Source organism: uncultured Caulobacter sp. (assembly GCF_937900395.1).
Taxonomy (GTDB): domain Bacteria; phylum Pseudomonadota; class Alphaproteobacteria; order Caulobacterales; family Caulobacteraceae; genus Caulobacter.
On record NZ_CALCDX010000113.1, the window covers coordinates 1 to 57,671 of the forward strand.

At 65.1% G+C, this 57,671-nt stretch carries 46 protein-coding genes and 1 pseudogene (1 of these 47 running past the window's edge); 17 read left to right on the forward strand and 30 right to left on the reverse strand.

All coding sequences use genetic code 11. The features are described 5' to 3' along the window. Together Q0379_RS09615 and Q0379_RS09620 are read left to right on the forward strand one after the other, a co-directional pair. A partial coding sequence (locus Q0379_RS09615; RefSeq protein WP_299007623.1) for a hypothetical protein occupies positions 1 to 713 on the forward strand: 713 nt, incomplete at its 5' end. A gap of 433 nt (positions 714 to 1,146) precedes the next feature. Beyond that, a complete protein-coding gene (locus Q0379_RS09620; protein WP_299007625.1) occupies positions 1,147 to 2,121 on the forward strand; it encodes a hypothetical protein in 975 nt (324 codons plus the stop codon). Between the two features lies 1 nt (position 2,122). Here the strand turns inward: Q0379_RS09620 and Q0379_RS09625 are convergent, their stop codons facing one another. Genes Q0379_RS09625 through Q0379_RS09640 form a run of 4 tightly spaced genes read right to left on the reverse strand, consistent with a single transcriptional unit; the run spans position 2,123 to position 10,478 of the window. Further along, entirely contained in the window at positions 2,123 to 3,058 is a 936-nt protein-coding gene (locus tag Q0379_RS09625; RefSeq protein ID WP_299007626.1) for a restriction endonuclease, read from the reverse strand. A 15-nt stretch (positions 3,059 to 3,073) separates the two neighbouring features. Continuing rightward, positions 3,074 to 5,887, reverse strand: coding sequence for a DEAD/DEAH box helicase family protein (locus tag Q0379_RS09630; RefSeq protein ID WP_299007628.1), 2,814 nt, complete (start codon positions 5,885 to 5,887; stop codon positions 3,074 to 3,076). After that, entirely contained in the window at positions 5,884 to 7,614 is a 1,731-nt protein-coding gene (locus Q0379_RS09635; RefSeq protein ID WP_299007631.1) for a site-specific DNA-methyltransferase, read from the reverse strand. The genes Q0379_RS09630 and Q0379_RS09635 overlap by 4 nt, the downstream gene beginning before the upstream one ends. After that, positions 7,614 to 10,478 (reverse strand): SNF2-related protein, encoded by a 2,865-nt coding sequence (locus Q0379_RS09640; RefSeq protein WP_299007635.1) that lies wholly within the window; start codon positions 10,476 to 10,478, stop codon positions 7,614 to 7,616. Before Q0379_RS09640 ends, Q0379_RS09635 begins: the two co-directional genes overlap by 1 nt. A gap of 203 nt (positions 10,479 to 10,681) precedes the next feature. Between Q0379_RS09640 and Q0379_RS09645 the strand changes: the two genes are divergently transcribed. After that, on the forward strand, positions 10,682 to 10,912 hold the full coding sequence (locus Q0379_RS09645) for a hypothetical protein (RefSeq protein WP_299007637.1): 231 nt from the start codon (positions 10,682 to 10,684) through the stop codon (positions 10,910 to 10,912). A 752-nt stretch (positions 10,913 to 11,664) separates the two neighbouring features. On the opposite strand, the gene Q0379_RS09650 is transcribed toward Q0379_RS09645, so the two are convergent. Continuing rightward, positions 11,665 to 12,939, reverse strand: a complete 1,275-nt coding sequence (locus Q0379_RS09650; protein WP_299007640.1) for a DUF3987 domain-containing protein — start codon at positions 12,937 to 12,939, stop codon at positions 11,665 to 11,667. A gap of 1,567 nt (positions 12,940 to 14,506) precedes the next feature. Further along, complete coding sequence (locus Q0379_RS09655; protein ID WP_299007643.1) at positions 14,507 to 14,899, reverse strand: hypothetical protein; 393 nt, start codon at positions 14,897 to 14,899, stop codon at positions 14,507 to 14,509. A gap of 308 nt (positions 14,900 to 15,207) precedes the next feature. Here Q0379_RS09655 and Q0379_RS09660 point away from each other — a divergent pair. Then, positions 15,208 to 15,831 (forward strand): annotated as a pseudogene (locus Q0379_RS09660) (recombinase family protein); the annotation flags it as partial. 326 nt (positions 15,832 to 16,157) lie between these two features. Here Q0379_RS09660 and Q0379_RS09665 read toward each other — a convergent pair. Genes Q0379_RS09665 through Q0379_RS09685 form a run of 5 tightly spaced genes read right to left on the reverse strand, consistent with a single transcriptional unit; the run spans position 16,158 to position 20,667 of the window. After that, entirely contained in the window at positions 16,158 to 17,057 is a 900-nt protein-coding gene (locus Q0379_RS09665) for a flagellin (protein WP_299007646.1), read from the reverse strand. A gap of 9 nt (positions 17,058 to 17,066) precedes the next feature. After that, on the reverse strand, positions 17,067 to 18,782 hold the full coding sequence (flgK, locus tag Q0379_RS09670; RefSeq protein ID WP_299007649.1) for a flagellar hook-associated protein FlgK: 1,716 nt from the start codon (positions 18,780 to 18,782) through the stop codon (positions 17,067 to 17,069). 5 nt (positions 18,783 to 18,787) lie between these two features. After that, positions 18,788 to 19,099, reverse strand: coding sequence for a hypothetical protein (locus tag Q0379_RS09675; RefSeq protein ID WP_299007651.1), 312 nt, complete (start codon positions 19,097 to 19,099; stop codon positions 18,788 to 18,790). A gap of 2 nt (positions 19,100 to 19,101) precedes the next feature. Continuing rightward, the gene (flgE, locus tag Q0379_RS09680; protein ID WP_299007653.1) at positions 19,102 to 20,379 is read right to left on the reverse strand and encodes a flagellar hook protein FlgE; all 1,278 of its coding nucleotides are present in this window, start codon (positions 20,377 to 20,379) and stop codon (positions 19,102 to 19,104) included. Positions 20,380 to 20,382: 3 nt separating this feature from the next. Next, entirely contained in the window at positions 20,383 to 20,667 is a 285-nt protein-coding gene (locus Q0379_RS09685) for a flagellar hook capping FlgD N-terminal domain-containing protein (RefSeq protein WP_299007655.1), read from the reverse strand. Between the two features lie 235 nt (positions 20,668 to 20,902). Here Q0379_RS09685 and Q0379_RS09690 point away from each other — a divergent pair, with 235 nt between their 5' ends. From Q0379_RS09690 to Q0379_RS09715, 8 genes are all read left to right on the forward strand, one after another. Next, on the forward strand, positions 20,903 to 21,727 hold the full coding sequence (locus Q0379_RS09690; RefSeq protein ID WP_299007658.1) for a flagellin: 825 nt from the start codon (positions 20,903 to 20,905) through the stop codon (positions 21,725 to 21,727). Positions 21,728 to 21,784: 57 nt separating this feature from the next. After that, entirely contained in the window at positions 21,785 to 23,479 is a 1,695-nt protein-coding gene (gene fliD, locus Q0379_RS09695; protein WP_299007661.1) for a flagellar filament capping protein FliD, read from the forward strand. Continuing rightward, positions 23,472 to 23,840 carry a flagellar protein FliS gene (locus Q0379_RS24180; RefSeq protein ID WP_366519314.1) on the forward strand — a complete coding sequence of 123 codons (369 nt, stop codon included), beginning with the start codon at positions 23,472 to 23,474 and terminating at the stop codon, positions 23,838 to 23,840. The genes fliD and Q0379_RS24180 overlap by 8 nt, the downstream gene beginning before the upstream one ends. A gap of 115 nt (positions 23,841 to 23,955) precedes the next feature. Next, positions 23,956 to 24,606: a sigma-70 family RNA polymerase sigma factor gene (locus Q0379_RS09700; RefSeq protein ID WP_299007664.1), complete on the forward strand. Its 651-nt coding sequence runs from the start codon at positions 23,956 to 23,958 to the stop codon at positions 24,604 to 24,606. Beyond that, complete coding sequence (locus Q0379_RS09705; RefSeq protein ID WP_299007667.1) at positions 24,551 to 24,781, forward strand: hypothetical protein; 231 nt, start codon at positions 24,551 to 24,553, stop codon at positions 24,779 to 24,781. The genes Q0379_RS09700 and Q0379_RS09705 overlap by 56 nt, the downstream gene beginning before the upstream one ends. A 123-nt stretch (positions 24,782 to 24,904) precedes the next feature. Next, positions 24,905 to 25,765: a hypothetical protein gene (locus Q0379_RS24185; protein WP_366519315.1), complete on the forward strand. Its 861-nt coding sequence runs from the start codon at positions 24,905 to 24,907 to the stop codon at positions 25,763 to 25,765. Further along, positions 25,740 to 28,145: an autotransporter outer membrane beta-barrel domain-containing protein gene (locus tag Q0379_RS09710; RefSeq protein ID WP_366519316.1), complete on the forward strand. Its 2,406-nt coding sequence runs from the start codon at positions 25,740 to 25,742 to the stop codon at positions 28,143 to 28,145. The genes Q0379_RS24185 and Q0379_RS09710 overlap by 26 nt, the downstream gene beginning before the upstream one ends. 121 nt (positions 28,146 to 28,266) lie before the next feature. Then, on the forward strand, positions 28,267 to 28,995 hold the full coding sequence (locus Q0379_RS09715) for a response regulator transcription factor (RefSeq protein ID WP_299007669.1): 729 nt from the start codon (positions 28,267 to 28,269) through the stop codon (positions 28,993 to 28,995). 9 nt (positions 28,996 to 29,004) lie between these two features. Here Q0379_RS09715 and Q0379_RS09720 read toward each other — a convergent pair whose 3' ends face one another. From Q0379_RS09720 to Q0379_RS09735, 4 genes are all read right to left on the reverse strand, one after another. Then, positions 29,005 to 31,050, reverse strand: coding sequence for an ATP-binding protein (locus tag Q0379_RS09720; protein WP_299007671.1), 2,046 nt, complete (start codon positions 31,048 to 31,050; stop codon positions 29,005 to 29,007). 4 nt (positions 31,051 to 31,054) lie between these two features. Then, a complete protein-coding gene (locus Q0379_RS09725; protein ID WP_299007673.1) occupies positions 31,055 to 31,777 on the reverse strand; it encodes a response regulator transcription factor in 723 nt (240 codons plus the stop codon). Between the two features lie 604 nt (positions 31,778 to 32,381). Continuing rightward, positions 32,382 to 32,978 carry a polysaccharide biosynthesis/export family protein gene (locus Q0379_RS09730; RefSeq protein WP_299007675.1) on the reverse strand — a complete coding sequence of 199 codons (597 nt, stop codon included), beginning with the start codon at positions 32,976 to 32,978 and terminating at the stop codon, positions 32,382 to 32,384. Positions 32,979 to 33,064: 86 nt separating this feature from the next. Next, entirely contained in the window at positions 33,065 to 33,934 is an 870-nt protein-coding gene (locus tag Q0379_RS09735; protein ID WP_299007676.1) for a metallophosphoesterase family protein, read from the reverse strand. Between the two features lie 284 nt (positions 33,935 to 34,218). On the opposite strand from Q0379_RS09735, the gene Q0379_RS09740 reads away from it, so the two are divergent. Continuing rightward, a complete protein-coding gene (locus Q0379_RS09740; RefSeq protein WP_299007677.1) occupies positions 34,219 to 34,932 on the forward strand; it encodes a transglutaminase-like cysteine peptidase in 714 nt (237 codons plus the stop codon). 156 nt (positions 34,933 to 35,088) lie between these two features. On the opposite strand, the gene Q0379_RS09745 is transcribed toward Q0379_RS09740, so the two are convergent. From Q0379_RS09745 to Q0379_RS09780, 8 genes are all read right to left on the reverse strand, one after another. Then, complete coding sequence (locus tag Q0379_RS09745) at positions 35,089 to 35,241, reverse strand: hypothetical protein (protein ID WP_299007678.1); 153 nt, start codon at positions 35,239 to 35,241, stop codon at positions 35,089 to 35,091. A 172-nt stretch (positions 35,242 to 35,413) separates the two neighbouring features. Further along, positions 35,414 to 37,231 (reverse strand): O-antigen ligase family protein, encoded by a 1,818-nt coding sequence (locus Q0379_RS09750; protein ID WP_299007680.1) that lies wholly within the window; start codon positions 37,229 to 37,231, stop codon positions 35,414 to 35,416. Positions 37,232 to 37,331: 100 nt separating this feature from the next. After that, positions 37,332 to 39,551, reverse strand: coding sequence for a polysaccharide biosynthesis tyrosine autokinase (locus tag Q0379_RS09755; RefSeq protein WP_299007682.1), 2,220 nt, complete (start codon positions 39,549 to 39,551; stop codon positions 37,332 to 37,334). Positions 39,552 to 39,599: 48 nt separating this feature from the next. After that, a complete protein-coding gene (locus tag Q0379_RS09760; protein WP_299007684.1) occupies positions 39,600 to 40,868 on the reverse strand; it encodes an outer membrane beta-barrel protein in 1,269 nt (422 codons plus the stop codon). A gap of 74 nt (positions 40,869 to 40,942) precedes the next feature. Next, positions 40,943 to 41,533, reverse strand: a complete 591-nt coding sequence (locus Q0379_RS09765) for a hypothetical protein (RefSeq protein ID WP_299007686.1) — start codon at positions 41,531 to 41,533, stop codon at positions 40,943 to 40,945. A 355-nt stretch (positions 41,534 to 41,888) separates the two neighbouring features. Further along, positions 41,889 to 42,956 (reverse strand): methyl-accepting chemotaxis protein, encoded by a 1,068-nt coding sequence (locus Q0379_RS09770; RefSeq protein ID WP_299007717.1) that lies wholly within the window; start codon positions 42,954 to 42,956, stop codon positions 41,889 to 41,891. A 409-nt stretch (positions 42,957 to 43,365) separates the two neighbouring features. Continuing rightward, entirely contained in the window at positions 43,366 to 44,289 is a 924-nt protein-coding gene (locus tag Q0379_RS09775; RefSeq protein ID WP_299007688.1) for an alpha/beta hydrolase, read from the reverse strand. A gap of 64 nt (positions 44,290 to 44,353) precedes the next feature. Further along, positions 44,354 to 44,758: a hypothetical protein gene (locus tag Q0379_RS09780; RefSeq protein ID WP_299007690.1), complete on the reverse strand. Its 405-nt coding sequence runs from the start codon at positions 44,756 to 44,758 to the stop codon at positions 44,354 to 44,356. 156 nt (positions 44,759 to 44,914) lie between these two features. Here Q0379_RS09780 and Q0379_RS09785 point away from each other — a divergent pair, with 156 nt between their 5' ends. Continuing rightward, a complete protein-coding gene (locus Q0379_RS09785) occupies positions 44,915 to 45,634 on the forward strand; it encodes a response regulator (protein WP_299007692.1) in 720 nt (239 codons plus the stop codon). Positions 45,635 to 45,647: 13 nt separating this feature from the next. Further along, positions 45,648 to 47,006, forward strand: a complete 1,359-nt coding sequence (locus Q0379_RS09790) for an ATP-binding protein (RefSeq protein ID WP_299007695.1) — start codon at positions 45,648 to 45,650, stop codon at positions 47,004 to 47,006. A 99-nt stretch (positions 47,007 to 47,105) separates the two neighbouring features. Here Q0379_RS09790 and gyrB read toward each other — a convergent pair whose 3' ends face one another. From gyrB to hrcA, 7 genes are all read right to left on the reverse strand, one after another. Then, positions 47,106 to 49,556, reverse strand: a complete 2,451-nt coding sequence (gene gyrB / locus Q0379_RS09795) for a DNA topoisomerase (ATP-hydrolyzing) subunit B (RefSeq protein ID WP_299007697.1) — start codon at positions 49,554 to 49,556, stop codon at positions 47,106 to 47,108. Beyond that, the gene (gene recF, locus Q0379_RS09800) at positions 49,553 to 50,716 is read right to left on the reverse strand and encodes a DNA replication/repair protein RecF (protein WP_299007699.1); all 1,164 of its coding nucleotides are present in this window, start codon (positions 50,714 to 50,716) and stop codon (positions 49,553 to 49,555) included. The genes gyrB and recF overlap by 4 nt, the downstream gene beginning before the upstream one ends. 89 nt (positions 50,717 to 50,805) lie before the next feature. Then, positions 50,806 to 51,177 carry a VOC family protein gene (locus tag Q0379_RS09805; protein WP_299007700.1) on the reverse strand — a complete coding sequence of 124 codons (372 nt, stop codon included), beginning with the start codon at positions 51,175 to 51,177 and terminating at the stop codon, positions 50,806 to 50,808. 66 nt (positions 51,178 to 51,243) lie between these two features. Next, the gene (locus tag Q0379_RS09810) at positions 51,244 to 53,178 is read right to left on the reverse strand and encodes a S9 family peptidase (RefSeq protein ID WP_299007703.1); all 1,935 of its coding nucleotides are present in this window, start codon (positions 53,176 to 53,178) and stop codon (positions 51,244 to 51,246) included. 66 nt (positions 53,179 to 53,244) lie between these two features. After that, positions 53,245 to 54,363, reverse strand: coding sequence for a DNA polymerase III subunit beta (gene dnaN, locus Q0379_RS09815; RefSeq protein WP_066682885.1), 1,119 nt, complete (start codon positions 54,361 to 54,363; stop codon positions 53,245 to 53,247). Between the two features lie 146 nt (positions 54,364 to 54,509). Beyond that, entirely contained in the window at positions 54,510 to 55,133 is a 624-nt protein-coding gene (gene grpE / locus Q0379_RS09820; protein ID WP_299007707.1) for a nucleotide exchange factor GrpE, read from the reverse strand. Positions 55,134 to 55,145: 12 nt separating this feature from the next. After that, positions 55,146 to 56,222: a heat-inducible transcriptional repressor HrcA gene (gene hrcA / locus Q0379_RS09825; protein WP_299007709.1), complete on the reverse strand. Its 1,077-nt coding sequence runs from the start codon at positions 56,220 to 56,222 to the stop codon at positions 55,146 to 55,148. A gap of 140 nt (positions 56,223 to 56,362) precedes the next feature. Between hrcA and rph the strand changes: the two genes are divergently transcribed. Both rph and Q0379_RS09835 read left to right on the forward strand, forming a co-directional pair. Further along, positions 56,363 to 57,079 carry a ribonuclease PH gene (gene rph / locus Q0379_RS09830; RefSeq protein ID WP_299007711.1) on the forward strand — a complete coding sequence of 239 codons (717 nt, stop codon included), beginning with the start codon at positions 56,363 to 56,365 and terminating at the stop codon, positions 57,077 to 57,079. Between the two features lie 63 nt (positions 57,080 to 57,142). Next, positions 57,143 to 57,671 carry part of the coding region annotated (locus Q0379_RS09835) for a S1C family serine protease (protein ID WP_299007714.1) on the forward strand (this coding region is incomplete at its 3' end). The annotated region continues 173 nt past the right edge of the window, so 529 of the 702 annotated nt are shown.

The following is a 57,671-nucleotide window of genomic DNA, read 5'->3' on the forward strand; positions in this document are numbered from 1 at the left end:
GCCTGACCGGCGAGAAATCCCGGCCCGACCTGGTCCAAGGTTGGGGGCAAGGTCAGGGTCACGAAGGCACAACAACCCTCTGGGCGAAGTCCGAGGGGCGCCTAATGATCAAGAACGTCTGTGACCATCTTGCCGAACATCTACCCGACAGCAGCTATTGGTCCGCGAACGATGTCGTGCAGGAGCTAATGGAGCACCGGCTCAAAGGCCAACTTATAAGGCCGCTCGTCGCGGGCCTGAATAAGTATCGCCAAAGCGTGGCATGCGCATTCATTTATAGCGCCAAGTTGATGCCGAGCGACCGGCCCCTACTGGACGTTTTCGACTTGACGGAAGAGGATATTCGTCGCGCACGCGAGGAAGATGCGATTGCCCAATTCGTGATGAGAGGTGCAATCCGTGATCCCGACTATGGCGGTGAATACGACATCTATCTCTATAGCGAGACCCAAGCTAAGCGCTTGCAAAATCATCTCGCCACGATTGGCTTTATGGATGTCGAGATTATCGCAAGGCCCGAAGCGGGGATCATGGACGTCGATTTTGCGAAGCGTCCACGAGATGCCGACGAGGCCGAAGAAGATTTCGACAAGAAGATTGCCGCTCGCCGCGAAAAGGAACGGAAACGTTCTGCCGACCGCCGGGCACATAAGGCGCAAAATGAAGGCCGAATACCCGGCAAACGCGGGCGACCGAAAGGTCAATTAAGTTGACATTTTGATCCATCTGATATAGTCACGGCCGCCCACCAACTGACAGGGCGGCTCGGCATTTCAGACCTTCACCGACTAACCATCAGGTGCTTCAACACCCCACGCGGCGAGATCGACGCCGAGGAGTTGGAGCGTTTTCTCGACGAGCGATTGGGCCGTCACAACTGGCTCATGACGTCGGAATGGCTGTTTGCCGATCCGCCGGTCGAGGCTCGACCGGGCTTGCGCTCGGTGCCCGTGGCTTGCCCGCCGATGGCCGCCAGAAAGCTTCGCGATTGGGAAGACTGCCATAGTGGCGCCCCTCGCCTTCTCGGTGAGTGCATCGCCACTCCACGAGAGGCTCGGCTTTGGCGATGGGTGGCTTTTCAGGTCTGGCCGCGCCCGAACGGACTTGGCCTCTTCCCGTGGGAGGCCCGCGTTGCCGTCTGAGGCGATGAACCGCACCTTCGGCTGGGCGACGCCACTGCTTTCACAGCTTGATGAGATCGCGCCCGGCGTCCTGCGTAATCTGCTTTGCGCTGGCGCCGAACGTCGGCAGGTGACGTTCATGGCGCTTGCCATGATGCAAGCCCACGCCGACGCCATGCAGATGGCGCCCCTCGCTGGGGCGCTGGTTTCTGGATCGACAAAGGACGTCCTGTGCCTTGGATTCGATCCCATTCCGATGGGCTTGCTCGCCGTGCTCCGGCGTATGGGTGCGGAGCCACTCTCGTCGCCGCAGCAATACGTCGAGCTTGCCGCGCTGTTCGGGCAAGGCGCCCATCCTGCGGTTTCCGCCCTGCAAGGCGTCGATCAGATCAGCGAGCCATTGATCAATGCCGTCCACATGCTGGAACCGCAGTGGGCATCAGCACCCTTGCTGCGTCGGCTCAACGGCCCGCAAGCCGCGAGAGACGCCAACGCGGCGCTCCATTTTGTCCAGCGCGTTTGTTCTCGGGCAACAACCAACGTCCTGCTGGAGGCCGTCGCGCAATTGCCAGCGGACAAACCGCTCTCGGTCGTGCTGGAGCGCTTCATGCGTCGCGCGGATCGGTTTCCGCCCCATCCGCTGAGCGCTGACGAGGACATCCGGCCTCTGTCGAGCGCCCGCAACTTCATTGAAACCGGCGTCCGGTATCGCAACTGCCTTGCGACCAAACTCGCCGAGGTGCTGGCAGGGATGGCGGCCTACGCGGAATTTCGTGGCGTGTGCATTCTGGAGCTACGTCCCCTCAGCAGCGGTCAATGGCTGCTCTCTGATCTCCACGCCCCGCGAAACGATTTCCTCAACCATGTGATCAAGCAGGCTGCGGAAGAGCAGTGCGAAGCGAAGGGCATCGTGACCATGGCCCGGCCCGAACCGGATAGAGGGTGGCGGGCGTACCGGCGGCTCGCCCGTCAGTCGGAACTCTTCTTCGAAGCCGCGTAGCCTATCCTGCCTGCGTACCGGCCAGACCCGAGAAGTAGTCCTCATCCACGCTGCTGATCACATAGGTCGAGCGGGCGCGAACGCCGACGCCGTGCTGGATCATCAGCTTGGCCAAGGTGGCGCCATTGATCAGCACGATCCGGTGTTGCACGCGGATCAGATACTCCCGAGCCTCGCGGGAGAAGTCAGACGTGGTGACGAACACGCCCTTGTTGGCGCCCTCGCCCGTCAGCGAACCGACGAACCGCTGGATGTCCGGACGACTGACCTTGTTCTCTGGCGCGTAGCGTTTGGCTTGGATGTAGACGGCATCGAGGCCCAGAGCGTCTTCGTTGATGATGCCGTCGATGCCGTTGTCGCCGGTCGCCTTGGTCATGAGGCCGTTGGCGAGATCGCCGCCGCCGTAGCCCATGGCCGCGAGCAGATCGAGGATCAACCTCTCGAACTGCTGGGGAGAGACATCCTGTAGAAGCGCCAGCAGTTCATCGCGCAGAGCGGCGCTCAGCATGGCGTGGGCCGAGGCGATGGCTTCTTCCGGCGTCTGGCTGTCGTCGATAACGAGTGACGGAGAGCCCGTGACCTCGCCGCCGACGCTCTCCGCCTTTCGCCACGCTCGGAAGTCCTCGAACACGTCCAAGGCCTTGTTGTCGATGCGCTCTGGATTGGTGGCGAGGAGTTGGAGCCCGCGATCCGTGACGACGTGCAGGTTGCGCTTGGGCGAGTGAAGCAGCCCAGCCTTGGAGAGATAGGTTCGAGCCCAATGGGCGCGGCTCTGGAGCACGGTGATCCGGCCGCTTGGAATGAGTTCTCGCGCCTCCTCGTCGGAGATGCCGAACTGCTCCTTCAGCCGAGGCACGCATTCGCTGATGTTCTTCGCGCCCTCCGCGAACAGGCGGAGCACGGGCAGCATCAGGGTCTCGTAGTCAGGAACCGGCATCGCCCCTCCACTGCCTCAAGCCTCGTCCTTCAACTCGTATCGCCCGCGCAGGTCCACGTCGGGCGACCGTGTGAACTGCGCGAGCAGCCCGTTCAACGTCGCGCTCGGCTGCACCGCGTCATCGGGCACCAGTGCGTAGCGCCACGGCTTGTCGTCGTGCTTCTTGGCGTGGTGCTCCGTGGCGATGAAGCACCAGAGCGACGCCGCGTCCGCCTTCCGACGGACATCTACGTCGCCCATGTCCGAGCGCCGCTTTGTCTCGACGATCAACCGCTCGGTTTCGGTCTCGACCACGAAGTCGGGTTGGTAGGCGCCACCCTCGCTGTCGAAGATTTTGAACTGGTTGGGGCCGGGCTTCATCCAGAGTTGGACGGTCGGATCGCGTTCCAGCAGTTCGGCCATCTTCCGTTCGGTGTCGGAGTCGAACTTGGCCTGCGCGTAGCAGGCGCGAGGCCCAAACCCAGTGAAGATGAAGCGCCTGATCTCGTTCAGGCGCTCGGGCGGCTTGCGGAAATCACGCACCGCGTCCTTGCCCGAGCCGTCGAAGGCCTGCGGCTTGAGTTCGCTGAAGGCGGCGTTAAGCGTCACGCGGTAGGTCGTGGTGGTCCGCCACATGTTCTGACGCATCTGCGCGAACATCGCCTTGGCCATGTCGCGGCTCCAGCCCTGAAGCGTGGCGCGGACTTCCTCGTCGTCCTTCAGGTACGAGCGCAGATGGGCGACGACCTGCCCCGCAAGGTCGTAGAGGAGCCCGGCGTGGGCGTCGTAGTCGATCTCGTCGAAGTCGATCAGCTTGGCGACGAGGTAATCTTCGAGCCGGGCGGGCACGTCGCCGCCCTCGTCGCCGCTGATCACGGTTTGCTTCTCGGTGCGGAGCACCTGCACCAGTAGCTCGCGCGACAGGGGCTGATAGTTCCAGCTACCGAGGTCGAGCTTGAAGGGCTGGAAGCCGAACGAGACATGATCCTGCGGCGTCACCGTCAGACTCGGGATCGCGATGGTCTTGGCGACGAAGGCCGCGCAGAACTCCTTGACCACGGCTTCGGCGCGCTCGGGCGTCAGGGACGGGAAGAGCCCCTCCTTGCTTCGCTGGATGGCCATGGCGTCGGCGACGATGCGCTTGACGACCTTCTCATCATTCAAGTCTCGGATGGTGGTGACCTGCGTCTTGATCGACGGCAGGACATCGGTCAGCACCGTCTTGGCCAGCGCCACTTCCTCTTCCTTCTGGAAGGTGAAGACCGGCCCCGGCGGTGCGGCCACTTCGCCGTGATCGGCGTCAGGCGCGGCCTCGTAGGTGATGTCAGTCTCGGGCGCCGCGAGCACGCGGTTTAGCATCTGCTCGATGACCGACGGCGCCTCGACCATCACCGGCGTCGTGGAGGCGACATCGCCGCCGTCGCCGATGGTGACGGACTTGAGCTTGTGGATCACGCCGTCAGCGGTTTTGGCCCGCTCGATCAGGTCGTTGAAGCGGTCGTGGGCGATGACCGTCAGGGTGTCCACGGCCTCGACGCCGGTGCGCTTTCCGTAGGGCAGTCGCAGGCCCCGGCCCAGCGTCTGCTCGGTCAGAATGTCCGACGCCGACGCTCGCAACGGAACGATGGTGAAGAGGTTGGAGACGTCCCAGCCTTCCTTCAGCTTGTTGACGTGGATCACGATGTCCGTGTCCCCGCCTTTCTCGATGTTGAGTAGGCGCTGGGCGTTCTCGTCGCTCTCCTCGCCGGTCAGCTTGGAGTGGATTTCCGCGACCCGGCCCTTGTAGCGGCCTTCGAAGAAGGTATCGGATTCGACGAACTCGCGGACGCGGCGAGCATGGTCGGTGTCCTGAGTCACCACCAGCATAAAGGGGTGAACTGTCCGCACCTCGTTCTGCTTGGCGTAGGTCGCAAGCTGGACCTTAACGTGCTCGTGGTAGTGGATGCCGTCTTCGAGCTTGATCCGCTCCAGCGTGTCCTCATCGACAGACTTCGGATCGAAATTGGCGCGCGTGCCGACGGCGGGCTCTTTGACGTAGCCGTCCTCCATCGCGGCCGGAAGGTCGTAGCGATAAACGACGTTCTTGAACGCTGCCGATTTGGCGCCGACGCTCTTGGGCGTCGCCGTCACCTCCAGACCGAGGATCGGCTTCAATTCGGCGATAGCCTTGGCGCCAGCGGAGCCGCGATAGCGGTGGGCCTCGTCCATCAGCAGCACCAGATCGTCGAGGCCCGCCAGATAGCTGAAGTAGCTCTCGCCGATATACTCCTGAAGGCGTTTGATGCGAGCAGCCTTCCCGCCGCGTACCTCCGAATTGATCTTCGAGATGTTGAAGATGTTGATGATCGCTGCTTCCTGACCGAGCAAGTCGGCCCCGCGCACGCCGCGCCCTTCCTCATAGTTTTCAGCGTTGACGATCAGAGGCGGCTGGTGAGCGAAGGCCTCCACGCCCTTGAAGACATACTTGGGACTGGACGGTTGGAAGTCGGCCAGAAGCTTCTCGTAGATCGTCAAGTTCGGGGCCAGAACGAAGAAGTTCCGGCTCTTGCCGGTCATGTACATGTAGCTGACGAAGGCTCCCATGAGCCTCGTCTTGCCGACCCCCGTCGCGAGGGCAAAGCAGACGCTCGGGAAGTCGCGCTCGAAATCCTCGAAGTCCGCGTCGTCCAGCTTCCCGTAGGCAGAGCGTACGGCCTCGCGCGCGGCCTCAACAGCGGTGTCCTTCGATGGCGCGATCAGGTCCACGATGTCGGCGAGGCGTCGAAGGGACTCGGACTGCGGCTTTCGCAGCGAGAGCCGCTGATTGATCTGGGTCTCTGCGCGCTTGGGATCGACGGCCAAGACGCTCACGCCTCGGCCTCCTCGTCCCCGCCGAACAGGCCGGGTTGGTTCGGACTAGCCACTGATCTACGAGGCCGCGCGCCTCCTTCTTCTTGTTCTTCTTCCGGTTCGTCCTCGACGAACGGCAAGGCCTCGATCTTCAGCGAGTAGTCATCCTTGCCCCATTCGCAGCGGTCGAGAATGGCGCCCGGAATCTTCCGGATGGTCAGATTGCCGAAGGCGTCGGCATTGCCGCCTTGGAAGGCTTTGCAGCAGATCAGCAGCGAGCGGTCTGGTCCCACATCTTCCGAAATGGCGGCAAGCTGCTCATGCGTCAGACTGTTGGTGGTGACATAGATGAAATCAGCCTCGGACGAATGGCCGTGCATCCAATAGTACTCGGGCGACGGCGCGTAGTTGAAGCCGAAGTGCTTGCACATCGCCTCCGCCAGCATCTCCGCGTTGTAAGACTTGGAGATTACCCAGTTTCCGAATTGATCCTTTTCCAGCAGCGAGGGTGCCAACTTGAAGTAACGGAAGCCTCCGCCTCCTTTCCAGCCGACTGCTTCGGTGATCCCGCTCTGATCGTTCCCGTCGATGACCTTTCTCATGCGTGGGACAATTAGGTTTTCGCAGTGCTCTCCAAGTTCCACCATAATCCAGCGCCGCCCCATTTTATGGGCGACGGCACCAGTTGTTCCCGATCCAGCAAAGGAGTCCAAAACAATGTCGCCGGGCTTGGTGGCGATTGTTATAATTCTCGCAAGCAACTGCTCGGGCTTCGGCGTTTCAAACGCAGCCTTCTCGCCGAATAGAGCCTCCATCTGCGCTGAGGCATGTTGATTGAGCCCCACGTCCGTCCAGATGGAGGGCGCCGACATCCCTTGCTTCGCTTCTGTTTTGAAGAGCTTCCGCATTGGAGTGGTAGCGGTGCCCTTGGCGCCCCAGAACAAGCGGCGCTCATCCTGCAAGCGCTGCATTTCCTCCTTGCTGTGCCGCCAGCAAGTCCCTTGGCGCGGCCATACTTCCTGTCCAGTGTAAGGGTTCTTTATCGGATAGAAGAGGCTTTGCACAAAGCGCCCCCCCTTCCCATTGGCGGTAGTATCAATCTTACGGAAAGCGCCTCTCTCATCTGGGCCATCGGGCTCCGCAAAGACCTGATACTGCGAGTCTGCCTTTTCTGTGCGCGGCATCAGATTGAAAGCCTCTTCGGCTTTCGTCTTTTTGCTTGTCGCTTGCTTCGTTCGACCCCAGACGAGGATATGGTCGTGCGTCGATCCAATCTTACGGTCGTTGGGCGGGCCGTCCCTCTTTTGCCAACTAATGTCAGAAATGAAGTTCTCGCGACCAAATATGCCGTCGCACATTACTTTGAAGTAGTGCGCTTCATTGTCATCCAGAGAAACCCAGAGGGAGCCGTCTTCAGATAGTAGGTTTCGGATAATCTCTAGGCGATCCCGCATGAGGGACAACCATACAGAATGCTCCAACCCATCATCATATTGCTCGAAGGCGGAGCCGGTGTTGTATGGAGGGTCAATAAATACGCACTTTATCTTTCCGGCATATGCAGACTCCAGCGCCTTAAGCCCGAGAAGATTGTCGCCACGTATAAGAACATTATCGAAGAAATCGCCCTCACGGCGGGCCGCAGAGTGGTGAGAAAGCCGCTCCTCCTCGATCAAGATGCGCGGCTCCAGCCGAGGCCGATGATCCTTCCCGATCCACGTCAGTTCGAGCTTGGTCTTGGCGGACATCAGGCGAGGCTCCAGCGGATCGTAAACAGGGGCGTCATTTCGGGCGTCAGGTTCAGCTTCTCGGCGATCTCGTCGAGCATCCGTTCGCGCTCGTCGTCGATCTCTTTGAGCCGGGTGTATAGCTGGTGTTGCAGATCGTCAGCCTGACGCTTCAAGGCCGCAGCCTCGCGCTGTAGCTCAACCTTCTCTTGGAGGCCTTGCACCGCGCGCGCCTGCTTCTTCTTCTCGCTGGCCTCTTTATTGAGGGCCTTGATCCGCTGCTCGAAAGTGACCTTCGCATCGTCGCGCCAGTTGTCGAGCCGTTCTTCCTCTTCGTTCAGGAAATCACCCAAGCGCGCCTGAGCGCGGCCGACGATTTCGGTCTGGGCTTCATCGAGGATCGCAGTGAGATCGGCTTCCGGCGCGGGCGCCGCCACATCACCGACGAGGCTGGCGGGCACGTCCAGCATCCGGGCCGCTGTCTCGGAATGCACGGGCTGGCCGTCGTCGGTGAACGCCGCGCAGATCAGTTCGTCGAAGGTTCGGGCGGGCGTGTTCAACGTCAGGCGCGCTACGCGCATCCAGCCGCTTTGGCCGCGCAGCGCCGCGACATCGGCCAGATTGCCGTCATAGGCACCGTAGTCGAAGGCGACCTGCGCTGACGCCAATTCACGGCTCTGAGCGCGCGTGACCAATTGGTCGGCGAGGCCGCCATCCGCCAGACGGAAGAAGCGCCAGCCGCGCTCGTCGGCTTCGGGCCATTCCGTCGAGTAGGTCTCGCCTTCGTGGTCGAACCGTTCGACATGATCGGGATGGAAACGAGCCTCGGGCAGTTCAGCGCGCGCCAGCGTGAGCAGCGTGCGCTTGAACTCGCTCAGGGACGACGCCACCGCGCCCTGCCGGATTTTCAGCCGCGAGATGACCTTATCGTCCATCTCGGCCAGCAGCTTGTTCCGGGCCTCGGTCTTGGCCTCGTCGATCTCGACGCTGAACTCTTCTTGCAGGCGGTCGAAGGCCGCGTTGATCTCGTCGTTGGTGCGGCAGGACTGCACGATGTCGAGGATGCGACGCTCGATATCGACGCCGGATTCGATGGCGCCGAGCACCTCGTCGGAGGAGCCGAACACGCCCTCGAATAGCTTGAACTTCTGAGCGAGAAGCTCCGCGATCCGTTCTTCGGCCTTGTTCCGGCAGTTGATGAAATTGATGACGGTAACGTCGATCTTCTGGCCGTAGCGATGGCAGCGGCCGATGCGCTGCTCGACGCGCTGCGGATTCCAAGGCAGGTCGTAGTTGATCAGCAGCGAGCAGAATTGAAGGTTGATTCCCTCGGCGCCTGATTCCGTGGCGATCAGGATGCTGCGGTCATTCCGAAAGGCGTCCACGATGGCCGCCTTCATATCGGCCGTCTTGGAGCCCGAAACGACATCGGTGCCCCGGTGCTTTTCCAGCCACGCCTTGTAGATCGCGGCGCTGTCCTTGTCCGAGTTCGAGCCGTTCAAGACGACGGTCTGACCCCCGAAGCCACTGCGCTCCAGCAGGTCGCGCAGGTAGGTCTGGGTGCGGACGGACTCGGTAAAGATCACCGCCTTGCGCTGACCACCTTTGCCCTCGATCTCGGCCAGCACGCTCGGCAGACAGTCGAGTAGGGCCTTGCCCTTGGCGTTGGTCTGGATCGAGGCGGCGAGGTCGCGGTATCGCGCCAATTCGCTGATCTCGGCCTTCAAGACCTCGGGGTCGATGTCCTCGATGGCGTCGTCGGTCTCGTCTTCGAGCGCCTCGGCCTCGCGCGCGTCACCGTCTTCCCGCCAGTCCTCGGCGGTCTCGGCCACGCCGTCGATGTCGTCGAGCGCTTCCTCGTTGATGGCCAGCTTGCGCTCCAAGCGGCTGACCATCTTGTCCAGCGTCGCGGCGACGGCGAATGACGACGAGCCAAGGATTTTCCGCAGGACCAGCGTGACGAGGTGGCGACCATTCTGGCCGACCGCGAGCGTGTCATTCCGTTGGAGGTAGGCCGACATGTGTTCGTAGAGATCGGTCTCCAACTGAGCAGGTGTGAAGTTGAAGGTCTTGGGCAGGCGGTTGGTGTAGTTGATCAGTCCGGCCTTCTGGACCTGACGACGCAGGGTGCGTTTACAGATCGGCTCCAGCCGTCGCGCCAGAAGCGCCTGTGAAGCGCGGTCCTCGCGCCCACCGAACTCCGCGCGGAAGGCCTGCTCCGAGCCGAAGTAGGTGTCGTCGATGATCGTGACGAGGCCGTATAGCTCCATCAGATTGTTCTGGAGCGGCGTGGCCGTCAGCAACAGCTTCTGGCAACCCGCCAGCGCGCCGCGCAGCACGGCGGCGCGCGAGTTTTCGGGGGCCTTGTAGACGTTCCTCAGCTTATGGGCTTCGTCGAACACGACGAGGCTCCAGTTCACCGCGCGAAGCTGGTCGGCGATCCGGGCGGCGTATTCGTAGGAGAGGATCACAATGCCTTCGCCGCGCCCGAGCGGGTTCGGCTGGCCCGATTTGGCGAGGTCTTTGACCCGCTTGGCGTCGAGGATGACCGACGGCAACGAGAACTTCTCGCGCAACTCGGTCGCCCACTGCTTCCGCAACGAAGCTGGGACGATCAGCAGAAGGTGGCGCTGGCGCTCCCACCAGCGCTGGCTCAGAACCAGCGCTGCCTCGATGGTTTTGCCGAGGCCCACCTCGTCGGCCAGCATCACGCCCCGCGACAGCGGCGAGCGCAACGCGAACATCGCCGCATCGACTTGGTGCGGGTTGAGATCGACGCGCGCCGAGGACAGCGACTGGGTGAGGCCGTCGCTCTCATCCAAGCCTTCACGGGTCAGAAAGTGGGCGAAGTATTTGGCCTGATGGGGCGTGAACTGAGGGGTCATCGTGCTCGGGTGAACTGGGTGAGGCGTCGTAGCAGGTCGCCAGCTACGCCAGCCAACGAGTTCGGAAACCATGTTGCCCGCAAAGCGAAGCTCCGATCAACGTGCGTGCGTAGGTTGTCCACAGGGCGGGCCACATCAATGATGTGCAGCTACGACATCATCGGTCGCAAGCGCTACCGGCGGCGGTCGCGATAAATACCACCATGGACCTCTACGATCTCATGGCCCGCCGAGGCCTAACCCATTCGCGCCGCCACTACTCGACCGAGTGGCTGGGCTTGGCGCCCAACTACGCCTGTCTGCGCGGTGATCGCCCTCCGTCGGAAGCGGCCACGCTGACCCTGATCCGAAAGCTGCTTGATCGCCGCCGCTACATCCTCGCTGCGCGCGTCCTGTGCGCTCTGATCTGGCCCGCGAAGGCTTGCGCGCGATGAGGCGAGGCACTGGTGCATCTGGCTCGGAGAACGCACACCTGTCTGATCCGGATGTCGCCCGCTGGGATGACGCAGATTTCTCTGTAAGCCGAATGGCAGAGCACTCGTGCAACGGCTCGATGCCGCCGGGATATCTGGAAGGCTATGGTGACTACCTGCGACGGATCGGGCTATTGCCGCCGACGCAAGGCGCACGTCCCCGGCGCCAATAGCGCCAATAGCGCCGTTTGCTTCCGGCACGAGTGCCCGAGCAGGGCGGCCGTCTGCTCGGGCCTCATGGAATACCCACGTCAGCGTGAGTTGTTGGACATAGGTCGCGAAGTGCGAAGCTCCTGACTCATGTTCGCCAGCTTCTAATACCCACGAGGCGTGAGTTTGGGGGCATCACTCTGGCGGTCGATATGCCTGCTTCTCCCGTGTGTATAGCCCAACGCGGCGTCTACGTAGCGTTCGGTCGCTAGGCACTGCCGGTGGTCGAGGCCGAAGCCTTTCAGCCTCCTCCCGCACGAGGCTGAACCATTGGACGCGCGCCATCTGCTCAGCGATCATCCGTGAGACTTTCGGACTCTGCTTCTGGCGCCGCAGATCGGCGATTGCCTTCTTCGCCTTCCGCTCTGACCGCTTTAGCCAGCGCCAGAACGCCCGGTCGCCCCACTTTCCGAGCCTGTGTTGCACGATGCGTTGCGCGACGAGCGCACGACGCGCTGTGTGCTTAGCCCCGTTAGCTTCCGCCTTTGACACATCCCGGCGGCTCATCGGCGGCCCTCCTGCTGCTGGAGCCTTGGATTGACCTCATACAGGGCTGGCGCACGCCCAGCCTTGCCATCGGCGCGGACGCCGATGTGGCGGATCAGACTGGCCGCTTCGAGCGTCTCGGCTGCCCTCTTCATCTTGGCGCTGTCAGACAGGTCGCCCGCCGGGCCGAAGACGCCTCGGCGAACGTCTCGCAGGTTGATCTGCTGCGCGCGCGACTTTCTGATTAGCTTAGCCAACCGGGCCGCCAGTTGATCCTCGGCGGGAGCATGCGCGGCTGCCATCGTGCGAAGCGCCATCGGCGCTGCATATTCATCGATGAACTCGATGGCCGCCTCATAGGCCTGCACACTAACCGCTTCGGGCGGTGCGGCTGCGAGCGGAGCTTCGGCCGCCCACCAAAGATGTTCGAAGATCAGCGCGATCCGCATAGCATTACCACGCTGCTTACCGAGCCACTCTGCCCAGACGCCCTCAGCCTCATTGGCCTCTGCGATCTTCTGCTCGATCCACCTCTGAGCCACCACCTTTGCGTCAGGCGTCAGGGGGCATTCATACGTCTCAGTTCCGTCGCCCAGAACGGCAAGCCGTCGAAGCGCCTGCTCCGCAAGTGCGTGGTCGGGGCGAGCCGCCATCCTGAAACCCTGCACGGGGTTCGGGTAGATGAACAGGCATCGGGAAGCAAAGCCCCTGTTCTGTTTGCCCGAGATCGCCGCGCGAATGGTGTCAGGTTGCGCGCCGCCGAGCACGCTGACAGCCAGACGACGAATGTAGACGGTAGGCTTATCTTTGCGGTCAATAGAGTGGCTTCGCGCACCATATGCCTTGAGCCAATACTGCTCGCCTCCGAGGCGGCCAAACCCCGACCACCAAGAAGAAAGCTCATCGTTGACGAGGATGTTGCCTTTTGGACAGTCTGCCGCCCTAACTCCGGCCGCCGCTACAGACACATCGTCGATGCGAATGGCTGTATGGGTGTCAGCCTCAATGCTGTCGAGCAACTGGATGGGCTGATCCATCGCAGGCGATTTACCCGACGAGGGGCCGCCGACCAGCACCGCCCACAGAATTGGCGGTTCGGTCCAAGCCCCGTAGGAAGCAACAATGCTGTTGCCCATCAGAGCGCCTGATATGGTGAGGAGTGATGCGCCAACGTAGTCGATTGGCGCGTTTGCGCCCTCAGCCACAGCGCCAATCCACTCAGACCAGCCCTCACCGAACAGTTGCGTCGGGAAGGGCGACGCAGTAAAGCCCGCCCCCTCCAAAGCGCTCATGTCTGGCCGAGTCCAAGAATAGATTGCATTTTCCGAGTTCATTACAGAACAATTTTCGACATCAGCCTCAATTGGCGGTGCCGATCCACCATTTTCTTTGGATGGGTGTAAACTGATTTTCATTTTATCTCCGCTTAGCGATTTCAGTGGATTTAATCGCTAACTCGGATCGTCATTTTATTCAAAATATTCGAATTGATCAGTTTTTCATTTATCGATAATTATAGAAACAATCCTCGCAAATTTGTCACTTCATGGCCATTCATGGCACCATGGTTAACTCAATTTTTGCCAGTCTCAGCCAATCGCACATGACATGGCACAGCGAACAAAAGCCGACTTGGCCCGACGTCTTGGCGTGCATGAAAGCGATTTGATATCGCGGGCGGAGGCGGCGTTGATACTGGGCCTCACTGAGGGCACCCTAAGAACGAAGGCCAATCTGCACGTCGGCTTCTTTAAGTTGGCGGACTCCCGCTCGTCTCCGGCGATCTACCCGAAACCGTGGGTCGAAGAGTATAAGCTATGGCTAGATGGTCCGAGGAGTAGTAGTTTCTCCTCTGAAAAATCTGGATCAAGGGGCTGGCCGCCACTGCCTAAGATAAGGGAAATATCGCTCAACGAAGCGGTAATGATGATGGATAGATGGCGTTATCGCGAACTACATCTACGCTGTGAGGCGATGTTTCAAGGTGATGAGTCGCGACTAGCAGCGCTCACCAATCACCAGCGCGAAGCAAGATTACTATTTGATCGGAGTGGGGGAAGGCGCTCAGAGAGTGAGGCGGACTTGGCTGGTGCACTTGAGCGAAAAGTTCGTGAGCTTATCGAGCCAGCGGGAACTGCTTCCGACCCTCAGAAGCTCATGCGGCTCATGAAGATTGTTTGGGAGAGTGTGCTTGAGACGGAGCGGGGCTGGCTTTCGAGGATAGCGATCTGACTTAGCGCCGATGGCGCCGATGGCGCCGATAGCGCCGATAGGTTTGGCGTGACGATGGGGTGGACGGTCTTAATCGACGGTTTGCTGGGGCGGGAAAAACCGACCGGGGCGCTCTTTCTTAGAGGGATGGTGGTCGGTTTAACGGGGGCGGATTTGGTCAACGCGCAGCGAACACGAGACCGGATCGCTCGACGTTGACGGAGCCGAGCCATCGGCGACGGCAACGACATGCAGCGATCCGAGGCGCGTCGTAAGGCTGCCGCTCAGCGGCGGCCTGCCGTGAGGCTTAGGTTGCATATAGGTGACGAGCCGTCCGGCCTGCGGCCGGGCGGCGTCGTGGCGAAACGAGAGACGACTGCGCCGTTGGCTTGCCGCCATCTCGCCTCGCCTATGGCTGACGCCATCACCTCGTTACCTGACCTTTCCACGTTTTCCGGCCGCAGGCCCGGTCAAGCACGCCTCGGACGCATTATGCTCAGGGGCCGTCCGAGCCTATTGGCGCTATTGGCGCTATTGGCAGGCTACCCGTGGCGTGACTCAATCACTCGGTTCCTGACACGCCATTCGATGTGCGCCAGATCGAGGCCAGACAACGAGTTCTGTGCGCCGTTTTCAGACCCGGTTTTGTCACGGAGCCGAACGGTGTCTCGCCTCGATGCGCAACCTGATCCGGTCGAGGCTCTGGGCGACCTGTCGTAGCCGACCAAGAGTGATCGTCGTCAGCATGTCGTCGGGGTCTCGACAGACGACTTCCGCCTCACCCCCATGGCGGGGCTGGGCGTGAACACCGCAAAGGCCATGGGCGAGGAGATGACGGACAGCAGCAGCGTCTTTGATCTCATCGACGATCTCGCTGCTCGGTTCCGTCGTCGTCAACCAACGCTGAACGATGGGCGTCCGCGACGATCCGGCCAGACCGCCCAGCATCGCGCTTTCCAGAAAGCCCCAATGCAGCATGACCTCACCCACGGCGGCGAGGAGGTCACGTGCGATGATGTCACTCGTCCGACTGGCGTCCATCCGGGCACCATACCGCCGAGATCAGTAGTGACCATGAACGGCGGCGGTGATGATCATCACCATCAGGGCGACAAACATCGCCACGCAGGCCCAGCCCAGCCACGTCAGCGAGTTGCGAACGCCGCCGCGTCGTTGTTTCAACATCATCGCCCCCCACGATCTCGGCGCCAGCGTAGCGTTCCGACGTACAGCGGCCAACGGGGCGGCCTTCCCCACGCGACCGATCCTGACGGAGCTTGACCATGTCGTCCTCGTGGCGGTTTGGACGATCCCGCAATCCGTGAGAATCTACGCCTTCCCACCAACGACCACGGAGAACCCGCCTGAAGCGCGCCGCCCTGTACGTCAGAGTCAGCACGGACTCCCAGACCGTCGAGAACCAGATCATGGCCCTGACCGAGGTCGCTCAACGGTCGGGCTGGGCCGTGGTGCAGACCTTCTCGGACGAGGGCATCAGCGGCGCCAAAGGACGAGACAAGCGGCCGGGCTACGACGCCCTTCTCCGGGCCGTGGCAAGGCGTGAAGTGGACATCGTGGCCGCATGGTCGGTGGACCGTCTGGGACGCTCTCTCGGCGATCTAGTGGCCTTCCTCACCGACATTCAGACCAAGGGCTGCGACCTGTACCTGCACCAGCAGGCCATCGACACCAGCACCCCGTCCGGGCGGATGATGTTCCAGATGCTCGGCGTCTTCGCTGAGTTCGAGCGATCCATGATCCGCGCGCGCGTCATGTCCGGGCTGGATCGCGCTCGCCAGAAAGGCGTGAAGATCGGTCGGCCATCCATCCCGCCGATCCGGCTCAAGAAGGTCGAGCAAGGCCTTCGCGCTGGCCAATCCATACGGGCGGTAGCCAAAGCAACCGGCGTCTCCACCGCCACCGTCCAGAGGGTCAAGCAGACCATGGCGGCGACGGTGCAGGCGACGGTCTGACCCGACCGTCCGTTGACTGTGACGGCTCCAGATCGGCAGCCTCGGCGTCCCGAGTCTCCCGAGCACCGCCATGGCCACCGACGCCGAAATCACCCACCATAATCATAGTCGCCCGACCGATCAGGCCCTTAAGCCGTCTCGTGTCGGGTGCGCCATCTTCCCCTCAAGCCGTGAACGCCGAGAAGCGCAGCTTTTCCGACTGCTGAAGCGACCAGGGTTCTCAGCAAGTCAGTCCAGTCTTCCACGACGCGGGTCTCGCTTTCGAGACGGCCTTTATGCGCTAAGCGCGCCGTGAATGTCCGCGCCTGTGGCCGCGCGAGCCAGTCCTAGCCCAGATACTTCAACAGGCTCGACGAGGAGAGCGTGCTGATGGTCGCGTAGAGGGCCTCCAACTGCGTCTGGTAGTTGGTGACCAGCACGGCGGCCTGGGCCAAGTCGGCGTCCTTGAGCCGCGACGCTAGGTCGTCCAGCGTGTCGATCTTGCTCTCGTTGCGGCTGATCAGGCTGGACAGCTGATCGGCCTGGACGCCCAGCCCCTCCTGGATCGAGCCGACGCCCGAGATGGCTTGACCGACGAGATCGAAGGCGGCCGACAGGGTATCCGTGTCGTCCGGATTGGCGATCACCATCGAGAGCGCCCGCGCCAGCTGCTCGAACCCGCTGGCCTGGGCGGTCACCGATAGGGAAACCTTCGCGCCGTCCACGCTGGAGAACGTCCGCGGGGCCGAAGCGCCCTGATAGTAGCCGGTGTCGCCGGCGGTGGTCGGATCATAGGCGGCGGACGAGAAATCGACCGGCGCGGCGTCGACGGCTTCGCCGCCGAAGAGATAGACGCCCCCCACCTGGCTGTTGAGCTGGGTCTGAAGGTCGTCCAGCCACCCGCGCGCGTACGAGGCCAGGCTGGCGGCGTCCAGCTTGGAGCCGCTGATCTGCGCGGCGAGCTGGGACTTGATCGTGTCAGCCAGGTCGGCGATGTCGCCGACCGCCGCGTAGGCCGACTGCACATAGGCCGAGGCCGTCTCGGCGGCGGCGTTGTCGGCGGCCAGCCGCGTCGACTGGCTGGAAAGCCGCAGCAGCGACGCCACGTCCGTTCCCAGCCCGCCGAACGCCGTCGACTTCAGACCGGTGGCCTCCTGGGTCTGCTGGTCGGCCAGCTTGGCCTGGGTGCGCAGACTAGCGGCGATCAGGGCGTTCGAATGCGCGAAGGTGCCGATACGGGTGATCATCGCCGCGCCTCAGTTGACCATGTTCATCAGCACGTCGAACAGGTCCTGAACCATCGAGGTCAGCTGGGCGTTGGCCTGGTAGAGCTGCTGATAGGTCTCGAGCTTCGCCAGCTCCTCATCGAGATTGACAGCGGTGAGGTTGGCCAGGCGATCAACCGCGGCGTCATAGGCGTCGCCAGAGGTCTGGGCCTGGCTGGCCGCATCGGAAATGGTGGTCGCGGCCGTCGAGACGAACCCGGCGGCGTAGGTCAGCAGGCTGGACTGTCCCGCCGTCAGATTTCCCGCTGCCGCGAAACTGGTCGACGCCGAGAGCGACGAGGCGATCGCGCTGGCGGCGCCCGTTCCGCCCGAAGCCACAGCGATCTGACCGACGGCCAGGACACTCGCACCGTCCATCGTGGCGGTGGGAAACCGCGACGCGTCGCTCGCGAGCGCGGCGGACACGGCGATGTCCGCGGCGGTCTCGCCCGAGAAGACGTCGTTGAAGCCGAAAGAGGCGGAGAACCCCTCGCCGCCCACCGAGGCGTCGATATCGGCCAGGGCCACGCCGTTGCTCGCCGGCGTCGCGGCGATGGTCAGCTTGCCGTTCGAGATCGACGCGCTCAGCCCGCTGATGGCGTTCAGGCCCGCGATCAGATCGTCGACCGTGACGTAGACGGAAAGGTCGATGTCCTGGGTCGAAACCACCGCGCCGCTGGCGCTGGTCACCGCCACGCGCACGGAGCCCGTCGCGCTGAAGGCGTCGGTTCCCGACACACCGGTCGCGCTGGTCAGGCTGTTGGGCGGCGGGCTGGCCGAGCCGGTGTTGGCGGCCGCATTGACCTGGGCGATCAGCGTCGAGGCCAGCTGGTCCAGTGCGCCCTGTTCGCCGACCAGGATATCGTCGCGCAGCGCGACGAGGCCGCCCAGCGTGCCCGCGCTCAGCGAGGCGGTGATGTCCTTGCCATTGACTGTCACCCCGGCGATCGCGCCCGGATAGACCGTGTCGGCCGACAGGCTACTCGAGGCGCTGTACGACAGCCTGGACACGGAGGCCCCGAGCAACTGTTCGCCCCCCGGCGCGTAGACCATCACCCGGTTGTCCGAGGTCGTGTAGGTCGACACCCCCATCAGCGACGATAGCGTGGTCACGGCGGCGGCGCGGCGATCCTCAAGATCGCTGACATCGCCGCCGGACGCGGTCGTGCTGACGATCTGGTCGTTGAGCGCCTTGATCGTGTCGAGCGCGCCGTTGATCGTATCGACCGTCTCGGCGATCTGAAGATTGGCCTGGCTCCGCAGGGCCTGGATCTCGCTCGACAGCGAATGGATCGACGAGGCCAGGCTGGTGGCCGTCGACACCGCCGAGGCCTTGGTGGCGGCCGTGCTGGACGAGGCCAGGCCGGTCAGCGCCGTCTGGAAAGCGGTCAGCAGGCTGGAGACATCGTCGCCGCCGTCCACCGTCCCCAGGCTGGCGTCGTAGGACTGGAGGTAGGTGTCGATCACCGCGTCGCGCCCGTCGGCCGCCGCGGTCTTGTCGACGGCCTTGGACAGATAGGCGTCGGCCGCGCGGGTCAGCGTCGCGCTCGAGACCGCCAGGGTCTGGGTCGTCGCGGTCGTCGTGACGGTCTTGCGGCTGTAGCTGGCGTTGTCGGCGTTGGCGACATTCGTCTGCGACACGGCGATCTGGTACTGCGCCGTCGTCAGGGCCGCGCCGGCCGAGGACAGGATCGACGTCAGCGACATGACCGCTAGCGCTCCCCTCGCGCGGCGAGTCCGCCATAGCCGTCGATCGCGCGAAGGCCGCGGTTCACGGCCGTCAGCTGAGCGCGCTTGGCCTCCATCTCCTCGGCGAGACGCGCCATCCGCCCGTCCAGCGCCCGCCTCACGTCGTCCAGATTCGACAGCATCAGCAGCCGCGCATCGCCCGTCAGGCCATCGAGCTGCCGCGCGACGGCGCGGGCCAGGACGATCGCGTCCTCCACCGTCTCCACTACGGGCGCCTGTCCCTCGACCTCGCGGGCGGCCCGCGCCCTGGCGGCCAGTTTCTCGAACGTCTCCATGGCTAGCGCACAGCCTGGATCAGGGAGTCGAACATGTCGCCGGCCGTGCTGACCACCTGCGAGGCGGCCGAATAGGCCTGCTGGGCGATGATCATCTTGTTGAACTCGGTGGCGATGTCGGTGGTGGAGCCTTCCAGGGCGCTGGCCACCAGCGAACCCGCGCCGCCCTCGCCCGGCAGGTTCAGGTGCACCTGGCCCGCGGCGCTGTTCTCGTCATAGGTCGTGCCCGAGACGAGGGTCAGGCCGTTCGGGTTGCTGAAGGTGGCGATCGGGATCTGATAGATCGCCAGGCTGATGCCGTTGTCGAAATTGGCGGTGACCAGACCGTCGGAGTCGATGCTGATCCCCGACAACTCGCCATACAGCGCGCCATCCTGCTCGGTCTGGACGTCCTCGAGACCGATGGTGGACGAGGTCGAGGCGTATTGCGTCACGCCGTCCGTGCCGCCGATCTCGCCGATATCCAACGCGACCGCGCTGTCGGCGGCGCCGCTGCTGAACCCCGTGACCGTGAAGTCGAGGGTCGGCGTCACCGAGCCCAGCGAGCCGTCGGTATTGAAGACCACCGTGTACGGACCGCCGCTGATCGTCCCCGACTGGGTCGTGCCGTCGGAGGTCAGCACAGGGTCGGACAGTGTCAGTTCCCAGGTGTTGTCGGCGGTCTTGGTCCAGGTCTGGCCGACCGTGTGGCTAACGCCCAGCGAGTCGATCATCTGCATGCTGGTGGTCAGGGCCGCGCCGACCTCGGCGTCGGCGGGCACATTGGCGCTCATCTCGATCTCGGTGGTCGCCTTGGCGGTGCCGCCGATCGAGGAGAGGTTGATGGCCGAGAGCCCGGTCAGGTCGTTGGTGTTCGACGCCAGGACATTGCCGTCGGCGTCCGTCGGCCAGCCCATCAGGTAGAAGCCTTCGGTATTGATCAGATAGCCGTCGGCGTTGGTCTCGAAGCTGCCGTTGCGCGTGTACATGTCCTCCGAGGCGGCGGCGGTCGGATCGTTGGTCACGACAAAGAAGCCGGCGTCCTGGATGGCGACGTTAGTGGCGACGCTGGTCGAGGTGACGGTCCCCTGGACCGACATGGCCTGGCTCGACTTGGCGGTGACCGCGCTGGTCGAGGTGGACGAGCCTTTCCCGCCGCTGACCAGGGCCTGGAAGTAGACGTCGGTGGTCTTGTAGGCCGTGGTCGACGAGTTGGCGATGTTCTCGGAAATGGCCGAGAGGGCCCGGCTCTGGGCGGTGAGGCCCGAGACGGCGGTCGAAAGGGCGGCTGAGAGCGACATGGATCAGCTCTCCGAGGCCAGCAGCGAGACCTGGGTCAGCACGTTCGACATCGTGTCCGACATCGTCGTCAGCGTGTCGTTCATGCTGATCTGCTGCTCCAGCGACGAGTAGGTCGCCAGCTGGCTGGTGAACTCGGTGGGATCGCTGGGATCCAGCGGGTTCTGCTTCTCCAGCTGGGTCATCAGCAGCTTCAGGAAATCGGTCGTGCCCAGCTTCAGCGAGCTCGAGGACGACGACGTCGTGCTGGTCGTCGTCGCGGCGCTGGTCGCGGAGGTGATGGCGGTCATCGGAGGCCTCGAGGGTTCCAGAGGTGCGACGCCCTGGCGGCGCCGATGACCTTTTGAACGGAGGCTCCCCATCGGATGGGGCGCGGAAACTTTCGAAAATCGACGTCGAAAAACACCGCCCCATCCGGGTGGGGCGCGCCGTTCAATCCGTGAAGCCCGTCCGCGAAGAACCGTGGGCGACGCCTCCCGGTCGGGACTTCCCCCGCCCGGCTTCCGAAGAGAAGCGGATTAGAAAATGCCTGTTATCTCGACCAACACGGCGGCCAACACCGCCCTGCGCTACCTGAACAACAACTCAGCGGCGCAGAGCGAATCCCTGGCCAAGCTGTCGAGCGGCTCGCGGATCGTGAGCGCGAAGGACGACGCCTCCGGCCTCGCCATCGCCACGTCCATGAACGCCGACATCTCCGCGTTGAACCAAGCCGCCACCAACGTCACCAGCGGCACTTCGGTGCTCAACACGGCCGACGGCGCCCTGTCCAACATCGCTGACATCCTCACCCGGATGAACGCGCTGACGGCCCAGGCGCAGTCGGGCAGCTCCAGCGATGATGACCTCTCCTACATCACCGCGGAGTACGCGCAGCTGACGGAAGAAATCGACGACATCGCCACCACAACCACGTTCAACGGTGTGGCCCTGCTCGACGGGACCAGCTCCTATTCGAGCGGCGTCGATTTCCTGGTCGGCACCTCCAGCAGTGACGTCATCACGGTGACTCTGGACGGGGCCGATACCGCCGCCTTGGGGCTGACCACGACCGCCATCACGGATTCAACCACCGCCAAAGCGGCGATGGACGAAATCGACGCGGCGATCACCCAGGTCTCCGAAATGCGAGCCAACGTCGGCGCAAGCCTGTCGCGGTTCGAGTTCCGGGGCGACGTGATCAGCACCTCGCTGGAAAACCTGCAGTCGGCCAAGTCGTCGATTTCGGACGTCGACATCGCCACCGAGCAGACCAACTTCACCAACTATCAGACGCTGACCAGCGCCGCGATTTCGGCCCTCTCCCAGGCCAACTCGATGAGCCAGTCGCTTCTGAAGCTGCTGCAGTAGTCGGCTCAACTGGCGGGAGGGCCTTAAGCGTCCTCCCGCCGCACTTTCGGCTCCCCCATGACCAGCACCAGCACGGTTTCGAGCAGCGGCTCGGCCACTTACCTTACCGGCACGATCTCAGGCCTGGACACCGACGCCCTCATTGAGGCGGCGGTCAGCCAGAAGACCGCGCGCGCCGACACACTCGACGCGAAGGTCACGGCCAACACGACGAAGATCAGCGCTTACCAGACGCTGCAAGGCCTGCTGGCCGACGTGACGAGCGCCATGTCATCGCTGAAGTCGACGGCCTACAGCAGCCTGTCGACGAGCACCGGCAACGCCTTCGACGATAAGAGCGCCTATCTGACCGCGTCGGACGGCTCGGACGCGACCGACATCATCGCCGTCAGCGCCGATCCCGACGCGGTCGCGGCCAGCTATTCGATCACCGTCACACAGCTGGCCAAGGCGATGAAGGTGGCGTCGGACAGCCACGACACCGCGACCGCGCTCGGCGCGAGCGGCGACTTCACGATCGGCGTCACCGGCGGGACCTTTGCGACCATCGCCGTGACCTCGGACATGACGCTGTCGGACTTGGCCGAGGCCATCAACGACCAGAGCGACGCGACCGGCGTCAGCGCCACCCTGCTGAAGGTCTCAAGCGGCGCCTACAGGCTGGTGCTGTCGGCCGCCGACACCAATGTCGATATCGAGGTCTCCGACGCCAGCGGCGCGGCGACGGCGATCGACCTCTTGGACGCTGACGGCGACTTCGCCAACGTTCTGCAGGCGGCCCAGCCGGCCATCGCCACCCTCGACGGAGTCGAGATCACCAGCGACGGCAACCAGCTGACCGACACCATTCCAGGTCTATCGATCTCGCTTCTTCAGGCGACCGCCTCCGACCAGACCGTGACCCTCGACATCGAGGCGGACTACTCGGACATAAAGACCGCCATTACGGACTTCATCGACGCCTACAACGCCTTGCGCGACTTCGTGGACACCAACTCCGAGGTCTCGGCCGACGGCACGGTCGACGAGGACGCCGTGCTGTTCGCCGACTCGCTGCTCCGGGGCGTGACCAAGCAGCTCTCGTCGATCCTGGGCGACGACGCCGGATCGGCCGCCGACGGCGTGACCAACCTCGCGGCCCTCGGGATCACCCTGAACGCGGACAACCAGTTGGAGCTCTCGGACGAAACCACGCTGGACAATCTGCTGCTCTCCAACCTGGACAGCCTGCGGAGCTTCTTCGAAAGCAAGTTCACCACCAACGACAGCGCGCTGAAGCTGCTGAAGAACGCCAGCACGGCCTCGCTCGACTTTACCCTGGACGTGACGGTCACGGACGGCGCGATCAGCGACGTGACGGTCGGCGGCCAGAGCGGCCTGTTCACCGTCTCCGGCAGCCGCATCGTCGGCGCCGCCGGCACGATCTACGAAGGACTTTCGTTCGCCCTCGTCGCCGACGAAAGCGTCTCGATCGACGTCACGCTGACCCAAGGCTTCGCCGACCTCGTCACCACGCGGCTCGACGCCTACGCCAACGCGTCCAGCGGCGTGATCCAGAGCGAGATCGAGCGGCTCAACGACGCCAACGGCGATCTCTCCGACAAGTCGACCCAGATCCGCGACGACGCCGAGTCCTACAGGACCCGGCTGATCGCGAAGTACTCGGCCATGGAGCAGGAGCTCTACGCCGCGCAGGTCCTGCAACAACAGATCAAAGCCATCCTAGGCAGCTCGAGTGATACCGATGAATAGCAACCAAGCCATCCGGGCCTACAAGGCCTCGAAGCAGCTCAACCAAAATCCCCGAGACGTCCTGACGGCCGTCCATGAAGAGCTCTATCGCGCCATATCGTCGGCAAAATATGCCCATGAGCAAAATACGCTCGATCACATGTGCGTTCATCTTGGCAAGGCAGTACAGATACTGACCGTACTTGCTACAACTTTGAATTTTTCCGCAGTGGGCGGAGATGGAGAACGCCTGCAACGATATTACCTAAGGTTGCTGAATCTGCTGAATCGGAATGAAAAGGGCTCGAACAGGTCGCTCGCGTATCAACAAGCAATAGATTTGTTGCAGCCCCTATGCCATGAATTTCGAAATGCTAGATAAGAACAGTTTGATTCAATAACGCAAAATATCTCCTCGTTTCTCAGATGAATATTTGTTACTGGCACGTCGATTGCTTCAGCCTCCGTGACAGAAATCGCGAAGCTGGGCCAGGCACATGCTCAATCAACCTGAGAAGACCGAAGAGACCGATCGCCATGCTTGGGCGGATGAGATCCTGTTCGACGCGGCGCGCGGCGGCGACGAGAAGGCTTTCCGCGTCCTGGTCGATCGACACGCCCGGGTCGTGCGCCGGCTCGCGCTCAGCATTCTGGGCGACGCCCACGACGCCGAGGACATCGCCCAGGAAGCCTTCGTCGCCGCCTGGCGCGCCAGGGAGAGCTGGAAGCCCGAGGCGCGCTTCACGACGTGGCTGCATCGCATCGCGGTCAACAAGGCGATCGACCGCTATCGCGGCCGTCGCGCGACGCCAGAACCCGCCGAGGTCATCACCCGCCTGGCCGACGCTTCGCCCTCGGCGCCGACGGAGGACCAGCAGCAAGCCCTCGAGCGTCGTGAAAGCGCGCGCTCGCTGCGTGATTGCCTGGGACGCCTGCCCACCAGCCAGCGTCAGGCGCTGACGCTGTACTATTTCGAAGACCTGGACGTGGCGAGAATAGCCGGCGTCCTCAACACCACCGAACAGGCCGTGCGCTCGCTCCTCAAGCGGGGTAAGCAAGCGCTACGCCTCCTCATTCAAAGGCAGAAGAGCCTTGGCCCTCATGGATCTTTCGGTTTTTCGTCAGCGGCTGTCGACACTGGGCGCTGATCTCGGCCGCTGGCCCGACGGCGACGAGGCGGTCGCCTTGCTCGCGGTGTCCGACGAAGCTGTCGCCTTGCTGGCCGCCGCCCTGAGCGAGGGCGCCGAGACCGGCTCAGACAAGCTCGATTCCGCGCTAACAGACGCCGTTTTGGACGCCACGTTGGGACGTCCCGTCGACTAGTCTTGCATCGCGTAACGCCCCGCTACGCCAGATTACGGGGCGCCGCGCGGCGGAAATAACCCGGCCACGGAGCGGTCAAGGCCAACGGCTAGGGCTCGAAGGGATAGTCCCTCGAAGGTCCTCATGCCGCACAAGTTCCTGATTGTCACGGCGGCCGCCGCGCCGATGCTGCTCGCCGCCGGCGACGCCCTGGCCGAAACGCAGGTCACCAGCAGCTCGCGCACCACCGCGATCACCACCGCCAGCCCCAATGGCGGAGCGGCCGATGACGTGAAGGTCACGGAGGACGGCGTCATCACCCTGAGCGCGTCGGGCCCGATGGTGACTCTGGACAGCGACAACACCGTCACCATCAACGGAGGCCTGGCCAGCGTGGGCGTGGACGACTCCGTCGGCGTGCTGGTCATCGGCGGCAAGACTGGTTCGGCGACCAGCGACGGCTCGATCAGCCTGACCGAGGATTATGACTACGAGGACACCGACGACGACGGCGACTATGACGGCCTCTTCGCGAAGGGCTACCGCCGCTACGGGATGCGTCTGACCGGAACCGACGCGTTCACCGGGACGATCACCAATTCCGGCTCGATCACGATCGAGGGCATGGACTCGGCCGGTATCAGCCTCGAGGCGCCGCTGGTCGGAAATCTCGTCCATTCCGGCTCGATCAGCGTGACAGGTGATCGCGGCCATGGGATCCGCATCGCCGCCCCCGTCACCGGGAACGTAACGATCGAGGGCTCTACCAGCGTGCTGGGCCAAGGCTCGGTCGGCGTGGCCGTGGACTCGGCGATCAACGGCGCCTTTGTCCTGCAGGGCTCGGTATCGTCGACCGGCTATCGCATCACCTCCCGCTATAGCGACCCGGACGACCGCGCGTTGCTGGATGCGGACGACATGCTGGAAGGCGGCGGCGGCGTGAACATCGCCGCCAACGTCTCAGGCGGCGTCCTGCTGGATGTGCCCCCCCACGGACACCAATGACGACACCAGCGACGACGAGGACGGCGACGGCGTCACCGACAGCTCGGAGGGTTCGGCGTCCATCTCGGCCTATGGCGGAGCCCCGGCGCTCAAGATCGGTTCGAACAGCAACACGGTCACGCTCGGCGCGGTCGGGACGGAAGACAACGCCTATGGCCTGATCATCAAGGGATCGATCAGCGCCTACAGCCCCTATGACGGCGTCGAAACCACCGCGGTGCAGATCGGCGGCGACGCAGGGTACGAAACCCTGATCACCGGCGGCGTCCGCATCACGGGGTCGGTCTCCGCCTCGGGCTACGAGGCCCAGACCAACGGCCTGCATCTCAAGTCGGACGCGATCGCCGACACGATCTGGAACGCCGGGACGATCAGCGCGACGTCCACCTCGGAAGGCGATTTCTCCGCGCGGGCCCTGGCGATCGATTCCGGTGCGCAAGTCAGCACGCTGAACAACGACGGCGTGATCAGCGCCACGGTCCTGGGAGAAAAAGGCTCATCCTACGCGATCCTCGACAACGCCGGGACACTGAGCACGATCAACAACACCCGGACCATCGCCGCCTACGTCAGCGCCACCGACGATGATTACGATACCGACGACGAGAATGACGACGCCAGCGACGAGACGGTCACCGGCAAGGCGATCGCCATCGACGTTTCCAAGAACACGACCGGCGTGACCATCACCCAGACCGGCGTCGACGACGGCGATGACGGCGACGATGGCGTGGACGACACGGACACCGACGGGGATGGCGTGGACGACGCGGACGAGCCGGCGATCATCGGCAAGATCCTGCTCGGGTCGGGCGATGATCACCTGAACGTCTTGAACGGCACGGTCATCGGCGCGATCTCGTTTGGAGATGGCGCCGACAGCCTGACGATCGACGGCGGCGGCTATGTGCTGACCACCCTGTCGGACTCCGACGGGCGGCTGAACATCAATATCGGCTCGGGCACGCTGGGCTTGCTCAACACCGATGACCTCAAGGTCAGCAACCTGACCCTAGGCGCGGACAGCAAGCTGATCTTCAGCGTCGACCCGGCGGCGGGAACGGCGACCCGCCTGATGGCGGACACGGCCACCATCGCCAGCGGCGCCAATCTGGGTTTGGTGTTCAACAATCTGCTGACCTCGGCCTCGACGTTCGAGGTCATCAAGGCCGGAACCCTGGCGGCCGGCGATATCAGCCAGGATCTGCTGGGCGACGCCCCCTACCTCTATGTCGCCAAGGCCTACCAGTCGGGGGACAGTATCGACATCGACGTTCGCCGCCGGACGGCGACCGAGGCCGGCATGACGCGCAACCAGGCCTCAGCCTACGACGCGGTGTTCGCCGCCCTGTCCAAGAACGGCGACATCGCCAGCGCCTTCCTGAACCAGAACACCAAGGACGGCTTCTACAACCTCTACAACCAGATGCTGCCCGACCAGGGCCTGGGCATGTTCTCGGCTCTGCAGGCGGTGAACCAGCAGATCTCGGCCGCGACCATGATCCGGCCGGATCTGGGTGATCGGTATGGCCCAGACAGCGTCTGGGTGCAGCAGATCAACACCCTGGTTCGGCGCGAGGACGACGAGGACCAGGGCTCTGACACCCAGGCGCTCGGCTTCGTCGCCGGCTACGAGGCCATGGGCGACGCGGGCGGCGCCCTGGGCGTCACGCTCGCCGCCGTCAGCATCGAGGAGCACGACACGACCGCCAAGGTCGGCGAGCATACGACCAACGCCCTGATCCAAGCCGGAGTCTACTGGCGCCGTTCGGTCGGCGGCTGGCGCTTCAACCTGGGCGGCGGGGCCGGCTATGGCTGGCTGACCGGCGACCGCAGCTTCTACAGCGAGGACGTCGACGCGGACGGCGAGGTCGACGCCTCGGCGACCAGCGTCGCCCACTGGAACGGCTTCACCACCAACGCCTTCGCCGGCATGGCCTACGAGCAGTCGATCGGCCGCTATTTCATCCGGCCGGAAGCGCGGCTCGATTACGTCTATTTCAGCGAAGGCAAGCGCAGCGAGACGGGAGGCGGGGATGGCTTCGACCTGATCCGAAACGCCCGAAGCTTCAGCAACCTCAGCGGCGACGCCGGGATCGTGCTGGGCGCCCAGTTCGGCGAGGCGGTCTGGTGGCGCCCCGAAATCCGTGTCGGCTACCGCCAGACCCTGGCCGGCGATATCGGCGACACCGTCGCGCAATTCCGCGGGGGCCAGTCGTTCACCCTAGCCTCGACCGCCGACAAGCAGGGGGCGGCCACCCTGGGCTTCGCTATCCGCGCGGGCTCGGCTCTATCCTACTTGGCGCTGGAAGGCGGCGCCGAGGCGGCCAAGAAGCAAAACCGATACTACGTGCGGTTCTCAGGCCGAGCGATGTTCTAAGGCCTGTAAAAGACCGCCACAAAGTCGCCATGATCGCGATTGTTTCAATACACTGCGAAGGTATTTCCGCCGCCTCGCGTCGGTAGAGCTTCGGGAGTTCTCGGACTCAGGAGCGCGTGGCGTGCAGCAAAGAATCCTTCTCCTCGACGCCGATCTCGAAGCGCGGGCGCTGATGTGCGACCTGCTATCCCGTCATGAGTATGAGGTCGTCACGGCGTCGTCCGGCCAACAGATGGATCGCATCCTCAACACGACGGCGGTCGACGCCGTCGTTCTCGACATCATGCTGCCAGGTGAGGGCGGCTTTTCCGTTTGCAATCGCCTGCGCAACCAAAACCCCGCTCCGGGCGTCATCGTGGTCAGCGCGATGGCCGAGGAAAGCGACGTCGTCGTGGGCCTGGAGATCGGGGCGGACGACTATGTCGCAAAACCCTATCGCTCCCGGGAGCTTCTCGCGCGAATCCGCGCCGTCCTGCGAAGACGCCAGGCCAGCCTGCGCCCCCATCCCGACGACGACCGCGCCAACGTCTATCGCTTCGACGGATGGCGACTGAACGTCGTGACGCGCCAGCTTTTCGATCCCTATAGCCGCCCCATCGAACTGTCGTCCGGCGAGTTCAACCTGCTCAGGACCCTGGTCTCCAGCCCGCAACAGATCGTGCCGCGCGCGCGCCTCTCTCAGCATCCCGTCACCGGCGAGCGTCGCGATGGCTCGCCCCAGATCAATGTCATCGTCAGCCGCCTGCGCGCCAAGCTGGCTCGCGTTCAGGGCGGCGCGGATCTCATCCGGACGGTGCGCGGCCAGGGCTATCTTCTGACCGCCGCGGTCGAGAGCCTGGCGGACGACTAAGACGCGCGATCAGGCCGCCGCGTCCACGGTTCGCGCGCCCGGCAACCGAACCTCCGCTATCAGCCCTGGCTCGGCGGAGCGCAAGGTCAACTCGCCGCCATGCGCGCGCACCGTAGAACGCGACACCACGAGACCCAGGCCGACGCCCGACTTGCCCGAGGCCCGAGCTTGTGCGCCGCGATGATACGCCTTGAACGCCGCTTCCAACTCCTCGGGCGGCATGCCCGGCCCGGAGTCGCGGACGGTGACGCACGCCTCTCCAGCGATCGTCTCCAACCTCAAACGCGCCTCGGCCCCGTACTTCACGGCGTTGTCGATCAGGTTCTCCATCACGCGCTGAATGCCGACCACGTCGATCTCGACGAGCACGGCCGGCCCAGGTTCCAAGACGACCGGTCCGGCGGCGTCGTCGACCACCACCTCCAGGAGGGAGCGCAGATCGACGACCTGGCGCTCTTGCCCCTCCATCTCGTCGCGCATGAAGCTGAGGACCGAGGCGATCATCTGCTCCATCTGGTCCATATCGCGCCCGATCGCGGCGCGTAGGGACGGTGGCGCGCGCTCGAGCTTGAAACGCATCCGCGCCAGAGGGGTGCGCAGGTCGTGGGAAATGGCCCGCACCATGCCGGTGCGATCATCGACATAGCGCTTAATGCGCCGCTGCATCTGATTGAAGGCCTCGGCCGCGACGCCGATCTCGGCCGGTCCGGTGAGCAGCGGCAGCTCAGCAGACGGCTCGCGCCCCAGGCGCTCGGCCGATTCCGCGAACGCCTTGAGCGGCGCCGCCAGGCGCTTGGCGACCAACAGCGCGATCGGCGTGATCAACGCCACCGAAAGACCGAACCAAAGCATGACGCGGCGCTGCCAACTGTTGGGGAAGCCCTCCGCTCGCGGACGAACGGTCGCCCAGCGCCCGTCGGCTTGCCTAAGGGCCGCCACGAACTCGCCTTCGATGTAGGCGGACGGCGCGAAGCCGAACCGACTGACCGGCGCGCTCAAGGTCCGGCCGGACGAGCCGTCATCGACCTTCTTGGGCGCGGTCGGCGGCGGCGCGATCACCAAACGCGGCGCGGGCGCGACGCGCTCGGTCTTAGGCGCGGCGAGAGGCTCCACATCGGCTGGCAAGGCCTTCAGGGTTTCCCCGTCGACCGCCTGGGCGGAAGGCGCGCGCTCGGGCGGGCTCTGCTTTGGCTTCGAGGCCTCGGCCGCTGGTTGCGCTTGGGTGGAGAAGCGGACGTTGAACACCGCCGCGTCGAGCGGCGTCCGGATGATCGGGCCTCGCGGCGGACGGATGGGAAGGTTAGGCTGCTCTCCCATGGAAGGCGGCGCCCCGGCGCCGGACGGCGGGAAACCATTGGGCGACGCCGAGAACCCCGGATGGACGCCAACCTGGGAACCCAGCGCCGGTCGTTCGCGCCGATCCGCCGCGGGGCCCGCCCGCCCCCGCCACGCCTCTCGGAGATCCGCGGCGCGCGGGAACGACGCCGAGCCGCCGGAAACAGGAAGGCCGCGGAAGGAGGACGGTGGGCCGCTCGGAGGAAACGCCCCGCCTGGAAGCCCCCCCGCCGAGAACGTTCTCGCGGAGAACGTCCTCGCGGGCGCGCCCCCGGGGAGACGCGGCCGCGACATTCCGCCGCCCGGCGGAACCATGCTGGCCATAACATAGCTGCGGCTAGCCTCGCGACGCGGCGGCGGCGCGATCGGCGCGCCGGCCAAGGGGGGCGGCGCATAGAACAGCAGGCGGACATCGCTCTCCGGCGCGCCAATGAGCTTGGCGAGATCACGCGTGGCCGAGGGGGAAACCACCCACCCCGGACTGTCCAGACTGGGCGGCTCGGCTTCAAGGGTGCGTACCAGCGGACGCTCGCGATCGTGGCGGGTTTCGCGGCCGCGCAGGGCCGCTTCGATGTCGGCAAGGCTGTACTGGCTGGGCGGCGCGGGCGGGAAGAAGACGGTCAGAGCCAGAGTGACGACCTGAGCCGCCACCAGGGCCCCGACGACGACCGCCAGGATGCGGGCCCAAAGCGGAAGGCCTATCCGTCCGGCTCCGCTCATTCCGCTACTCTCCCACGAACACGCTGGCGTCGAGCATATAGCCCACGCCGCGATGCGTTCGGATCAGCTCGCGGTCCGTCTGGTCCTGAATCTTGCGCCGCAGACGGCTGATGTGGAGGTCGATCGCTCGGCCAGGCTCGTCCTCGCCGCGCAGCAAGGCGATGAGGTCCTCGCGCGGAACAACCTGTCGCCCCCGCTCCAGCAGGACGCCGAGGATCGCGAGCTCGCTGCGGGTCAGCAGCAAGACAGCCCCGTTGGGCGCCCGCAGCTGGCGGGCGGCGAGATCCAGGCGGAAACCGGCGAAACGATAGATATTGGTCTTGCGCGCGGCCGAGCCAGGCGGCCTGCGCCGCAACATCGCCTTCACGCGCGCCAGCAGCTCACGGGGCATGATCGGCTTGACGACATAGTCGTCGGCGCCGAGCTCAAGGCCGAGAATCCGATCGATAGGATCGCCCAGCGCCGTCAGCATCAGGATCGCCGGGCCACCGCCTTCCGCCAGGGAGCGACAGAGGGAAAGGCCATCCTCTCCGGGCAGGTTGATGTCCAGAACCGCCACCTGAATAGCGCGCTCCGCCATGATCCGTCGGGCGCTGGCCGCGTCGCCGGCCTCGTGCACCAGATGATCGTTGTCGCGAAGATAGGTCGCCATCTCGCGGCGGAGTTCGACGTCGTCTTCGACGAGAAGGATTTCCGGGACCGGCGTCGTGGCGGCAAGAGGGTTCATGACCGCGATATTAAACCACGGCCACGGGCGCGAGGTTAAAGGGATTCCGCCGCCGCGGCGCTTGATGGAGCAAATTGCCGCGCTTGTCTGGGCCGGCGATCTGGCCTTGCTCGAAGGAGGCGATGAGGGTTCCGCCCGAAGCCCTGGCGAACACGGCAATTCGTGCTCTAGACGGCTGCTGCTTAGGCGTAGCTATCCTCCGCGTTCGATTCTCCGCGCCAGCGACTTTTTTCGGAATTTGGTCATCGCGACGCCGCCAGGCGGACATCCGCCCGCGAGCGCCATGGCTCACGGACGGAATCCCCCACCTGCGGCTGAGGGGCGGGACGGCGGAGATGATCCGCCGTCGTCAGCCACCGGTTCGGCTTGCGTGTCGCCATGCGCTCTATCGGGACGGCGGCAAGCCTGGAGAGCCTCGCCGAGACGGGTGGCGATCAGGCTCTCGGACTTGACATACCATTGGCCGTGGCTGGGGCCGACGGCGGTGCGTCTCATTCTGTTGACGCCGCGTCTCAATTTCGCCGAGCAAGGTTCACTTAGCGCCAAAAGAAAAGGCGCGGCGGTCACCCGCCACGCCCCATTTTCCAAGCCTTAAAGCGAGGGATCAGAAGAAGCGCTCGCCGATCCGGATGGTGTCGCCGGGCGCCACGACGATCGATGGCGTCAGCTCGCTCTTGTTCTCGGTCGTCTCGCCGTTGTGTTTGATCCAGACGTTCTTCTTGTCGGCGCGGTAGGTGAAGCCGCCGGCCGTAGCCACGGCGTTCAGGACGGTCAGTCCCGACGTGTAGGGATAGGTGCCGGGCTTTTCGACTTCACCGAGAATGTAGAAAGGACGGAAGGTCAGGACCTCGGCGCTGACGCGCGGATCCTTGAGATAGCCGTCGCTGAGGGCCTTTTGGACCGCTTGCTGGAATTGACCGACGGTCATGCCGCCCGCCTTGATCTCACCGATCAGGGGCAGGGACATCAGGCCGCTGCCCGTAACGAAGAATTCGCCCGACAGCGACGGCTCGCCGTAGACCGTGACGCGGACCTTGTCCGCCGGCCCCAGCAGATAGTCCATGGACTGGGCCGGCGCGACCGCTGGCGCCCCGGGGGTGAGGGTTTGGGCATGAGAGGCGCCCGTCATGGCGCCAAACGTCATGAAAACCGCCAGCGCCAACAGGGAGAGGGCGCGAGAGAGTTTCGGAACACCGATCATTGCGAAGCTTCTCACCTTGAGACTTACAGGACGCGGAGATTGGAATTGCACATCGCACGTGACCGGCTGATGAACAAGGCGAAGCCTTAGGCCGCGCGCGCTTTACTGAACTGAATGACCTTAGGCTCGCCACCATCAAGTCTAACTGCGGTCAAAACCCCGGTCGCATAGGCGCCGGTGTCGACATTGATCCGCCGTCGGCCAAGGAAAACCTGCTCCACGGGCGTATGCCCATGCACCACCGTTGCGTCCAACCCATGCGGGTTGTCCAGAAATTCGTTGCGGATCCAGAGAAGGTCCGCCGCCACCTGGCGCTCCAGAGGCAGCCCTGGACGCACGCCCGCGTGGACAAAGACGTAATCGCCGTAAACCACGCTCAGCTCAAGCTGGCGCAGGAAGGTCTCGTGCGTCGGCGGAAAGGCTTCGCGGAAGGCCAAGCGCGTCTGTTCCCAGACCTCGGGCTCGGCCCGGCCCACCGGCCGGCGCACGCCGTACGAGGCCAAGGTCTCGCCGCCGCCGTACTCCACCCAGGAGGGCCCAGCCATCGGGTCGTCCAGGAAGTGCAGCAGGGTTTCTTCGTGGTTCCCCATCAAGGCCCGGAACTCGAACCGTCCCTCGGCCGATTGTTGAGACAGATCGATCAGCCGATCGATCACCGCCGCTGAATGCGGCCCTCGGTCGATGTAATCGCCCAGCATGATCAGGACAGGTTGATCCTGACGACCGAGCGTTCGGAAATCCTCGGTCATGCGCTCGACGAGCCCATCCAGGAGATCCAGCCGGCCGTGCACGTCCCCGACGGCGTAGAGCAGACGCCCGTCCGTGGACGCGGCGCGCTCGGGTTGCTGTTTGGACCGAAAGAGGGACTTGAACATCGAGCTCGCCAGGTCGGCGACAGGCGCCGGGAAGATAGTCCAATTTTGCCCCAGGCGGCCGGCTAGTTCAACGGCGCGCATGTCGGTTAACCCTGAATTTAGCAAACCCATTGACGATGAATTTACCAAATAAATACGCGACTCATTACAGTTAATAGCAAAATTACCTTCGTCTTAAATTTGAATTATACCATCTAAATTCAGCTCAAATTCGTGGCGCGAATGAATAGTGCCCCTGCAAACACAGCGGGGACAGCATGTTCAACACGCGCAACATTGTTAGCGGCTTGATCAGCGCCGTCGCCTTGATGGCTGGCCTTAATGCTCACGCTGGTTCAATGCCCTTCATGCCGCGTGGTGCGGGCATGAGCGCGCCGACGGGTTTCGCCGAGCTATGCCGGCGTGATCTCGCCACCTGCGGACTCCCTCAGAGCCAACTGGCCCTGTTGGGCCTTGAGGCGCCTTCGGGCCAGTCGCTCACCTCGTCGGTCGGCGGGGCGCCCGCCCATGCTTTCCCAGACGCTCGCACGCCCTCTCAAGATCAAGCTCCCGAGCTGGTCCCGGCCGTTGCTTCCGAGGTCGCAACGCCCGCCGCTCAAAGCACCGTCGCCGGACCGGAGCAGCCGGCCATGACCGTTCCCGCCGTGGAGACGCCCGCAGCGGCGATGATCTCGGCGTGGCTGGCTCGCGGCGAGCGCGAGCAGCTGAGACTGCTCAATCAGATCAACCAGGCGGTCAACCGGGACGTCAAGAAGGCCAGCGATCTCGACCTCTATGGTCAGCCTGAATACTGGGCCTTGCCGCGCGTGGTTGACGGCAAGCTCTACGGCGACTGCGAGGACTATGCGCTGGAAAAGCGTCGTCAGTTGATCGCCGCGGGCGTGCCCGAAAGCGCTCTGTCGCTGGCCGTGGCGGTCACCGCGCGCGGCGAGGGCCACGCCGTGCTGATGATTTCGCTGAAGAGCGGCGACTGGGTTCTGGACAACCTGACGCCCTGGGCTACCCCCTGGGAAGACCTGAACTACCGCTGGGTCCAACGCCAAGTGCCGGGCACGGCGTTGTGGACGAGCGCGACCTGAGCTCGATCAGCGCTGACAACCTAAGAAGCCCCGAACTCAGTTCGGGGCTTTTCTATTTGGCGTCACGCCCTTTGAAGGTCGCTGCGAAAAAACGAAACGCCCGCCCCGACGAGCGGAGCGGGCGTTGCTTCGTTTGCGTGATCGGATAGCGCCAGCTTACAGGAGCCAGGAGAGGCCCATCGCAAGCAGTCCCCAAAGGCCCGCCGACGTCAGCACCGCTAGGCCCAGGCCGGCCAACGGAGCCATGCGGGCCTCTCGCGCCGACAGCGCGATGTCCGTGGGGGAGAAAGAGATTTCGGCGTCGACCATCGACCACAACTCCTGCTTGTCGATGGAGTATCGCGGCGAGGGTAACGCCCCATAAAAAATCTAGGTTTATCTGAATTAAACATCGTGCGGCGCGCACCATTCCCAGCGGGACGCGGCGCGGCTGGCGGCCCTTTCATGGATCGCCGCCAACCGCTCTTCCGTCGCACAGGGCTTATTGGGCCGCCGCCTGTTCCTGTTGAAGGCGCTCGGACGCGATCAGCAAGGCCAAGCCGACCCGACCGGCTGGATCGCGAATGCTGTTGGCCAGCGCAGCCAGCCGCCTAAAGCTATTTGGCCGGCTGAACTCGATGCGCACTTGATACATCGCCACCTGGCGAACAGCTGGCGTCAGAACAGCCCAGTGTTCGTAAGCCAAGCGCGTGCGGCTCTCGAAGAGGCTGGTCTGCAACGGCGCCACCGCGAAGGAATGATCGAGCGCCGTGTTCGCGGCTGCGATGTCTCCACGCTGGAACTGCACGGCGGCCATCCGCAGCCAGGCGCCGCCCGAGGCCGGCCTCAAAGCGATCTCTCGCTGGGCGTGGGCCAGCATGCGGTTCTGAACCTTGAGATCCTTGGTCTCGCGCGCCAGATCCTTTTCGATGGAGACGGCAAGGACTTCAGCCGATGCGGTGGGGGCCCACGCCATGTCGCCGCCGAAGCGCGCAACGGCCAGAGGCGCCGCGACGAGGAGCGATACGACGAACACCCCTCCCGCGAAAGCAAAGCTGCCCGCCTTGATGGCGGCCGGCGCGCGGCGTGATGGCGCGACAGTCGTCACGGCCCCAAGGCCGACGGCGAATAAGGCCTGCAGGGCCGGCACTTGAACCGCGAAATCCGAGAGACCGTGCAGAAGCACAAGAACAGCGGCGGCGACGGTCGCCCGCGCCAGCATCCCGGCTGTCCCGGGCTTGACGCCTTCCCTCGCGGTTCGTCCCAAAGCAACCGAAGCCCAGGCCGCCATCATGATGGTTCCGACGATCCCGCCTTCTTCCAGCCATTGCAGATAGAGGTTGTGGGTCGCCCGCACGTCATAAAGGACACGCAAGGTTTCGCTGGTGGTGATCAGCTGGTTCACGAGCGGGAAAGAGCCAAGGCCGAACCCGAACCAGGGCGAGCCGCGGAACGCCTCCCAGTGAGCGTCGAAGATGGTCCGCCGAACCACGACGTCATTTTGCAGGTTTTCGAGGCGAGCCGCCGTCAGATCGGCGCTCTGCATGGCGACGCCAACAACGACGAGCAGGGCGGCCGCGCCGCCAATGATGGCAATGGCGCTGAGCTTGCGCCCTTGCGCCAGGACCTGCCAGGTCAAGAGGATCGCCAGCGCGACCACGGTGGAGAAAATACCTGCCCGAGACGCCGTCAGAGCCAAGGCGACGGCGAACACGGCTGCGGCGCCGAGGGCGAGGCTGGCGTCCAGCCCCAGTCGCTCGATACGCAGCCTCCCGCCGGCGCGCTGGAGAGACTGTGAGAAGAACCCCAAGGCGAACACGACGCCGATCCCCATCAAGGTGGCGGCGCTGTTCGGGCTCAGCAAGGTCGCTGTAAGCCGCCGCCCGCCTCGAAGCGTCACGTGATCGACGATGGCCACCGCGGCGAACACGCCCAAGGCCAGCAACAGCCACCACATCAACGCGCGACGCCGCGTCTCCGAAGCCCCAACGATCCACGCGCCATAGAAAAGGCAGGCCAGCCCAAGAAGCCGCAGCAGGCTTAAAGTGAGAGAAGAGCGATCGACCGTGATCGAACCGCCGCGGCCAACATAGGCCCAGACGGGGTGAGGGCCGCCGGGGCCAAAAGGCGTCAACGCCCAGGCGGTGGCGATCAATACGGCCAGGAACATCAGGCCAGGCCAAGGCGCCGCCAGGATACTCGGCACGCGCCGCGCCCAGGCGCATGTGCTTAGCAAGACCAGCAGAAACAAGGACTGCAGAACGCCGAAGACGGCGGCCACGGCCACATCGCTTGCGCCGAACACGACGATTTCCGACACGACCAAAGCAACGAGGGCGCCGATTGCGACGCCCTCGGAAACCTGCAGCTTTCGGGTTCTAGCAGCGCCGGGCGACGGTGAGCCCTCGCCCGACTTGGTCCTAGTCCGCATAGTACTTTCGATAGTTGGCGTAGTAGTAGTAGGAGTCGCCGTAGCCGTAGCGAGACTGGGCCTTGAGGTCCATCTGAGTGAGGGCGACGCCGGCGATGAACGCTCGCGTTCCCTGCAGAAGGGCCAGGGCCGACTGCACCGCCTTCACAGGCGTCTTCTTCCACCGGACCAGCATGACCACGGCGTCGGTATGCGGCGCCAGGATACGCGTGTCCGCGATCGCCAGCAGCGGCGCGGTGTCCAGAAGCACGATCTCGTAACGGTTGCGCAGCTCCTGCAACAGCCGGTGCATCGCGGCCGAGCCCAATACGTCACGGGGCGTGTAGGCAGACTTCGCCAGCGGCAGGATCTGCGCGCCGCTCTCGTCGTTGATCAGCGCCTGATCCAGGGTGGCGACGCCATTCAGGACCTCGAGCAAGCCCACCTTGGCCGGTTCCTTGAGGAACTGGGTGATGGCGCTTTGTCGAAGGTCGCAGTCGACGACGACGACCTTTGCGCCAGACGTCGCCAACGTGCGCGCCAACGAGAAGGTGGTCGTGGTTTTGCCCTCGCCGGGAAGCGACGAGGTCACCGCGATCACCTTGACCGTTTCGCCAACCTTGGAGAACAGGATCGAGGCGCGGAGCTTCCGGAGACTTTCGGCGAAGCTCGAAAGCGGCTTGGCCATAAGGTATTCCGGCGGCGTCATGCCCCGCAGGGTCTTGGCGTCGTCGACGGTGGTGTCGAGCGACGGCACAGCGCCCAGATAGGGCAGGCCCAGACGACGCTCGACCTCGTCTTCGGTGAACAGGCCCGCCATCAGGATCTCAGCCAGGACGATCGAAGCCAGACCCGCGCCAAGCGCCAGCACCAGGCCCAGGGCCAGGTTCAAGGACGGCTTGGGATAGCTGGCCCGCGTCGGAATCTTGGCCGGCGAAACGACGCGCGCGTCCGCCTGTTCGATCCCCTCCTGCGTCGTCGTTTGCTTGAAGCGGGACAACAGGGTCTCGTACAGAGTCTTGACCGACTGCGCCTTGCGTTCCAGTTCCGCAAGACCGATCGCGGCGCGGTTATTGCCGGCGAGCGTGCCCTTGGACTGCGAAACGCTCGCGGCGACCGAGCCGGTCCGCTGGCGCGCCACCTGAGCCTGGGCTTCCAGGTTCGAGATGATGCGGCGGATTTCAGCCTGGATCTGGGTGTCGATATCGGCCAGCTCGCGCTTGGCCTTCAGCAGGTCCGGGTGGCGATCGCCGTAACGACCGCTGAGGTCGGCGACTTGGGCGCTTTTCTCGGCGCGTTGCTTGCGCAGCTGCTGGACGACGGGTGAGTTCAGAGACTCGCCGACATCCTCGCCCGTGCTGCCTCTGGCCAGCTGCTGACGGGCGATGGCCAGGCGAGCATCCGTCTCGGCCTGGGCGGCGCGGCTGAGAGCCAGCTGCTGGTTCAGGCCGGAGATCTCCTGCTCCGTCAGGGTTGCGCCTTCGGCGCTGAGCAGGTTGTTCGCGATCTTGTACTGTTGAACCGCGGCGTCGGCCTGCGCGACCTGGTCGCGGAGCTCGGCGACGCGCGTATCCAGCCATTCGTTGGCCTTCTGCGTGGCGTCGAACTTGGCCTCGAGCTGCTCGGTCAAGTAGAGGTTGGCGAAAGCATTCGCCAGGTCCGCCGCACGCCGGGGATCGGTGTGGGTGTACTCAATCGAGATCAGATAGGTCAGCCCCGCGCGACGGACTTTCAGGCCGCTGAGCACATTGTCGACGATCCGTTCACGGCGACGCTGCAGTTCCGCGGGATCGGTCACGGCCACGGGCGCGGCCGCCTTCTTCAACGACGAGAACCAAGCCGTGGCGCCCTTGGCGCTCGGCAGGTAGGGGTTGAAGTAGGGGTCTTGCTCAAGCTTCAGATCCTTGACGACCCGCGCGGCGAGCGAACGGGACTTCAGGACCTCGACCTCGGTGTCGACGACGGCGGAGTCCGCGGGCAGGCCCGACAGAACCGCGCTCATGTCGGTCACCTGTTCCTTGCGCACATCCAGCATGACCTGGGCCGTCGCCGTATAGCGAGGCGTCTGCTGCAGGGTGAACAGAACCACCGCGGCGAACACCACCACGGCCACCGCCGCGAACAGGCGGAAGCGACGTCTGAAGGTCGCGATCGCGATATTCAGGTCAAAAGACAACGCTCCGGTGTCATTCACCGGAGCGTTCGAAGTTTCATAACCGGAGCCGTCCATAACCACTCTCAGTAATCGGCAAAACTTGCCGTTTCGTGGACGTTTTTCTTAGAACTGAAGGGCGACCGAAGCGATCACCTTGTTGTCCTTGAACGAGGCGCCCTTGGCGGCGCCAGACGAGTCCTGCTTGAGGTAGTTATAGGTCAGGAACAGGCCGACGCGGCGGTTCAGCAGATAGGTCGCCGTCGCGGAGAAGTTGTCGCGCTTGTCGTCGCGGTCAACACCCTTGTAGTTGTCCTTGCCGTGCGTATAGGCGGCCGACAGCAGGACGTTGCGCATCAGCTCGTGGTCGATCGACGCGCCGAGGTTGTTCGAGATGTAGCCCTGCGAGCCGGGCGCGGTCGATTCTTCGATGGACCGCGAACCGTTCAGCCCGACCGTGGTCAGCTGGGTCGGGAACCACTCCAGGCGACCTGCGGCGTTGAAGCCGTCGATCTTGGCGAACGCGGGGTTGTCATAGGACTGCGACATGTAGCCGACTTGAATATCGCCGCGCACGAGCTCGGAGACGTCGAAGTTGGCGCCGACGCCGACAACATAGCCGTCCGAGGTGCGGTCGGAGGCGACGATATTCGTGTCGTAGTCTTTCTTATTGCCCGTGGCCGACAGATAGACGGCCGTGTCGGGGCTGACCGCATACTCGGCCTTGGCGCCGTAGTAGAATTCGTTGCGATCGCGGAAGTCCTGATCGACGATTCCCGTGCCAGCGATGTTCGGCACGTCCTTGTAGTTGAAATCCTTATCGTCCAGACGGCCCGAGACCCGCAGACGGTTGAACTCCTTGACGTAGGCAACCGTGCCCTGCGTCAGATCGTATTTCACCGGCTTGCCCGCCGCGCTGGGCGAGGTCGGCGCCGTACGGGGTTCGACCAGGCGCTGGGTCTGAACCGAGCCGGTCAGGTTCGAGCCGCGCTCGATGTCGAGCCGGCCGTTCGCGGAGACCGTATATTCTTCCGCGTTTTCAGAGCTGTTGTCCGAGTAGCGGATGATGTTGCCGCCAGCGAACAGCCCCAGAGCGTGCCGCGACCAGTCCGAACGCACGGCCATTTCCGGCTTCACGCGCCAGATCGTGTCGCTGGTCTTGCCGGAGGCGACAGCGTAGATGTTGTCGTTGCGTTCGACATCCGCCGTGATGCGCGGATACAGCGTGAAGCCGCCGGCTTTCTGGCCGGTCGCCTCGTAGTCCGGGCGCGGGCGCTGACGGACGCTGACGTTCTTGTCGCGCTTGAAGTTCGAACCGAGATCTTGCGCCTGAACGGCCTGAGGCGCGGTCAGGGCAATGCAGGCCATGGCGGCCGAGCACATAAGGAGTCGCATGTTTATCCCCACCAGAAGGGACGGCCGACGCACGTCGTGACGCGCCGGTCCGCCCTGAGACTTATTGCTATTAGTTACCCGCAGTAGGCGGCGACCACGCCCGCGCACGGATCGTACGGGGCCGGCGTCGTCGTGGTCGTCGTGCCGCCTGCGCCCGCACCCGCGCCCGCGTCGCCGCCCGCGGCTTGCGAAACGCCTTGCAGGCTGACCAGAACGCTCGGCGCGCCACCATCAGTGGTCGCGGCGGTTTGGGCGACCGTCGCCGATTGGCCCGTCGCGGCCAGCTGCTGGGTCACGACCGGGGACGAGGCCACGGTCTGGGTCATTTCCGGAGCGACCGCGGCCGCCACCTGAATGGCGACGCCAGCCGAAACCGTGCCGGCCCCAACCGCTTGCACCAGAGCCGCGGCGATCACCGTCGGCGAAGCGCCGGTCGCGGCCAGAGCGGCCGCGACGGACGCCTGGATGGCGGCCAGCTTGGCGCTAGCCGAAAGGCGAGCAAAGCCAGGTTGCGAGGCGGCCTGTTGGGCCGCGGCCGCGATGGTCGCCTGCAGCGAAGCGGCCGTAGGAGCCGGGGTGTTTTGAGCCCAGACTTGGCCAGCGCCCATCGGCGCCAGCGCAACGGCCAAGCTGATAGCGATCGCCCGAACGCGATGAGAAGCCATGACTGCTCCCTCCAATTGAACGGCGTCCCTTTAGGACAATGTAAACGAATTCTCTAGCCCAGAACGCGTGCTCCTGTCGATTTCTCGACGGAAGCGTTCCCCGGAGATCACACTTTTCGTGGATCCCCGCGAAAGAAACACGCGAACGAGCCTTAGACTAAGAATATGACGCGTCTCTCCGCCCCCGGCAGAACTATCAGACTTCGTCATCGGGCTCGTTAGCCCTAAAAAAACACGCGCGACTTCGCAATGCAACGCCGCAACAGGAAAATCCATATGAAATGCTAAGAATCTAGTCGTTTTCGCCTGCTAGCAGGTAAAGAGTTCGGTTAATACGCGAGCGTTTTGGTTAAGATTAGGCCGCGACCGTGGTTAACCCGGGAACTTGTTGGCGTTGAACAAGGCAACCATACCAGCCAAGACCCGCATAGGTTTCATATCCAGGGGTCAAGGCGTAGCCGACCGTAATCTCGCCATCCGCGTAACTGCCCATCGACCCAGTCGAAGTATCGAGCGGGAAGATCTCGGTAAGAACACCCTGATTATCCGACGAGGCCAGAACCCGGCCCTTCTGGTCTAGCAACATCACGCGAGAGCGTTCGCGCTCTTCGCTCGTGAGACGAACGCCGTCCACGACCGCCTGGGCTTGCGGACGCCAATCGAAGTGCACGCCGAGGACGCCCAGGGGCTTGCCCGTGGCCTCGCCCCCGGCCCGTATGGCCGTGGCGTAGGTCGCGACGGGCGCATCGCCCAGCGCCCGGCAGCGCTCAATGTCGCAGGCGACGAAGTCGTCCCCGCTCGCGGTGCGCAGCCCCTCCTGGAACCAGCGCGTGTCGGCGACGGACTGGCCAACGACGTTGGGATAGCGGGACGGCCGCCCGTTGGCGACCACCCTCCCCCGCGCGTCACAGATCCAGAGATCCAGATACACGGTGTAGGCGTCGAGGATGACGCCCAGACGGTTGCTCGCATGAAGACGAGCGCCCTCGTCCTCCTCGCCAAGGCAGGCCACCACGGCGGAATCCGTCGCCCACCAGCGCACGTCGCAGGTCCGCTCGTAGAGGTTGCGATCGACGATCTCGATGGCGTTGAGCGCCAAGTCGGCCAGTCTCTGGCCGCGCATGTGCGAAAGGATCGCCCCTCCGATGGCCGAGAGTTCGTCAAGGTCGGCGCGGACCTGGCTTTCGAGCGCGGCCGCGACAGCATCGATCTCAGTGGAGATCTTCTTGAACTCCTCGGCGACGATGGCGAAGCCCTTGCCGGCCTCGCCGGCGCGGGCCGCGACGATCAGAGCGTTGATCGAGAGCATCTTGGCCGCGCGATTGACTCTCGCGATCTCGCCGATCTTCTCGCCCGCAACGCTCGAAAGCCGTTCAGACAAGTCCAGGATCCGTTCTGGGCGAAAACTGGAGTCTTGTTCCATAACCAACGCGCCCCCACGCACGCTTAAGCGAATCACCCGCACTCAGGAAGATGCCGCCCTCGCCATGACCGCGCGACGACATGACAGGGCCGTCTGAGGTTCTCGTCGCCTCCACGATGTAAAAACGCCCGAACGCCCTCGAAACGGGCGCCCGGCGCTTAGAAAACAATCGTTTGCGAGTAGATTGCCCGAGTCACTCAAGCTGAGAACGACCGCACGCGTAACGACTCACCCTTTCGGAATCCCGGCTCCCTGCGACTGCACCCGGTGATCGGCGTCCCGTTGTGGCGTCCATCATGAGCTTGTTCCGCCCGGAGGCCGTGCATCAATCAGAACGTCGGATCGAAGGGGGAGAGCGCCGCGCGCCGCCTGAGAGGTCAATAGCATCCATTCGCGGCGGCGGCGTCCTTCAGCGTCGCAGCCGTTCAGCGATAAACCGATCGACGGCGTCGGTGTAGTCGCCGGGCAGGCCTAGGGTGCGGTTGACATCGGCGTGTGTCAGGGGCTGGGGCAGGACGGGCATCCGCACGTCCGAGCGCTTGGCCAGGTCCTGGAAGGCGCGGGCGTCGTCGCAGGGCTTGTCCGGGCGCTTGGTCGAGCAGACCACCATCATCGGCACGGCGGACGGCGTCCACTGGTCCATCGGCGAGGCCTTGGCCCAGCCGGCGGGGTCGCCGCCGAACGCCTCGTCGTAGAACTTCGGGTGACGGCCGGCCATGGTCTCGGAGACCTTCATCGTCGCCGAGTCCAGCACCACCGTGCCCGCCCAGGGTTGGCCGACCATCGAAGGCTTGGACGACAGCAGGGCGACCAGGTGCGCGCCGGCCGAGTGACCCATCAGGATGATCTTGCGGTCGCTGGCGCCCCAGTCGGCGGCGTGGCTCTGCGTCCAGCGCAGGGCGGCGGCCACGTCCTGGGCCTGCGTATAGGCCATGGCCTGGGGCAGCATGCGATAGTTGACGCTGACGAACACGAAGCCCTTGGGCAGCCAGTGGCGCAGCTTGTTCTCGACCGAGCCGGTATTGGCCTTGTCGCCGATTTTCCAGGCCCCGCCGTGGACCATCACGATCACCGGCGCGTCGCGCGGGACGTTCGGCGGGATGTAGATGTCGATAGCCTGGGCCGGATCGGCGCCGTACGAGGCCGTCAGCTTGCGGGCGCCGGGCAGGATGGCCTGGAGGTCGATCGGGCGCTCCTCCTCGGCCTTCTTCTCCTGCAGGCGCTGCATCATGCGTTCGCGCATCTTGCCGCGCAGGCCGATCTGGGCGTCGGCGACGCTGGTCACGGCCAGGGCGGAGGCGAGGGACAGGGTGAGTAGAAGGGTCTTCTTCACGGCGATCTCTTCGAAAGGAAAGGTGGGCCGGCGCGGGGGGCTGTGCGCCGGCCCGGTGCTCAGATCAGGGACGGGTGACCGTGCCGCTGACCGAACGGGTGTCGCCGCCATAGCCGGTGCGGCTGGCGTTGTAGCTGTAGGAGCCGTCGCCGTTGTTGACGACGTTGGTCGCGCGGCTGGCCGAGGCGCCGTTGTTGAACGTACGCGAGGCGCTTCCGGCATAGGCGCCGTCGCCCCAGCTGGCGGCGCGCTGGCTGGCGACGCCGTAGCCGCCGTTGGTCTGGGTCCCGCGAGAGACCGAGACGGCGCCTGGCTGGCGGCTGACGTGGCGGTCGTGGACATAGCCGCGGCCATAGGCGCCCTGCACGCGAACGGTGCGGCCGTGCTGGCCGGCCTCGGCAGCGGGGGCGAGCGCGATGAACAGGGCCGTGGCGGTCATGCCGGCGGCGGCGAGAACGGTCTTACGCATGGTGTCTTCCATCTCTGGGGTGACGTCCCTCGTCGCTGGACAGAAAACACGCTGGCGCGCTCCTCCTGATGTTTCCTCGTCGACGAAACGTATCGAAATGTAATCGTGGGGCGCTTGGCCTTTTCCGCGCCGCGCGCCTGGGGCAAGGCTTCGACCATGATCGACAACACCCTGATCGCGGTGATCGAGGACGACGCCGAGATCCGTGACCTGACATTGGCCCTGCTGCGCCGGGAGGGCTGGGAGGCCGTGGGCTGCGAGCACGCCGCCGCCTTCGACCGACTGGCCGCCCGCCGTCGCGTCGACCTGGTGCTGCTGGACATCATGATGCCCGGCGAGGACGGCCTGTCGCTGTGTCGCCGCCTGCGGGCCACGGGCGACACGGCGATCCTGATGGTCACCGCCAAGGGCGACGACATCGATCGCGTGGTCGGGCTGGAGATCGGCGCCGACGACTACCTGCCCAAGCCCTATGTGCCACGTGAGCTGCTGGCCCGGGTCCGCGCCATCCTGCGCCGCACCCGCGAGGTCCATCGGGTGGCCGTCGCGCCGCCTGGCGAGGTCTATGGCTTCGCCGGCTGGCGGCTGGACTCGGCCAGCCGCGATCTCTTGGACGCCGCCGGCGCGCCGGTCGTACTGACGGGCGGTGAGCACGACCTGCTGATGGCCTTCCTGCGCCACGCTCAGCGCGTGCTCAGCCGCGACCAGCTGCTGGACTGGACGCGCGGACGCAGCGCCACGCCATACGATCGCTCGATTGACGTCCTGCTGGGCCGCCTGCGCCGCAAGCTGGCCTCGGGGGCGGGCGGCGAGGGACTGATCAAGACCGTCCGCGGCGGCGGCTACCTGTTCAGCGCGCCGGTCGAGCGGCTTTGAGGGGGCGCCGCCGATGGTGATGCTGGACAACCTCTCCTCACGCATCGCCGCCATCCTCCTGGCGGGCCTGATGATCCTGCTGGTCCTAGGCGCGGCGCTGCTGATCTGGCCATCGGAGGACGGCGGCGGGGTGCGCTTCTACCAACTGCCGCAGCCCGCCGAGGCGGTGGCCATGGTCGAGGCCCTGGACGCCTCGCCACGCTCGGCCCGCCCCGCCGTGATGAAGGCGCTGGACACCGGCGTTATCCGCGCGACCCTGGACGCGAGTTTCCCCAAGGCTCTGCGTCGGGCCCGCCCGGCGGACGCCCGCGATCCAGGCTACGCCGCCTACGCCCGGGCGCTGGCGGGACGCGACTGGCGGATCGAGGTGCTGCGCGGCGGGCGGCTGCGCGACGGCTTCATGCCCGGCCGCGCGGCCTTGCGCCTGTCGGTGCGGCTGGAGGATGGCTCGGTCCTGACCCTGCGCCGGCGCGCGCCCGAGGCGGCGCGGCGCTATCTGGGCCGCGTCACCCTGGCCTGCGCCGCCCTGCTGGCGGTGACCCTGCTGATGATCCTGGTGGCCGTGCGCCAGACGACCCGGCCAGTCGAGAGCCTGGCGCGGGCCGTGGCCCGGTTCGGCGACGACCTGGACGCCGCGCCACTACCTCCCGGCGGTCCGCGCGAGATCCGCGAACTGTCGGCCGCCTTCAACACCATGCGAGACCGGATCCGGGGGCTGGTCGACGAGCGTACGCGCATGCTGGCCGCCATCGCCCACGACCTGCGCACCTACCTGACCCGGCTGACCCTGCGGGCCGAGTTCATCGCTGACGCCGAGCAGCGAACCAAGGCGACTCGCGACCTCGCCGAGATGTCCCAACTGCTGGACGACACCCTGCTATTCGCCCGTCAGGAGGCCGGGCGCGGCGAGGGCGCGCGGCCCATCGAGGTCCGGCGCGAACTGGAGAGCCTGGTCGCCCTGCGCGCCGAGATGGGTCAGGTCCTGACCCTGTCGGCGGGCGCGCCCGTCACCGCCCTGGTCTCGCCCGTGGCCCTGCGGCGCATGCTGAACAACCTGGTGGACAATGCCGTGGCCTATGGCGGGGACGTGACCCTGGAGGCCCAGGTCGCGGACGGCGAGGCGCGCGTCGCCGTGCTGGATCGCGGTCCTGGCCTCCCCGACGCGATGCTGGCCCGCGTCACCGCGCCGTTCGAGCGCGGCGAAGCCTCGCGCAACCGACGCACCGGCGGAGCGGGCTTGGGCCTCTCGATCGTTCAGGCCCTGGCCCAGGCGCAAGGCGGCCGGCTCGTCCTGGCCAACCGCGAGGGCGGCGGGTTGATGGCGACCATAGCCCTGCCAACGCCCATCGGCAGGCGCGCGACGCCACGATGATCGGCGATCCAGCGGTGATCTCGAAGGGCCAGGAGCGGCCGCGCCGGGCGCACTGGATTAGGCTCCCAGCGCAGCGTGAGCCCACCACAGATGGCGAGACTAGACGTCGACCTCCGCGTCCAGCGCGTTCTCCTGGATAAATTCACGACGCGGTTCGACGAGGTCGCCCATCAAGCGGCTGAACATGTCGTCGGCATCGTCGGCGTGATTGACGCGAACCTGCAGCAGGGTGCGCGCTTCGGCGTCCAGCGTGGTCTCCCACAACTGTTCGGGGTTCATCTCGCCAAGACCCTTGTAACGCTGGATGGTCAGCCCCTTGCGGCCGGCGTCGAGCACGGCGTTGACCAGGTCCAGCGGACCGCGAACGGTCGTCGACTTGTCCTTGCGACGGAAGACCGCGCGGCCAGAGAAGATCTCGGCCAACTTGACCGAGCGTTCGGCGAGGCGACGCGCGTCGGCGGCGTGCATCAGCACGTCGTCGAGCACCACACGCTCGGAAACGCCACGGCGCACGCGGCTGAAGACGAAACCGGTCTCGCCACGCTCGCCGCTCCAGGGCCCATCGCCTTCCTCGGCATAGAGGTCCAGGCGCTTGGCGGCGGCGGCGGGATCGGGGCTTTCGCCGAACAGGCCGGCCAGAGCCGACTGCTCGATCGCCGTGGCGGGGGCTCGCGCCGCGAGGCGGTCAATGTTGGCCTTGGCCGAACGCGCGGTCTGCACCAGGGCCAGCAGGTCCTGGCCGATCAGGCGCTCGCCAGACGCCAGGTCGAGCTCGGCGCCGTCGACACCCTCGTCCACGAGGAAGGCGTCCATCTCGGCGTCGTCCTTCAGATAGCGCGAGGACTTGCCCTTGCTGGCCTTATAGAGCGGCGGCTGAGCGATATAGATGTAGCCGCGCTCGATCAGTTCCGGCATCTGCCGGTAGAAGAAGGTCAGCAGCAGGGTGCGGATGTGCGCGCCGTCGACGTCGGCGTCGGTCATCAGCACGATCTTGTGGTAGCGCACCTTGTCGGGATTGAAGTCGTCCCGCCCGATGCCGGCCCCTAGAGCCGTGATCAGCGTGCCAATCTGGTCCGACGACAGCATCTTGTCGAAGCGCGCGCGTTCGACGTTCAGGATCTTGCCGCGCAGGGGCAGGACGGCCTGGTTGTCGCGGTTGCGGGCCTGCTTGGCCGAGCCGCCGGCCGAGTCGCCCTCGACGATGAAGATCTCGGACTTGGCCGGGTCCCGCTCGGAGCAGTCGGCCAGCTTGCCGGGCAGCGAGGTGATGTCGAGCGCGCTCTTGCGGCGGGTCAGCTCGCGCGCCTTGCGGGCGGCCTCGCGCGCCGCGGCGGCTTCGGCGATCTTGGAGACGATGGCCTTGGCTTCGTTCGGGTGCTCCTCGAACCAAGTCGAAAGACCTTCCGAGACCAGACCTTCCACGGCCGGGCGCACTTCGGACGAAACCAGCTTGTCCTTGGTCTGGGAGCTGAACTTCGGGTCAGGCACCTTGACCGACAGCACGCAGGTCAGGCCTTCGCGGGCGTCTTCGCCGCCGAGGTTAACCTTCTCCTTCTTCAGGATGCCCGAGCTTTCGGCGTAGCTGGTGATGATCCGGGTCAGGGCCGCGCGGAAGGCCGAGAGGTGCGTACCGCCATCCCGCTGCGGGATGTTGTTGGTGAAGCACAGCATCTGCTCGTGGTAGCTGTCGTTCCACCACATGGCGAGGTCGACCTCGACCTTGTCCTTGACCCCGCGCACCGTGATCGGCGCCTTCAGCAGCGGCGTCTTGACCTTGTCCAGGTGGCGAACGAAGGCCTCGATGCCGCCTTCGTAATGGAGCTTCTCCTCCCAAGGCTCGGCGTCGCGATGGTCCTTGAACCAGATCGTCACGCCAGAGTTCAGGAAAGCCAGTTCGCGCAGACGATGTTCGAGCGTCTTCCGGTCGAACTCGATGAATGCGAAGGTGTCCTTGGACGGAAAGAAGGTGACTTCCGTACCGGTCAGCGTCTCGCCGGCCTTGGGCCCTTCCGTGCGGACGGGCGAGTCGCCGGTGACCTTCAGCGAGGTGACCGCGTCGCCGCGCTCGAAGCGCATCTGGTGAACCTTGCCGTCGCGGTGGATCAAAAGTTCCAACCAGTCCGACAGCGCGTTGACGACAGAGACGCCCACGCCGTGCAAGCCGCCCGAGACCTTGTAGCTGTTCTGGTCGAACTTACCGCCGGCGTGCAGCTGGGTCATGATGACCTCCGCCGCCGAGACGCCTTCTTCCTCATGGATGCCGACCGGGATGCCGCGGCCATCGTCGGTGACCGTCACAGAGCCGTCGGCGTTCAGGATCACCTGGACCTTGGTGGCGTGACCGGCCAGCGCCTCGTCGATGGCGTTGTCGACGACTTCGTAGACCATGTGGTGCAGGCCCGACCCGTCGTCGGTGTCACCGATATACATGCCGGGGCGCTTACGGACGGCGTCCAGACCCTTGAGAACCTTGATCGAGTCCGCGCCGTACTGGGCGGCGGCTTCCTCGGTCGACATTTCGGGAACTTGGTCTTCGGTGTTCTCGGTCATTCGTCTTCCAGGGCGGTCAGGCCGGCGTCGCCCACGCGAACGCCTAGCGCCCGACCCTTGAGATGGTCGAACAGCGACTCGTCCGTGCCGGTGAGGAAGGCCTGGAGCTTGAGCGCCGTGAGTTCGTCGGCCAATGCGGCTCGTCTGGCAAGATCGAGATGCGCGGCGACTTCGTCGAGCAATATTACAGGATTCGGCGCGGATTTCGCACGCGAAAGTCGCGCGGCCTGGGCCAAAACGAGGTTCAAAATCAGGGCTTTCTGCTCTCCCGTCGAGCATTCGGCCGCCAGACGGTCCTTCTCGACATGGAAGATGGCCAGATCGCCGCGATGAGGGCCGGTCAAGGCCCGGCCGGCGGCGCCATCGCGCACCCGCGCGGCGGCAAGCGCCGAGGCCAGCTTGCCTTCGATCTCGGCGAACGGAACGCCCTCGATCGCCAGCTTCTCCCACTCGCCGGTGAGGGTCAGGCGCGCCTGAGGGAAAGGCCGATCACCGCGCCCGTCGATCTCGGCCTGCAAGGCCTGGAGAGTGCGCGCCCGGGCTTGCGCCATCAGCGCGCCGCTCTCGGCCAAGCGGACCTCCAGAGCATTGAGCCAGGTCGCATCCGGCGGCGCGCCGCGTTCAGCGGCCTCCGTCAGCAGCCGCATCCGCTCGCGCTGCGCCTTGTCGTAGGCGTTGGCGTTGGTGGCGTGCGAAGGCTCTCCCGCAAAGACTAGCCGATCGAAAAAGCGTCGGCGCTCGGACGCGGCTTCCAGGAACAGACGATCCTGGGCGGGCGTCAGCCAGATCGGCCGGACGTGGTCGGCAAGCCGGCCCGGCGAAACGGTCTCGCCGTCTAGGCGCACCGTGCGGCGACTGGCCCCGGGCTGCTCGACGCCTGTCCCGATCCGCACGGGCGCATCCAGGCCGCTTTCGACCTCCGCCGCCACGGCCCAGGCTCGCCCCACCGCCTCTCCAGGCAGCCGTCGCCCGACCTCCGCGAGATTGGCGCCACGCAGGCCCTTGCCGGGCGTCAGGAGGCTGATCGCCTCCAAAAGGTTGGTCTTTCCCGCGCCGTTCGGGCCGAACAGATAGACGCTGCGCCCGCCTGTCTCGAGGCGCGCGCGCTCGTAGGAGCGGAAATCCGTCAGGGTCAGGGAAAGCAATGCGGCCGACGCCATGCGGCGTTCTTAAGCGGTGTCGGCGGTCGGGGCTACTGGCGTGAGGCGGGTCCGCTCCGCCGAAGAGCGGAACGGACCGGAGACTTCGATCAACCCAGCTTGTAACCGCAGAGCTTATTGCCATCGAGATCGCGGAAATAGGCGAAGTACGCCTTGGGCATGCGCGCGCCCGGAGCGCCCTCGTCCTTGCCGCCGAGCTCCAGCGCCCTGGCGTGGAAGGCGTCCACCTCCTCGACGGTGTCGAAGGCGAAGCCGCCCATCATCCCGTTGCCGACGCAGGCCGGATTGCCGTCATACGGGCCCAGCACGCCGAACATGCAGCCGTCGCCGCGATAGAGACGGCCGCCCGAGGGGTGGTCGAACAACGGCTTGAAGCCGATCGAACCCAGCAGGGCGTCGTAGAAGGCCTTGGCCTTCTCCAGATCGTTCGAGCCGACCGTCACGTAGTTCACCTTGGCCATGGCCACCTCCCGTTTTCTTAGAAAACGGACGTTGCCATGGCGGCAATGCGTTCGCAACCGGCTCGGCTACTGCCCCAGCCCCAGCACCTTGCGCAAAAACTGGGTTTCGACCTCGCGACGGCGATCGTTATTGGCCTTCTTCAGGAAGCCGTGGCCTTCGTCCTTGAATTGAACGTACCAGGTCTCGACGCCCTTCTCACGCAGCTTGGCGACGACCTGGTCGGACTCGGACTTCGGGACTCGCGGATCGTTCCAGCCCTGCATGACCAGCATCGGCTTGGTGATCTTGCCGACGTTGTTCAGCGGCGAGATCGTCTCGAAGGCCTTCAGCATCTTGGGATCGCGCTCGTCGCCATATTCGGCGCGGCGCAGGTCGCGGCGGTAGGCCTCGGTGTTCTGCAGGAAAGAGACGAAGTTGCTGATGCCGTAGCGCTCGATCCCGCCGGCCAGACGGTCCGAATAGTGGGTCATGACGGCCAGGGACATGTAGCCGCCGTACGACTGGCCGTAGACCACGACACGGCTGGGATCGAGGTCGGGCTGCGTCTTGATCCAGTCCAACAGCGCGCCGATGTCCTTGACCGAGTCCTCGCGCTTTTCGGCGTTGTCGAGGTTGTGGAACGTCCGGCCGTAGCCCGTCGAGCCCCGGACGTTGGTGACGATCACCGCCGCGCCCAGCTCGGCGACGCTGTGCTGATGGAAGGGGTTGAAGGTCGGCAGCGACTGCCCCTCGGGCCCGCCGTGGATGTCGATGATGACCGGCGCCTTCTGGCCGGCCGCCAGCTTGGGCTTGTAGACGAAGGCCGGGATCGAGCGCTTGTCGAACGAGGGGTAGCGGATCAGCGCCGGCGTCGCCAAAGCCTTGGGATCAAGGCCGCCCAGCTCCGAGGCCGTCCACCGCTCCAGCTTGCCGTCGTTGACGCCCCAGCTCCAGGCGTCGCTGACCGAGGTCGGGGTCGCCAGGCTGAAGCCCAGCTTGCCGCCGTCCGGCGAGAAGGCGAGGCCGCTGACCACGCCGGCCGGCAGTTCCGGCTGCGGCAAGGCGCGACGGGTGCGGAAGTCCTGCACGACCAACTTCGAATAGCCGTCCTCGTTGACGACATAGGCCAGGATCCGCCCATCGTCCGAGAGGGCGAAGTCCTCCACATCCCAAGGCCGGTCGCCCGAGACATTGACCTTGGCGCCGGTCGCGAGATCGATTTGAACGAGACGCAGGAAGTCCGAGCCCTCGTCCGACAGCAGCAGGACGGACTTGCCGTCGGGCGTGAACGCGCCGCCTTCGTAGGCGATCTTGGCCGCGCCCTTCTTGGGCGGGTTGAGTTCGGTCAGCTTGCCGGCGGCGACATCCAACAGCCAACGTTTGGATTCCGAGATCGAATAGTAGCGGCCCAGCAGCACAGTCTTGCCGTCGGGCGACACCGCCAGCGGCGAGACTTGGCCCTCGCCCTTGAAGATGACCTTGGTCGCGCCGGAGGCGTCGCGCATCAGCACGTCATAGTCCGCCGATCCCTTGACCGCCCGCGACCACACCAGGGTCGATCCGTCCTTGGACCAGGCCGGCGAGCCATTGCGCGTGCCGGTCTCGGTCAGTTGGACGGTCTTGCCATCGGCGTCGCGGAGGAAGAGCTGGAACCACTCGTCGCCGCCAGTGTCCTTTGAGAACAGAATCTGGCCGTTCGGCAGCACGTGCGGCGAGGCCACCGGCTCGTCATAGAAGGTGATCTGGCTACGGTCGGCGCCGGGCGCGGCCACGACGTGCAGCTGGTTCGTGTTGCCAAACCGCGTGGTGATGATCATGCCGCCGCCTGGCAGCCAGTCGCCGAACGAGGCCGAGCGGGCGTTCTGGTAACGCGCGAGGCCTTCGCGGATCGAAGGCGACGCGACCGGCACGTTCTCGAGAATCTGGTTGCCGATCTCGCGGCGCTCGACGGCCTGGGAGAAGGCCGGGGCCGCGACGGCGAGGGCCAGGATGGCGGCGGAGGCGGCGAACAGCTTCTTCATGCGAGACCCCGAACAGCAGAACGGGCGCCCAAAGCGCCCGCTCATTGAACCCCAAAACGTTGCGGATCAGACCCGCAGCGGCATCAGCACGTACTTCACGCCCGGATCGACCGGATCGACCACCAGGGTCGGACTGGCCGGATCGGCGAAGCGGAACTCGGCTTGCGGACCGGCGATCTGGCCGCAGACATCGAGCAGATAACGGGCGTTAAAGCCGATTTCGAAGGGCTCGCCGTCGTAATCGACCTCGACCTCTTCGACGGCCTGGCCGGCTTCCATGTTGCGGACCGTCAGGGTGATGCGGCCAGGCTCGACGGCCAGCTTCACCGAGCGGCTCTTCTCGGCCGAGATCGTCGCCACCCGATCCACGGCCTTGGCGAACAGGTCGTTGTCCAGCGTCAGGATCTTGGCGTTGTCGCGCGGAATCACGCGCATGTAGTCCGGGAAGGCGCCGTCGATGACCTTGGAGGTCAGGGCGGCCGCGCCGAACTCGAAGCGGACCTTCTGGGGCGAGACCTGCAGGTCGACCGTCTCGCCGGCCGATTCCATCAGGCGGCGGGCTTCGGCGATCGTCTTGCGCGGCACGATCACGCCCGGCAGGCCAACAGCGCCCTCGGGAGCCGGCATCTCGGCCAGGGCCAGGCGGTGGCCATCGGTGGCCACGGCGCGCAGCTTGGTCTCGCCGCCGTCGTTGACCGTGTGGAGATACAGGCCGTTCAGATAGTAGCGGGTCTCTTCCGTCGAGATCGCGAAGCGCGTCTTGTCGATCAGGCGGATCAGCTCGTTGGTGTCCACCGCGATCCGGCCCGACAGGCCGTCGCTGCTCATCACCGGAAAATCGCCGGCCGGCAGCACCGGCAGGTTGAAGCGCGAGCGGCCGGCCTGGATCACCAGGCGGGGGTCGTCGCCGCTGAAGCTCAGCGACACGTCGGCGCCGTCGGGCAGCTTGCGGACGATTTCATAGAGCGTGTGGGCCGGCGCGGTGATCTGGCCAGGGATGTCGATCTGGGCCAGGCCCTCGTCGATGATCTCCATGTCCAGGTCGGTCGCCGAGAACGACAGCTGGTCGCGCTCGGCCGACAACAGGATGTTCGACAGGATCGGGATGGTGTTGCGCCGCTCGACGACGCTTTGCACGTGCCCCAGCGCCTTCAGGAGCGCCGCCCGTTCGATGGTAAGCTTCATAGTCCGATCCAGATCGTGCGGGCGCTCACAGCAGAATCGCCCGCTACCCCCGCGATGAATGGACCGCCGACATTATCGCAAAGCGCGAAGGGGGAAAGGGGGCGCGCGGCTCATTTGCGCGCCCCGAGCGGCAAAATCGAGGGCTCTCAGGCCTTGGTGTCGAAGGAGCCGCCCGAACCGTCGCCGTCGGCGGCCGCTTCAGCGTAAGGATTGCCCCCGGCGGCGGCTTCGGACGGAGCCGGACCAGTCGAGCCCTTGGCCGCCACGGCGACCATGGCCGGACGCACGAGACGTCCCATCAGCTCGTAGCCGGCCTGCAGAACCGCCACGACGCCGCCCGCGGCGACCTCGTCGGACGCCTGCTCCATCATCGCCTGATGCAGGTGCGGATCGAACTTCTCGCCCTTGGCCGGGTCGATCTTCTTCAGGCCGTTGCGCTCGAAAGCCGTCAGAAGCTCCTTCTCGGTCATCTCGACGCCGATGACGAAGTTCTTCACGACCGGATCGGCCGTGTCGCGCGGGCTGTGCGCCGTGGCGCGGGCCAGGTTGTCGGCGGCGCCCAGCAGATCACGGGCGAACTTCTGGATCGCATAGGCGCGCGCGTCGTTCATCTCGCGCTCGGCGCGGCGCTTGGTGTTCTCGGCCTCTGCGGCGTAGCGGAGGGCCTGCTCCTTCAGGGCGGCGACCTCGGCCTTCAGCGCCTCGACCTCTTGGGCGAGGTCTTCGGTCTCGAACGGCGTATCTTCAGCCGGCGTTTGCTCGTCGGTCATCTCTTAAGGTCCTTATCCATCCATCATGCGTCCGAGCACCCGGGCGGTGTAGTCCACCAGCGGGATGACCCGTGCGTAGTTCAAGCGGGCGGGCCCGATCACGCCGATCGCGCCCAGCACCTTCTGCCGGCCTGTCATATAGGGCGCCGCGATCACGGAGGAACCCGAAAGCGAAAACAGGCGTGTTTCGGCTCCGATATAGATGCGCACGCCCTCGGCGTCGCGCACATCATCGAGCAGACCGATCAGTTGCCCTTTCTGCTCGAGGTCGTCGAACAGCTGGCGGACACGATCGATATCCTCGCGGGCCCGGGCGTCAGCCAGCAGATTCGCCTGGCCGCGCACGATCAGCGACCGCGCGTCGCCCTCCCCGCCGCTCCAGGCCGCGAGGCCGTCCTCGACCAGGCGAGCGGCGGTTTCGTCCAGTTGGCGACGGGCGAAGTCCAGTTCGGCGCCCATCTCGGCGCGCGCCTCGCTGAGGGTGCGGCCGCGCAGGCGGGCGTTCAGGAAATTACCGGCCTCCTGCAGGGCCGACGGCGTCACGCCGGGGGCCTGGCGCATCAAGCGGTTCTCGACCTGGCCGTCCTCGAACACCATGACCGCCAGCACCTGGCCGCCGCCCAGCGGCACGAACTCCACGTGCTTGACCCCGCCCTCGCGGACGGGCGTCACGACGATGCCGGCGCCGCCGGCGAGGCCCGACAGCACGGCCGAAGCCTCGGCCAGCGCCTCCTCGAACGAGCGTCCCTTGACCGCGAGCCGCGCCTCAATGGCCCGCTTCTCGGCCTCGGCGACATCGCCGACCTCTAGAAAGCCATCGACGAACATGCGCAGGCCCGCGTGGGTCGGCATCCGGCCCGCGCTGGTGTGGGGCGCGTCCAGCAGGCCCAGCTGCGCCAGATCCTGCATGGTGTTGCGTATGGACGCGGGCGACAGCGCCACGCCGCCCTTGGAGATGGTGCGCGAACCGACGGGCTCGCCCGTCTCGAGATACGACTCCACCACCCGCCGAAAGATATCGCGGGCGCGGGCGTCCAGATCGGCCAGCCCCGGCGTGCGGACGATCGGCCCTGGAAACAGCTGCGTCATGACGAAGTCATCTTGAGCGTGTCGTCTCGAGTCGTGTCGTTTGGGACCCGGTCAGCGAACAAAAGAAGTCGGCCCCTTTCAAGTTCCGCCTTCAATAGGATAAGCGGCCCCATCGACCTATTCAAATCCCGGAGTTTCCCATGCGTCCGTCCGAACGCGCCCCCGACCAGATGCGCGCCGTCACGCTGGAAACCGGCGTCAATCGCTACGCCGAAGGCTCGTGCCTGATCTCCTTCGGCCACACCAAGGTGCTGGTCACCGCGACAGTCGAGGAAAACCTGCCGGGCTGGCTGCGCAACAAGGGCCAGGGCTGGGTCACCGCCGAGTACGGCATGCTGCCGCGCGCCACCCACAGCCGCGGCCGCCGCGAGGCCGCCGCCGGCAAGCAGAGCGGTCGCACCCAGGAAATCCAGCGCTTGATCGGCCGCTCGCTGCGCGCGGTCGTCGACCTGAAGGCCTTGGGCGAGCGCCAGATCACGCTGGACTGCGACGTGGTGCAGGCCGACGGCGGCACCCGCACGGCCTCGATCACCGGCGCCTGGGTCGCCCTGCGCCTGGCGACGAAGTATCTGCTGGACGAAGGCGTGCTGAAGACCGATCCGATCATCGGCCAAGTGGCGGCCGTCTCGTGCGGCGTCTTCAACGACACCCCGGTCCTCGACCTCGACTACCAAGAAGACTCAAGCGCCGAGGCCGACAGCAATTTCGTGCTAACCAACGCCGGCGACATCGTCGAAATCCAGGCCACCGGCGAGAAGCGCGGCTTCACCCGGGCTGAGTTCGAGGCCCTGTATGGCCTGGCTGAAAAGGGCATTGGCGAACTCTTCGCCCTGCAGCGCGCGGCGATCACGGGTTAATCCGCCTCTTGCCGGGAACGGGGCGAGGACCCAGATTCAGCTCCTGAAGATCAGGAGTTCTGTGTGCCTACCCCGTTCGAAGGTTACGAAGTCGAAGCGCGCCTGCGTCCGTCGGCCGAAGCCTATCGTTTCGACCTGGACCAGACGCTGGCCAGCGTCGTGGCGCTAGAGGCGAAGGTTCCGGCCGACGCCTACACCGCCGCGATCCTGGGAACCGAGCGCGTCGGCAATGGCGTCGTCATCAGCCCCTCGGGTCTGGTGCTGACCATGGCCTACCTGGTCACCGAGGCCGAAGAGGTCGTGCTGACCCGCAATGACGGCCGCCGTGTTCCGGCGCACGTCCTGGGCCTTGATGGCCATTCGGGCCTTGGCTTGGTTCAGGCGCTGGAGCCGCTGGACCTGCCGGTCATCACCCTGGGCAGCGCTCAAGATCTCGAAGCCGGCGCGCCGGTGATCGCCGCCGGCGCGGGCGGGCGCGCCCACGCCGCCGCCAGCAAGGTCCTGGCCCGCATCCCTTTCGCCGGCTACTGGGAGTATCTGCTGGACGAGGCGATCATTACCGCGCCCGCCCACCCGCACTGGAGCGGCGCGG

Bases quoted from the DNA above. Each gene is read 5' to 3' on its own strand.
- Q0379_RS09620 (WP_299007625.1), top strand. From the start codon at position 1,147: ATGAACCGCACCTTCGGCTGGGCGACGCCACTGCTTTCACAGCTTGAT.
- Q0379_RS09625 (WP_299007626.1), bottom strand. From the start codon at position 3,058: ATGCCGGTTCCTGACTACGAGACCCTGATGCTGCCCGTGCTCCGCCTG.
- Q0379_RS09635 (WP_299007631.1), bottom strand. From the start codon at position 7,614: ATGTCCGCCAAGACCAAGCTCGAACTGACGTGGATCGGGAAGGATCAT.
- Q0379_RS09640 (WP_299007635.1), bottom strand. From the start codon at position 10,478: ATGACCCCTCAGTTCACGCCCCATCAGGCCAAATACTTCGCCCACTTT.
- Q0379_RS09645 (WP_299007637.1), top strand. From the start codon at position 10,682: ATGGACCTCTACGATCTCATGGCCCGCCGAGGCCTAACCCATTCGCGC.
- Q0379_RS09650 (WP_299007640.1), bottom strand. From the start codon at position 12,939: ATGAGCGCTTTGGAGGGGGCGGGCTTTACTGCGTCGCCCTTCCCGACG.
- Q0379_RS09655 (WP_299007643.1), bottom strand. From the start codon at position 14,899: ATGGACGCCAGTCGGACGAGTGACATCATCGCACGTGACCTCCTCGCC.
- Q0379_RS09665 (WP_299007646.1), bottom strand. From the start codon at position 17,057: ATGATCACCCGTATCGGCACCTTCGCGCATTCGAACGCCCTGATCGCC.
- flgK (WP_299007649.1), bottom strand. From the start codon at position 18,782: ATGTCGCTGACGTCGATCCTGTCCTCGGCCGGCGCGGCCCTGACGACG.
- Q0379_RS09675 (WP_299007651.1), bottom strand. From the start codon at position 19,099: ATGGAGACGTTCGAGAAACTGGCCGCCAGGGCGCGGGCCGCCCGCGAG.
- flgE (WP_299007653.1), bottom strand. From the start codon at position 20,379: ATGTCGCTCTCAGCCGCCCTTTCGACCGCCGTCTCGGGCCTCACCGCC.
- Q0379_RS09685 (WP_299007655.1), bottom strand. From the start codon at position 20,667: ATGACCGCCATCACCTCCGCGACCAGCGCCGCGACGACGACCAGCACG.
- Q0379_RS09690 (WP_299007658.1), top strand. From the start codon at position 20,903: ATGCCTGTTATCTCGACCAACACGGCGGCCAACACCGCCCTGCGCTAC.
- fliD (WP_299007661.1), top strand. From the start codon at position 21,785: ATGACCAGCACCAGCACGGTTTCGAGCAGCGGCTCGGCCACTTACCTT.
- Q0379_RS24180 (WP_366519314.1), top strand. From the start codon at position 23,472: ATGAATAGCAACCAAGCCATCCGGGCCTACAAGGCCTCGAAGCAGCTC.
- Q0379_RS09700 (WP_299007664.1), top strand. From the start codon at position 23,956: ATGCTCAATCAACCTGAGAAGACCGAAGAGACCGATCGCCATGCTTGG.
- Q0379_RS24185 (WP_366519315.1), top strand. From the start codon at position 24,905: ATGCCGCACAAGTTCCTGATTGTCACGGCGGCCGCCGCGCCGATGCTG.
- Q0379_RS09710 (WP_366519316.1), top strand. From the start codon at position 25,740: ATGTGCCCCCCCACGGACACCAATGACGACACCAGCGACGACGAGGAC.
- Q0379_RS09720 (WP_299007671.1), bottom strand. From the start codon at position 31,050: ATGAGCGGAGCCGGACGGATAGGCCTTCCGCTTTGGGCCCGCATCCTG.
- Q0379_RS09725 (WP_299007673.1), bottom strand. From the start codon at position 31,777: ATGAACCCTCTTGCCGCCACGACGCCGGTCCCGGAAATCCTTCTCGTC.
- Q0379_RS09730 (WP_299007675.1), bottom strand. From the start codon at position 32,978: ATGATCGGTGTTCCGAAACTCTCTCGCGCCCTCTCCCTGTTGGCGCTG.
- Q0379_RS09735 (WP_299007676.1), bottom strand. From the start codon at position 33,934: ATGCGCGCCGTTGAACTAGCCGGCCGCCTGGGGCAAAATTGGACTATC.
- Q0379_RS09740 (WP_299007677.1), top strand. From the start codon at position 34,219: ATGAGCGCGCCGACGGGTTTCGCCGAGCTATGCCGGCGTGATCTCGCC.
- Q0379_RS09745 (WP_299007678.1), bottom strand. From the start codon at position 35,241: ATGGTCGACGCCGAAATCTCTTTCTCCCCCACGGACATCGCGCTGTCG.
- Q0379_RS09755 (WP_299007682.1), bottom strand. From the start codon at position 39,551: ATGGACGGCTCCGGTTATGAAACTTCGAACGCTCCGGTGAATGACACC.
- Q0379_RS09760 (WP_299007684.1), bottom strand. From the start codon at position 40,868: ATGCGACTCCTTATGTGCTCGGCCGCCATGGCCTGCATTGCCCTGACC.
- Q0379_RS09765 (WP_299007686.1), bottom strand. From the start codon at position 41,533: ATGGCTTCTCATCGCGTTCGGGCGATCGCTATCAGCTTGGCCGTTGCG.
- Q0379_RS09770 (WP_299007717.1), bottom strand. From the start codon at position 42,956: ATGGAACAAGACTCCAGTTTTCGCCCAGAACGGATCCTGGACTTGTCT.
- Q0379_RS09780 (WP_299007690.1), bottom strand. From the start codon at position 44,758: ATGCGTAAGACCGTTCTCGCCGCCGCCGGCATGACCGCCACGGCCCTG.
- Q0379_RS09785 (WP_299007692.1), top strand. From the start codon at position 44,915: ATGATCGACAACACCCTGATCGCGGTGATCGAGGACGACGCCGAGATC.
- Q0379_RS09790 (WP_299007695.1), top strand. From the start codon at position 45,648: ATGGTGATGCTGGACAACCTCTCCTCACGCATCGCCGCCATCCTCCTG.
- gyrB (WP_299007697.1), bottom strand. From the start codon at position 49,556: ATGACCGAGAACACCGAAGACCAAGTTCCCGAAATGTCGACCGAGGAA.
- recF (WP_299007699.1), bottom strand. From the start codon at position 50,716: ATGGCGTCGGCCGCATTGCTTTCCCTGACCCTGACGGATTTCCGCTCC.
- Q0379_RS09805 (WP_299007700.1), bottom strand. From the start codon at position 51,177: ATGGCCAAGGTGAACTACGTGACGGTCGGCTCGAACGATCTGGAGAAG.
- Q0379_RS09810 (WP_299007703.1), bottom strand. From the start codon at position 53,178: ATGAAGAAGCTGTTCGCCGCCTCCGCCGCCATCCTGGCCCTCGCCGTC.
- dnaN (WP_066682885.1), bottom strand. From the start codon at position 54,363: ATGAAGCTTACCATCGAACGGGCGGCGCTCCTGAAGGCGCTGGGGCAC.
- grpE (WP_299007707.1), bottom strand. From the start codon at position 55,133: ATGACCGACGAGCAAACGCCGGCTGAAGATACGCCGTTCGAGACCGAA.
- hrcA (WP_299007709.1), bottom strand. From the start codon at position 56,222: ATGACGCAGCTGTTTCCAGGGCCGATCGTCCGCACGCCGGGGCTGGCC.
- rph (WP_299007711.1), top strand. From the start codon at position 56,363: ATGCGTCCGTCCGAACGCGCCCCCGACCAGATGCGCGCCGTCACGCTG.